The 49,895-nt window shown below is 59.7% G+C and carries 42 protein-coding genes and 1 tRNA gene; 15 read left to right on the top strand and 28 right to left on the bottom strand.

All coding sequences use genetic code 11. The features are described from left to right. Positions 1-41: 41 nt before the first annotated feature. The 5 genes from pstB to mshD all read right to left on the bottom strand — a co-directional run bounded on the left by pstB (position 42) and on the right by mshD (position 5,172). Positions 42-815, bottom strand: coding sequence for a phosphate ABC transporter ATP-binding protein PstB (pstB, locus tag HMPREF3158_RS09265; RefSeq protein WP_061924498.1), 774 nt, complete (start codon positions 813-815; stop codon positions 42-44). Between the two features lie 49 nt (positions 816-864). Next, on the bottom strand, positions 865-1,776 hold the full coding sequence (gene pstA, locus HMPREF3158_RS09260) for a phosphate ABC transporter permease PstA (RefSeq protein WP_062037334.1): 912 nt from the start codon (positions 1,774-1,776) through the stop codon (positions 865-867). A 16-nt stretch (positions 1,777-1,792) separates the two neighbouring features. Then, a complete protein-coding gene (gene pstC / locus HMPREF3158_RS09255) occupies positions 1,793-2,836 on the bottom strand; it encodes a phosphate ABC transporter permease subunit PstC (RefSeq protein WP_061924504.1) in 1,044 nt (347 codons plus the stop codon). 127 nt (positions 2,837-2,963) lie between these two features. Further along, positions 2,964-4,058, bottom strand: a complete 1,095-nt coding sequence (gene pstS, locus HMPREF3158_RS09250; protein ID WP_062037331.1) for a phosphate ABC transporter substrate-binding protein PstS — start codon at positions 4,056-4,058, stop codon at positions 2,964-2,966. 193 nt (positions 4,059-4,251) lie between these two features. Further along, complete coding sequence (mshD, locus tag HMPREF3158_RS09245) at positions 4,252-5,172, bottom strand: mycothiol synthase (protein WP_062037328.1); 921 nt, start codon at positions 5,170-5,172, stop codon at positions 4,252-4,254. Positions 5,173-5,205: 33 nt separating this feature from the next. Here mshD and HMPREF3158_RS09240 point away from each other — a divergent pair, with 33 nt between their 5' ends. Then, the gene (locus HMPREF3158_RS09240; RefSeq protein ID WP_062037325.1) at positions 5,206-6,015 is read left to right on the top strand and encodes an LmeA family phospholipid-binding protein; all 810 of its coding nucleotides are present in this window, start codon (positions 5,206-5,208) and stop codon (positions 6,013-6,015) included. 2 nt (positions 6,016-6,017) lie between these two features. On the opposite strand, the gene HMPREF3158_RS09235 is transcribed toward HMPREF3158_RS09240, so the two are convergent. Continuing rightward, entirely contained in the window at positions 6,018-7,046 is a 1,029-nt protein-coding gene (locus tag HMPREF3158_RS09235; RefSeq protein WP_201057367.1) for a diacylglycerol/lipid kinase family protein, read from the bottom strand. A 65-nt stretch (positions 7,047-7,111) separates the two neighbouring features. Between HMPREF3158_RS09235 and HMPREF3158_RS09230 the strand changes: the two genes are divergently transcribed. Then, positions 7,112-7,750, top strand: coding sequence for a heme-binding beta-barrel domain-containing protein (locus HMPREF3158_RS09230; protein ID WP_062037318.1), 639 nt, complete (start codon positions 7,112-7,114; stop codon positions 7,748-7,750). An 8-nt stretch (positions 7,751-7,758) separates the two neighbouring features. Here the strand turns inward: HMPREF3158_RS09230 and HMPREF3158_RS09225 are convergent, their stop codons facing one another. Next, positions 7,759-8,625, bottom strand: coding sequence for an aminodeoxychorismate lyase (locus tag HMPREF3158_RS09225; RefSeq protein ID WP_070498264.1), 867 nt, complete (start codon positions 8,623-8,625; stop codon positions 7,759-7,761). Between the two features lie 30 nt (positions 8,626-8,655). Here HMPREF3158_RS09225 and HMPREF3158_RS09220 point away from each other — a divergent pair, with 30 nt between their 5' ends. Next, positions 8,656-9,714 carry a CAF17-like 4Fe-4S cluster assembly/insertion protein YgfZ gene (locus HMPREF3158_RS09220; RefSeq protein ID WP_062037312.1) on the top strand — a complete coding sequence of 353 codons (1,059 nt, stop codon included), beginning with the start codon at positions 8,656-8,658 and terminating at the stop codon, positions 9,712-9,714. A 178-nt stretch (positions 9,715-9,892) separates the two neighbouring features. Beyond that, positions 9,893-10,093 carry a DUF3073 domain-containing protein gene (locus HMPREF3158_RS09215; protein WP_179294342.1) on the top strand — a complete coding sequence of 67 codons (201 nt, stop codon included), beginning with the start codon at positions 9,893-9,895 and terminating at the stop codon, positions 10,091-10,093. A gap of 494 nt (positions 10,094-10,587) precedes the next feature. On the opposite strand, the gene purM is transcribed toward HMPREF3158_RS09215, so the two are convergent. Genes purM through HMPREF3158_RS09200 form a run of 3 tightly spaced genes read right to left on the bottom strand, consistent with a single transcriptional unit; the run spans position 10,588 to position 13,576 of the window. Further along, on the bottom strand, positions 10,588-11,640 hold the full coding sequence (purM, locus tag HMPREF3158_RS09210; RefSeq protein WP_061924525.1) for a phosphoribosylformylglycinamidine cyclo-ligase: 1,053 nt from the start codon (positions 11,638-11,640) through the stop codon (positions 10,588-10,590). A gap of 21 nt (positions 11,641-11,661) precedes the next feature. Next, positions 11,662-13,161, bottom strand: a complete 1,500-nt coding sequence (gene purF, locus HMPREF3158_RS09205) for an amidophosphoribosyltransferase (RefSeq protein WP_070498261.1) — start codon at positions 13,159-13,161, stop codon at positions 11,662-11,664. Between the two features lie 10 nt (positions 13,162-13,171). Beyond that, positions 13,172-13,576 carry a sterol carrier family protein gene (locus HMPREF3158_RS09200; RefSeq protein WP_062037306.1) on the bottom strand — a complete coding sequence of 135 codons (405 nt, stop codon included), beginning with the start codon at positions 13,574-13,576 and terminating at the stop codon, positions 13,172-13,174. A gap of 34 nt (positions 13,577-13,610) precedes the next feature. On the opposite strand from HMPREF3158_RS09200, the gene HMPREF3158_RS09195 reads away from it, so the two are divergent. Next, positions 13,611-14,630: an acyl-CoA thioesterase gene (locus HMPREF3158_RS09195; RefSeq protein WP_062037303.1), complete on the top strand. Its 1,020-nt coding sequence runs from the start codon at positions 13,611-13,613 to the stop codon at positions 14,628-14,630. On the opposite strand, the gene HMPREF3158_RS09190 is transcribed toward HMPREF3158_RS09195, so the two are convergent. Beyond that, a complete protein-coding gene (locus tag HMPREF3158_RS09190; protein ID WP_062037299.1) occupies positions 14,627-15,544 on the bottom strand; it encodes a MaoC/PaaZ C-terminal domain-containing protein in 918 nt (305 codons plus the stop codon). The two genes, HMPREF3158_RS09195 and HMPREF3158_RS09190, sit on opposite strands and share 4 nt — an antisense overlap. Continuing rightward, complete coding sequence (locus HMPREF3158_RS09185; protein ID WP_062037295.1) at positions 15,545-16,873, bottom strand: 3-oxoacyl-ACP reductase; 1,329 nt, start codon at positions 16,871-16,873, stop codon at positions 15,545-15,547. It lies immediately after the preceding gene. A gap of 154 nt (positions 16,874-17,027) precedes the next feature. On the opposite strand from HMPREF3158_RS09185, the gene HMPREF3158_RS09180 reads away from it, so the two are divergent. Together HMPREF3158_RS09180 and HMPREF3158_RS09175 are read left to right on the top strand one after the other, a co-directional pair. Continuing rightward, the gene (locus HMPREF3158_RS09180; RefSeq protein ID WP_062037291.1) at positions 17,028-18,326 is read left to right on the top strand and encodes an acetyl-CoA C-acetyltransferase; all 1,299 of its coding nucleotides are present in this window, start codon (positions 17,028-17,030) and stop codon (positions 18,324-18,326) included. 56 nt (positions 18,327-18,382) lie between these two features. After that, positions 18,383-20,476, top strand: a complete 2,094-nt coding sequence (locus HMPREF3158_RS09175; protein WP_062037286.1) for an acyl-CoA dehydrogenase family protein — start codon at positions 18,383-18,385, stop codon at positions 20,474-20,476. A gap of 22 nt (positions 20,477-20,498) precedes the next feature. On the opposite strand, the gene HMPREF3158_RS09170 is transcribed toward HMPREF3158_RS09175, so the two are convergent. Then, positions 20,499-21,233 (bottom strand): PAQR family membrane homeostasis protein TrhA, encoded by a 735-nt coding sequence (locus HMPREF3158_RS09170; protein ID WP_062037281.1) that lies wholly within the window; start codon positions 21,231-21,233, stop codon positions 20,499-20,501. Between the two features lie 94 nt (positions 21,234-21,327). Between HMPREF3158_RS09170 and HMPREF3158_RS13290 the strand changes: the two genes are divergently transcribed. Next, entirely contained in the window at positions 21,328-21,459 is a 132-nt protein-coding gene (locus HMPREF3158_RS13290; protein ID WP_256366447.1) for a hypothetical protein, read from the top strand. Positions 21,460-21,555: 96 nt separating this feature from the next. Further along, positions 21,556-22,593: an alpha/beta hydrolase gene (locus HMPREF3158_RS09165; RefSeq protein WP_062037277.1), complete on the top strand. Its 1,038-nt coding sequence runs from the start codon at positions 21,556-21,558 to the stop codon at positions 22,591-22,593. Between the two features lie 225 nt (positions 22,594-22,818). Here the strand turns inward: HMPREF3158_RS09165 and HMPREF3158_RS09160 are convergent, their stop codons facing one another. After that, a complete protein-coding gene (locus tag HMPREF3158_RS09160) occupies positions 22,819-26,499 on the bottom strand; it encodes a phosphoribosylformylglycinamidine synthase (RefSeq protein WP_062037271.1) in 3,681 nt (1,226 codons plus the stop codon). A gap of 388 nt (positions 26,500-26,887) precedes the next feature. Here HMPREF3158_RS09160 and HMPREF3158_RS09155 point away from each other — a divergent pair, with 388 nt between their 5' ends. Continuing rightward, entirely contained in the window at positions 26,888-29,581 is a 2,694-nt protein-coding gene (locus HMPREF3158_RS09155) for an ExeM/NucH family extracellular endonuclease (RefSeq protein WP_062037268.1), read from the top strand. 207 nt (positions 29,582-29,788) lie between these two features. Here HMPREF3158_RS09155 and HMPREF3158_RS09150 read toward each other — a convergent pair whose 3' ends face one another. The 5 genes from HMPREF3158_RS09150 to purD form a co-directional block, all read right to left on the bottom strand. Beyond that, entirely contained in the window at positions 29,789-30,475 is a 687-nt protein-coding gene (locus HMPREF3158_RS09150) for a DUF2334 domain-containing protein (RefSeq protein WP_061924562.1), read from the bottom strand. A 48-nt stretch (positions 30,476-30,523) separates the two neighbouring features. Further along, positions 30,524-32,647 (bottom strand): S9 family peptidase, encoded by a 2,124-nt coding sequence (locus tag HMPREF3158_RS09145; protein ID WP_070498258.1) that lies wholly within the window; start codon positions 32,645-32,647, stop codon positions 30,524-30,526. Between the two features lie 75 nt (positions 32,648-32,722). Next, complete coding sequence (locus HMPREF3158_RS09140; protein WP_062037258.1) at positions 32,723-33,592, bottom strand: phosphoribosylaminoimidazolesuccinocarboxamide synthase; 870 nt, start codon at positions 33,590-33,592, stop codon at positions 32,723-32,725. 21 nt (positions 33,593-33,613) lie between these two features. Beyond that, entirely contained in the window at positions 33,614-35,053 is a 1,440-nt protein-coding gene (gene purB, locus HMPREF3158_RS09135) for an adenylosuccinate lyase (protein ID WP_070498255.1), read from the bottom strand. Positions 35,054-35,124: 71 nt separating this feature from the next. After that, entirely contained in the window at positions 35,125-36,423 is a 1,299-nt protein-coding gene (gene purD / locus HMPREF3158_RS09130; protein WP_070498269.1) for a phosphoribosylamine--glycine ligase, read from the bottom strand. Positions 36,424-36,457: 34 nt separating this feature from the next. Between purD and HMPREF3158_RS09125 the strand changes: the two genes are divergently transcribed. Next, complete coding sequence (locus tag HMPREF3158_RS09125; protein ID WP_061924576.1) at positions 36,458-36,880, top strand: HIT family protein; 423 nt, start codon at positions 36,458-36,460, stop codon at positions 36,878-36,880. A gap of 43 nt (positions 36,881-36,923) precedes the next feature. Here HMPREF3158_RS09125 and HMPREF3158_RS09120 read toward each other — a convergent pair whose 3' ends face one another. Together HMPREF3158_RS09120 and HMPREF3158_RS09115 are read right to left on the bottom strand one after the other, a co-directional pair. Then, on the bottom strand, positions 36,924-38,384 hold the full coding sequence (locus HMPREF3158_RS09120) for a sensor histidine kinase (RefSeq protein ID WP_083291074.1): 1,461 nt from the start codon (positions 38,382-38,384) through the stop codon (positions 36,924-36,926). 34 nt (positions 38,385-38,418) lie between these two features. Further along, positions 38,419-39,123 (bottom strand): response regulator transcription factor, encoded by a 705-nt coding sequence (locus HMPREF3158_RS09115; RefSeq protein ID WP_061924579.1) that lies wholly within the window; start codon positions 39,121-39,123, stop codon positions 38,419-38,421. Between the two features lie 210 nt (positions 39,124-39,333). Here HMPREF3158_RS09115 and HMPREF3158_RS09110 point away from each other — a divergent pair, with 210 nt between their 5' ends. Continuing rightward, entirely contained in the window at positions 39,334-39,690 is a 357-nt protein-coding gene (locus HMPREF3158_RS09110) for a hypothetical protein (protein ID WP_061924582.1), read from the top strand. An 11-nt stretch (positions 39,691-39,701) separates the two neighbouring features. On the opposite strand, the gene HMPREF3158_RS09105 is transcribed toward HMPREF3158_RS09110, so the two are convergent. Then, positions 39,702-41,438 carry a pyruvate dehydrogenase gene (locus HMPREF3158_RS09105; protein WP_070498252.1) on the bottom strand — a complete coding sequence of 579 codons (1,737 nt, stop codon included), beginning with the start codon at positions 41,436-41,438 and terminating at the stop codon, positions 39,702-39,704. 174 nt (positions 41,439-41,612) lie between these two features. On the opposite strand from HMPREF3158_RS09105, the gene HMPREF3158_RS09100 reads away from it, so the two are divergent. Then, positions 41,613-43,112 carry an MFS transporter gene (locus HMPREF3158_RS09100; protein WP_070498249.1) on the top strand — a complete coding sequence of 500 codons (1,500 nt, stop codon included), beginning with the start codon at positions 41,613-41,615 and terminating at the stop codon, positions 43,110-43,112. After that, the gene (locus tag HMPREF3158_RS09095) at positions 43,096-43,653 is read left to right on the top strand and encodes a TetR/AcrR family transcriptional regulator (RefSeq protein ID WP_070498247.1); all 558 of its coding nucleotides are present in this window, start codon (positions 43,096-43,098) and stop codon (positions 43,651-43,653) included. Before HMPREF3158_RS09100 ends, HMPREF3158_RS09095 begins: the two co-directional genes overlap by 17 nt. A gap of 6 nt (positions 43,654-43,659) precedes the next feature. Here HMPREF3158_RS09095 and HMPREF3158_RS09090 read toward each other — a convergent pair whose 3' ends face one another. The 5 genes from HMPREF3158_RS09090 to HMPREF3158_RS09070 form a co-directional block, all read right to left on the bottom strand. Further along, a complete protein-coding gene (locus HMPREF3158_RS09090) occupies positions 43,660-44,271 on the bottom strand; it encodes a response regulator transcription factor (RefSeq protein WP_061924591.1) in 612 nt (203 codons plus the stop codon). Continuing rightward, on the bottom strand, positions 44,271-45,347 hold the full coding sequence (locus tag HMPREF3158_RS09085; RefSeq protein ID WP_082785835.1) for a sensor histidine kinase: 1,077 nt from the start codon (positions 45,345-45,347) through the stop codon (positions 44,271-44,273). Before HMPREF3158_RS09085 ends, HMPREF3158_RS09090 begins: the two co-directional genes overlap by 1 nt. Positions 45,348-45,363: 16 nt before the next feature. Continuing rightward, positions 45,364-46,086: an ABC transporter permease gene (locus HMPREF3158_RS09080; RefSeq protein WP_061924599.1), complete on the bottom strand. Its 723-nt coding sequence runs from the start codon at positions 46,084-46,086 to the stop codon at positions 45,364-45,366. Between the two features lie 2 nt (positions 46,087-46,088). Beyond that, positions 46,089-46,988 carry an ABC transporter ATP-binding protein gene (locus tag HMPREF3158_RS09075; RefSeq protein ID WP_070498244.1) on the bottom strand — a complete coding sequence of 300 codons (900 nt, stop codon included), beginning with the start codon at positions 46,986-46,988 and terminating at the stop codon, positions 46,089-46,091. A 170-nt stretch (positions 46,989-47,158) separates the two neighbouring features. Beyond that, a tRNA-Thr gene (locus tag HMPREF3158_RS09070) sits at positions 47,159-47,231 on the bottom strand. Positions 47,232-47,368: 137 nt separating this feature from the next. Between HMPREF3158_RS09070 and HMPREF3158_RS09065 the strand changes: the two genes are divergently transcribed. Further along, positions 47,369-49,102, top strand: coding sequence for a threonine/serine exporter ThrE (locus HMPREF3158_RS09065; protein ID WP_083291073.1), 1,734 nt, complete (start codon positions 47,369-47,371; stop codon positions 49,100-49,102). 35 nt (positions 49,103-49,137) lie between these two features. Here HMPREF3158_RS09065 and HMPREF3158_RS13415 read toward each other — a convergent pair. Then, on the bottom strand, positions 49,138-49,895 hold a 758-nt coding region (locus HMPREF3158_RS13415; protein ID WP_141741035.1), incomplete at its 5' end, for an IS30 family transposase.

The following is a 49,895-nucleotide window of genomic DNA, read 5'->3' as shown; positions in this document are numbered from 1 at the left end:
CGGATTGCCCCTACCAACTACGCCGAAACGGCAACTAAGGCTTAGCCGAAGCGGCCGGAGATGTAGTCCTCAGTGTCCTTCTTAGACGGGTTCTTGAAAATGGTGGTGGTGTCATCGAACTCCACCAGGTGGCCCGGCTTGCCGGTGGCCTCGAGGGAGAAGAAACCGGTCTTGTCGGACACACGCGCTGCCTGCTGCATGTTGTGGGTCACGATAACGATGGTGAAGTTTTCCTTCAGCTCGTGGATAAGGTCCTCAACGGCCAAGGTGGAAATTGGGTCCAGTGCAGAGCAAGGCTCGTCCATGAGGAGAACCTCTGGCTCCACGGCAATCGCGCGAGCGATGCACAGACGCTGCTGCTGACCACCGGACAGGCCGCCGCCCGGCTTGTCCAGACGGTCCTTAACCTCATCCCATAGGTTTGCGCCACGCAGGGACTTCTCGGCGACTTCCTTCAGCTTCTTCTTGTTCTTCTCACCGGACAGACGCAGGCCGGCGACAACGTTGTCCTCGATGGACATGGTTGGGAACGGGTTTGCCTTCTGGAAGACCATGCCGATGGTGTTACGGACGGAGACTGGGTCAACCTTTGGGCCGTAGATGTTCTGGCCGTCGAGCAGGATCTCACCCTTGACGGAAGCGCCAGGGATGACCTCGTGCATGCGGTTGATGGTGCGCAGAACGGTGGACTTACCGCAGCCGGAAGGGCCGATGAACGCAGTAACTGCCTGTGCTGGGATCTGCATGTTGACGTTCTGTACGGCGTGGAAATCACCGTAGTAGATGTTCACGTCATTGAGCTCAAGCTTTGACATTTTTTGAATTACTCCTGTTGAGGGGCTTTAGGTGTGGCGGGCGGGCGTGTTACTTCTTGACGGAGAACTTCGCAGAAACGAAGCGCGCCGCAATGTTGAGGATTGCAATCAGCAGGACCAGCGTCAGTGCCGCGCCCCACAGCTTGTCCAGAACGGCCGGCTGGGCGCCGGACTTGTACATATCAAGCATCATCAGCGGCAAGGAAGACATTGCGCCATCCATTGCGTCCCAGTTGATGGAAGAGGTCGAGCCGACCAAGACCAGAACCGGAGCGGACTCACCCATGACGCGGGCAACGGCCAGCATGATGCCGGTGACGATGCCGGACAGAGCGGTTGGCAGAACGATGCGGGCGATGGTCTTCCACTTCGGCACTCCCAGCGCATAGGAAGCCTCACGCAGGTCCATCGGGACGACGCGCAGCATCTCCTCCGTGTTACGAACGACGATTGGAATCATCAGCAGCACCAGAGAAAGCGCCACTGCCATGCCGGAACGGTCGAAGCCGAAGAGCGTGATCCACATTGCGAAGACGAACAACGCAGCGACGATGGAAGGAACACCAGAAAGGATGTCGACCATGAAGGTGGTCAGGCGGCTCAGCAGACCGCCGCGGGAATACTCCACCAAGTAGATAGCGGTGAAGATGCCAATCGGGACGGAAATGATGGTTGCCAGGAGGGTCTGGACGAAGGTACCGATAATCGCGTGCAATGCACCGCCGCCAGCCTCGGTATCAAGGATTCCGCGCTGCGAGGTAGTCCACCATTCAGGATTGAAAATGGCGCCGGCACCGCGAGCAAAAAGCTCCCAGAGCACCCAGACGAGTGGAATCATCGCGATGATCATCGTGGCCCACACGACGAAGGTGGCGATGTTGTTGGCGGTCTTGCGGCCGCCGGAAATATCAAGGAACGCCGATCCGGAGTTCTGCGGAAGGGTCTTTACTGGGGTAGACATTCAGGTTTACCTCTTCCTACTTCTTCTTCACGATGGAACGGGCAATGGCATTGACCACGAAGGTCAGCAGGAACAGCATGAGGCCGGCTGCGATATAAGCACCCGCACGCATCTCGTTACCGAACTCGGAAGCTGCCAGAGCGATCGCAGTAGCGAAGGTAGTACCGCCGTCGAAAAGCGAGAAGCGGAAATCAATCAGCGGCGAGACAACCATGTACAGCGCCATAGTCTCACCCAGCGCACGGCCCAGGCCCAGCATGGAACCGGCGATGTAACCGGACATACCAAAAGGCAGGACGGTCATGCGGATAACTTCCCAGCGGGTAGCGCCCAGCGCCAACGCGGACTCAATCTGGCCCGGAGGGGTCTGCACAAAGACCTCACGCGCGGTGGCGGCGATGATGGGCAGAATCATCACTGCCAGCACGATGCCACCGGTGAAGATGTTGCGGCCGGTCTCGAAGGAAGGCGAGTTGTCGTAGGTGGTGAACAGGAAGAAGCCGCCAGCCCACGAATGAATCCACTTATAAAAGCCTGAAAGAGCCGGGCCAAGAACCTGCCAGCCCCACAGACCGTAAACGATGGACGGAACTGCAGCGAGCATGTCGACCAAGAAGCCAAGCGGCTTCACTGCGCGGGCCGGAGCGTAGTTGGAAAGGAAGATAGCAATGCCAAGCGCAACCGGCATCGCGATCAGCAAGGCAACAACGGAGATGAGCACCGTGGAGCCGAACATGGTCGGGATACCGAACTGCATTGCGTCAGTGTTGTTAGTCTCCCAGCGCTGACCGTAGGTGAAAAAGCCTAGGAAGCCGCCCTCGTTGACGTTCAGTGCAGGCACTGCGCGCCAAATCAGGAAGGCTGCAATGGCAGCGATCATCACGGTGATTAAGGTTGCGGAGGCGGTGGAGAGAAACTCGAAAATTCGGTCACCTGGGCGTTTTACACCCGAACCGGACTTCACGATTGCGGCCTCGGAGCTACCAGCAGAAGAAGCAGGCCGCGAGGCGGCTTCTGTCTGCTCATTTGGTGGCGCCGTGGTGAGATTGTTGTCTGCCATGAGACTACGAAATCCTTTTCAACGGAAACTGTGGGAATTAATGTGCAACACACCGCAGCCCCCAAAGGCGCTCTGATGAACGGATTTGGGGGCGGGCAGTGCTGTCTTTTATTGCGTATCCAGCAAATTACTGGATTGCGTCAACAGCAGACTTCAGACGCTCGAGGTGGTCACCGGTAACAGGAATGAATCCAGCGGACTCGAGGTCGGAGCTCTGGTTATCCAGAACGGTCTTGAAGAAAGCCTTGACCAGCGCGGAGGTCTCCTCATCGTAACCAGCGGAGCAAACGATGTTGTAGGTGGTCAGGATGAGCGGGTAGGAACCCTTGGTGTCGGAGCCGAAGAGAGCCTCAGAGTCAACAACCATGTTGTGCTCGGAGCCGGTCTCCTTGAACTTCAGGTTGTCGAGTGCAACGCCGACGGTTTCGTTGGACAGCTCAACCGGGCCGTTGCCGAAGTCGATCTTGGCAATCTTGACGCCGTCAGATTCCTTCTGGTGTGCGTAGCCAGCCTCAACGTAGGTGATTGCACCTTCGATGGAAGCAACCTGGTCAGCAACGCCGGAGGAACCGTTTGCACCCTCGCCGACAGCGTCCGGGAACTGCTTGCCCTCGTTGTCCCAGTTGCCGGTGGCGGTCTTCAGGAACTTCTGGAAGTTGTCGGAGGTACCGGACTCGTCAGAACGGAAGATGACAGTGATGTCGGTATCTGGGAGGTCAACACCCTCGTTGGAAGCCTTGATCTCTTCGTCATTCCACTTGGTGATCTCGCCCTTGAAGATCTTTGCCAGGGTCTCGGTCTTCAGGTTTACTTCCTTGTCACCCAGGTTGTATGCGATTGCAACCGGGCCGATGGTGGTTGGTAGGTGCCATGCGTCGTTGCCCTCGCAACGCTTCTTGGCAGCCTCAACCTCACCCTTGTCCTCCTTCAGAGCGGAGTCGGAACCAGCGAAGTCAACGGTGCCGTTGGTGAAAGCCTCAACGCCAGCGCCGGAGCCGGAGGAGGTGTAGGAGAAGTTAGCGTCAGGGTGCTCGTCCAGGAAGGCCTTCTCGAAGACGGACATTGCGCTCTTCTGGGAGGATGCGCCCTCACCGGTGAGGTCACCGGAGACCTCAGAGCCGCCCTCAGAGCCCGAACCGGATTCAGAGCAGGCAACAAGGCCGGTGGAGGTTGCGGCAACAATGCCGAAAATTGCAGCGGTGCGCTTGAAGTTGCGGATCACGGGAAACCTTTCCAAAGCAGAACAGAGATTGTTATCGAGCAAACCGCACATCGCATTGGTAAAAGCGAAAGAGTTGAAAGAGAACTACCAACACCGCGGTTAACTCACGAAAACTAAAGCTATTCGGGGTGGGTTAACCGCAGAGGTGATTTCAGGTAAACAACAAATGAACATGTCACCAAAGTTGGTGAGACTAATCACGCCCCGAATAGACAGAATGGTCTTCAATAACGCTAAACCCGAGGCGCTCATAGAGCTTTACAGCCGGTTTATTATCCGCTTCTACGTAGAGAATTACCCGGTCAGCACCCTTTTCCACCATTCGATTCAGACCATAACGCAGCAAAGGCTTTCCCAAACCTTGACCGCGATAGGCCTCCGAAATGCCGATCACATAAACCTCACCAAACTCATCAATTTCCTCCTTGTGCCATTTGGTCCAGTGGAATCCGGCCAGCACGGGGGCTGCCCCATCATCGCCTTTCTTGGTGTCCCAATAGAAAAGGACATCTGCCGGATCGAACCATTCCGCTTCCATCCCGCGGTGCAAACGCTCTATATCCCATCCGCCTTGCTCCGGGTGCCAGGAAAAGGCTTCGTTGTTGGCACGCACCCATTCCTGCTCGACCAAGTCCGTGCCCCACCGCTCTACCGAATCGGTGAAGTTGGCGGGAGTATACGGGGCGTCGCCAAGCATGGAGTGCTCCGCCAAATCCTTACCGGCAACCTCCATGACCAGAAGCTGACGCACCTTTTCCATGTGGTTATTCTGCGCCACAGCCTGGGCTGCCGGCAGATTGCCATGCGCCCAGACATTTGCTGCAGGCTTTATCGCCCGCACGGCGTTAAGAAGCTCGTTGCCCCAGCCACGGCCACGATAATCGGGGTGGATAAACATCTCAGCATCGTCTCCGGCGACAGCCGCAAGGCCTATCGGCTCCGTGGCGTCGCTGAGCACCAAGTGCGTGTGTTCCAAGTGCGCGTCATCCAGGCCCAATATGAATTGCTCCGACAGGGGCGCAATACCGTCGACGCCCCGTGCTAAATCAGCGATTTTCTTGAGCCTTCCTGCGAGTTCTGGGCACTCTGGAAGTTGATAATTTTCGATATTCATACCCACCAGCGTACGTGCGGTAAGAATAGAAGAGTGACTGTTCTGCAAATCAACCGCAACGTTGTCCGCCTCGGCATCGTCGCCATCGTGGGCACCCTCGCCTGGCTTTCGGATTCTGCGGTGGCCATGCACGCAGAGCACACCGTGGCCCAAGAATCGAAGGCGGTCTCGCGCCTCGAAAATACTCCCGACGTCTACATCGGCGGCTTTCCTTATACGCTCGCCACGCTGACCAAAGAGATTCCTTATCTCGAGGTGCAATCTCTCGACGTCGAGGTGCCAAAGCTGGGCATGGTCAATGCTTCAACCACCATGCGCGATATCACCATTACCCCGCAGCAGGTCTTTAGCGGGAAGTTCGAAGGTGCCCCCGTCTCGACCTACACCCGCAGCATCAGCCTAGATGGCGTGGCGCTGGGCAGGCTGATGGGCATTACCGATCTTTCGATTGCAAACCCTGACAACATCTCCCCTATCGGCGGTACCGCAGCCGAGGCAGAGCTGACGGGTACGCTGCCGGGAGATAAAAAGAAGTCAACGGCAAAGGTCGCGCTGCGCCTGGTTGGCGAGCAATTCCACATGAATGTCTACGACACTGAGGATCCGCGCTTAAAGAAGGCCTTCTCGATGCAATTCGACACCCGCGACCTACCGCTGCCTGCACAGGCGACGTCCGTGAAACTGCATGGTGGCTCCATCACCTTTGAGGTGCAGCGCCGCAACATCAAGTTGAAGTCCACCCAGCTGTCCCCACTCGAAATCGAGGGTTCGGAGGAAAAGGCGGTGAAGGACGCGGAAAGGCGCGCCGTGGATACCGCCCAGCGCGTTGGTCAGGCCAGCTAGCGCTACTTAATTCGCACCAGATCGCGAAGAATCTCGCGCACGCTGCGCTCATGCGGCGGGCGCGGCTGCGAAGGCGCAAAGACCTCGATGGCATCTGCCACCGACTCCAAATGCACCTTGGTGAACTTGCCTTCGGACTCACCATCGGCTTGGAAGCGCTTCGGGGTCGGCGTTTCCAATTCGACCACCTGTGCATCGTCGAATTGCAATGCGCGGGCCTGAGTAATCTTGCTCAACACACGCTTGCGATCAACGCCCATCAGGTGCAGCATGCCCACCAAACCGTGAATGCCGCCCAAGTCAGAAACGCCGAAGAGCCCCAGACCCTTGTCAAAGGAATTGCGCGGGTTAGTAACCACCGGCAGCGGGCCCAAGAAGGTCCACGGGTTGGTATTGGAGGTAAACATCAAAGGCACCTTGTGCGCGGTAATTTCCTTGCCATCACGATTGACCGCATGGACGGAAATCTCCGGCGGAATGACGCGCGCACGCAGGTAAGCCTGCGCGGAGACCGCCAGATAACGCAACGGGGTGGCTGCAAAACCCATCTCACGGGCACGATCGACGCGCGCCAAGACATCCGCATCGAGGCCGAAGCCGGCGTTGACCGCGAACCAGCGCTCGTTCCAGGTGCCAAGGCGAATGGTGCGGCGGGTATCGCGCTCCAGCAGGCGTGCCAGTACGTGGGCAGCCTCCACAGGAGTATTCGGAATGCCTAAAGCACGGACGAAGACGTTGGCGGAACCAGTCGGAATAACGCCGAGCACCGGCAGCTCCTCCGGAGCCGGGCGCTGGTCATTATCTGCCGGACCGAGCAATCCGTTGACAACTTCATTGACCGTGCCGTCGCCGCCAAAGACGACAATGGCGTCATAATCCGCACGCCGAAGACCGCGCACGATCTCTTCTGCATGCCCCGCATAATGGGTAAATTGCATGCGCAGGTGGGCGCCTTCGACATCGCGCAGCAGCGGGATGACCTGCCTGAATAATGCATCGCTCTGCGAAGTCGAGTTCGGATTTGAAATCATTAATACTCGCACAGCGAACCAGCCTAGTGGTTTATATCCCTTTAAGACGACTAGGCTGGTGCGTCATGAGCGAAAATAGCAACGAAAAGCTAAATGGCAACGACGCTGTCAACAATGCCGCCGAAGCATGGAAGGACGCAGCGAACCGCAACATCCCGGCCATGGAAGTCGGCAACAACCCTCTGCCGCAGGAAACCGCTAACCTGCGTCAGGGCCCGTCGCTTCACGACGGCCTGCTAGCCCTTCTTCCCCTCGTAGGCGTCTGGCAGGGCGAAGGCCAGGCCCACGATGCTTCCGGCGAGCAGTACACCTTTGGTCAGCAACTTATTGTCAGCCACGACGGCGAGAATTACCTAACTTATAGCTCCCGCACCTGGCGCATCGACACCGAGGGCAAGCCGCAGGGTGCCGATATCCGCGAATCCGGTTACTGGCGAATCTCCTTGAAGGACGAGATCGAGATGACCTACACCTCCTCTAACGGAATCGTGGAGATCTTTTACGGCGAGCCTTTCAACGAGCGTGCATGGCAGCTCGAGTCCGCGTCCACCATGGTTACCGAAACCGGACCGAAGAACTTCGGCCCAGGCAAGCGCATGTACGGCTTGATGCCGAACAACAACCTGGGTTGGGTCGACGAGCGCATGGTCGACGGCGAGATGCGCCCATACATGTCCGCTGAGCTTGAGCGCGTAGCAGGCTAGTTTAAGCCCTACCGCGCAAGCGCGGCATCAAGCAGGCCTCGGATTTCCGCAGCGTTATCCGGGGCCTTTAGCTTTGAGCCATTGAGGTTTGTAACGCGTACGGCGGTGCGCGCTGAAGAGACCAGCCACACCGAATCGCAGCGCTCAAGATACTCCGGCGTGATTTCTTTAGCCTTGCAGCGATAGCCCTGCTGCTGCGCGTATTCGAAGAGCGCAGCCTGCGTGGTGCCGGAGAGAATCCCCTTCGCTGCCGGGGTGCGCAGCTTGTTTCCACGCACTGCCACGACGGTGGAGGTGGCGCCTTCCAAAACGATGCCACTGTCTGGGTCGACGAAGATGACGTCGTCAAATCCCTTCCCCTTTGCCAGGCGCAAGGTAGCCATGGTGGCAGCGTAGTTCAGCGTCTTGGCGGGCAATTCCTCGGCCACGTGCCACAGGCGCGGGGTGGTCATTACCTTGACGCCCTTCTCGCGCTGCTCAAGTAGCTTTTTATCGATTGCCTGCACCACAACCCAGGCGCTCGGGTGGCCCGTCGATGCACGCCCGCGGGTATAAGTCCACGTGCACTTGGCCTCGCCTATCTCATCACCGCCGAAGTAATCCGCGATGGCGAGTTCGGTGGCTTCCTTCCACTTTTCAATCTGCGGTTCCGGCAGCTCGAGGGCCCGCGCTGAGTTCACAAAGCGCGCGCTATGCCGGGCAAGGTTAGCCACCTTGCCATCACGCACCAGCAGCGACTCAAAGATGCCGTCGCCACGAGTGACAGCGGCGTCATCCCAATAGATAAGTGGCAGCGACGGAAGATGCTTGCGCACAGAGCCACCATAGGGCTCAACAACGTAGATGACCGGCTCTTTTCGAGGCGTGAACTCCATAATTTTTATTATGCCCTACCATCGGATCTCGTGAGTTATTCTTCGCCACTTTTAGCGCGCACAGGCGCCGCTGAGTTCCAAGACGCCACTGCAATCGACGCCGTGGGCGTCGCCTGGCACTACGGTAACCCGCTCAAGGAGCAAAGGAACATCGAAACCGGCTCCGGGATCGTGGACCGCTCCCAGCGCCGCGTCATCAAGGTCGGGGGCCCAGAGGCTGCGACCTTCCTCAATAACCTGTTATCGCAAAAGCTTGACGACGCCCCCTCTGGCTTCAGCGCCGGCGCCCTCGACCTAGACATACAGGGCCACGTGCTCCACCACATGGATCTCACCCGAGTTGACGAGGCCTTCTACCTGGATGTTCCAGAAGCCCAGTTTTCTTCTCTGCTGGAATTTTTGACCAAGATGATCTTCTGGTCCCAGGTGACTGTGGAAGAAGCACCCTTGGCAGTCATCACCGTGCTGGGTTCTGCCCTGCCGGCGCCAGCAAGCGCGGTGGTGTCGCGCGACGTCGCCTGGCGCGGCCCGCAGCGCACGGACTATCTCGTCCCGCGTGAAGACCTAGAGGCAGCCGTGGCGGAACTGGAATCGGCTGGCGGAACCTTGGTGGGGCTAATGGCCTACACCGCCGAGCGTGTAAAGGCGCTGGAGCCGGAACTCGCCGCGGACCTGGACGCAAAGGCGATTGCCCACGAGGTCCCGCACTGGATTTCACGCGGGGATGCGCCGGCATTCGTGCACCTGAACAAGGGTTGCTACCGCGGCCAAGAGACCGTCGCCCGGGTGGAGAATCTCGGCCGCTCGCCGCGGCTTTTGGTGATGCTTTATCTGGATGGCTCGGCACCTACTCGTCCGGAGATTGGTGCAGACGTTACTCTTGGCGGGCGCCGCGTGGGACGTCTCGGAACAGTGGTCGATGACTGCGACTTTGGCCCCATCGCACTCGCGCTGGTCAAGCGCTCGGCTTTGGGTGGCCAGCAACTGGCCATTGGGGATGTCGCTGCATCCGTAGAAAATGACTCGCTCCCAGTCGATGAGGGCCCAAAGGCGGGACGAGCTGCGGTAGAAAAGTTGCGTGGCCGATAACTCATTTAGCCCTCTGCGCGAGTTATCCCACTCGTTTTGGCATATGTAGGGGGGTGGTGCGGAATTTTTTCGTCACACAGGCTATTGTGTCTAACAGGAAGATACACTTTTAGATTTAAGCCGATGGGGCGTCCAAGAATCCCTGGAACGCCCTACTCACCTCAAGGGGGTCATGCACATGGGACGCGGACGCGCAAAGGCAAAGCAGACCAAAGTTGCACGCCAGCTGAAGTACAATTCGCCTGAAATGGATCTGGATTCGCTCCAGCGGGAGCTTGCCTCCCAAAACCCGAACAACTCCCACGATTACGAGGACGAGGATCCTTACGCCGACTACGTCGACGAGTGGGACGAAGACGACGAGGAGGACCAGCGCTAAGGCGCTTTCCTTTTCGCCGCTGGGACTCCAGCTGTAGGCCGCAGCCGCTTCGCGTGGTTGCGGCCTTTTGCTTTTGGCCGCTGCCTGGCTCTTTCCCGCGCTACCCTGCTCTTCACGGCCGCTTCCCTGGTCTGCCTGGGCTGCCCCTACTCTTCCCTCGGCCTTCCCTCGGCCTTCCCTCGGCCGGCATTTCCAAATGGTGAGGAACAAATGGTGAGGTGAGGAGTCACCCGCCCCAGGAGCCCACTGTAGTCACAGCGGTTACGGTGCGACCTCACCATTTGGAAAGCGCACTAGGCTTCGACTGCATTTGGCGGCCGCGGAACAGACGGCCCTAAATGGTGCGGTTTTACCATCCGCGCGAAAACGCCGAAGAGCCGAGCGGAAGCGCAGGAAAACCGGCACCGGAAGAGGAAAACCACAAACGGCCTCCCCTCCTCCACCGCGATGTGGCAGAGAATGGAAGGCCGAAAGCAGAAGTGGTTGGGCGGGGCTTAGTAGTTCGGGTGCTCGCCGTTCATGATGACGCGCTCTTCGCCCTCGCCAGCGGCGCGGATGGTGCCGAGTTCCCACGCATCAACGTGGCGGGCAGCCATCATAGCCAGGGCGCGCTCGCGATCCTCCGGAGCGACGACGGCAATCATGCCAACGCCCATGTTGAAGGTCTTCTCCATCTCCTCCAGGGAAACCTTGCCCACAGAAGCGATGGTCTTGAAGATCTGGCCCGGGGTCCAGGTGGAACGGTTAACTTCAGCGGTCAGGCCCTCCGGAATGACGCGCTCCAGGTTACCGGCCAGGCCACCGCCGGTGACGTGGCAGAAGGTGGAAACGTTGCACTCAGCGGTCAGAGCCAGGCAGTCCTTGGCGTAGATGCGAGTCGGCTCCAGCAGCTCCTCGCCGAGGGTGCGGCCAAGCTCCTCGATGTGTCCATCGAGCGGTAGACCTGCCTGCTCCAGCAGGACGTAGCGAGCCAGGGAGTAGCCGTTGGAGTGCAGGCCGGAAGAGGCCATCGCGATGAGGACATCGCCGTCACGGACCTTGTCCGGGCCCAGGATGGAATCTGCCTCGACTACACCCACGGCGGTTGCGGAGACGTCGTATTCTTCTGGGTCCATAACACCTGGGTGCTCAGCGGTCTCGCCGCCGAGGAGCGCAGCGCCTGCCTGCACGCAGCCCTCAGCGATACCCTTCACAATCTCTGCGACCTTCTCCGGCACGACCTTGCCCACGGCGATGTAGTCCTGCAGGAATAGCGGCTCCGCGCCGCACACCACGAGGTCATCGACGCACATTGCAACCAGGTCGATACCGATGGTGTCGTGGACGTCCATCGCCTGCGCAACGGCCAGCTTGGTGCCAACGCCATCGGAGCCTGCAGCCAGGACCGGCTCTTTGTATTCGCCCAGCTTGAACAGGCCCGCGAAGCCGCCCAGGCCGCCCATGACCTCCGGGCGGGTTGCACGCTTTGCGTGCGGCGCAAACAGGGTGACGGCACGGTCGCCTTCTTCGATGCTGACGCCAGCTGCCGCGTAAGTATTCTCGCTCATTTTTGTTCCTTGCCTTGTGTTTTAGGATTCTTCGCCGAGCAGGGAGCGCACGGCCTCAGCGTTCGGGTTGCCGGCCGGGAGGCCGAGTGGGTAGACACCGTCAAAGCAGGCGGTGCACAGCTCATGGTGAGGCTGCTGGGTCGCGGCGACCATCTCATCGATGGAGACGAAGCCGAGGGAGTCCGCACCGATGGCGTCACAGATAGTCTTGCAGACTACCTCTGGGTCATCCGACGGATTCGCATTCGCAATGAGCTCGCCCGGGGAGGCGAAGTCAATGCCATAGAAGCATGGCCACTTCACTGGCGGCGAAGCGATGCGCACGTGCACCTCCGCCGCGCCCGCCTCGCGCAGCATGCGAATCAGCGCGCGCTGGGTGTTGCCACGCACGATAGAGTCATCCACGACCACCAGGGACTTGCCCTCAATGACCTCGCGCAGCGGGTTCAGCTTCAGGCGAATGCCCAGCTGGCGCAGCGTCTGGGTGGGCTGAATGAAGGTGCGGCCAACGTACGCATTCTTCACCAGGCCGTGCGCGAAGGTGATTCCGGACTCCCGGGCATAGCCCACAGCCGCCGGGTTACCGGACTCAGGCACTGGAATGACTAGATCCGCGTTCGGCGCCGGGTATTGCCGCGCTAGGCGACGCCCGATTTCCACTCGGGTCGCATTCACCGAACGGCCCTTGATGTCGGTGTCAGGACGCGCCAAGTACACATACTCGAAAACGCAGCCGTGGCGGGTTGGCTCCGCAAACTTCTCGGAGCGGATGCCGGCTTCGTCGATGGAGATGAGCTCGCCCGGTTCAATCTCGCGGATGAACTGCGCGCCGACGATGTCGAGCGCACAAGTCTCCGAAGCCACGACCCAGCCCTTTGGCAAACGACCCAGCACCAGCGGGCGCACGCCGTGCGGGTCGCGCGCAGCGTAAAGCGTGTGCCCATCGGTAAAGGTCAGGCAGAATGCGCCATTCACGCGCGGGAGCAGCGCACGAGCGGATTCGAAGACGCTGACGCTATCACTCACGCCGTCGGCAAGCAGCATGGACAAGCACATGGAATCGGAAACCGACTCTTGCTGCGGTGCAACCAGCCCGCGCTCTACTGCTTCCTCGCGCAGCTCCAAGTAGTTAACAAGGTTGCCATTATGGCCCAAGGCAATGTCGATGCCATTGGAGGTGGTGGCAAACATGGGCTGCACGTTGGCCCATTCCTTGCCGCCTGCGGTGGAGTACCGGGTATGCCCTACGGCGACGTTGCCTTGAAGAGAGGCCAGGATGGATTCATCGAAGATATTGGACACCAGGCCCATATCCTTGAAGACGACAAGACTGTCATCGTCACCGACTGCGATACCGGCGGCCTCCTGGCCACGGTGCTGCAAGGCGAAGAGACCGAAGTAGGTCAGCTTCGAGATCTCTTCCCCCGGAGCCCAGACGCCAAAGACGCCGCATTCCTCGCGAGGTTCGGTCTCGTTGTGATCATCGAGATTGGTGATATGGGGAGTTCTTTCAGCTACCACGGCGCTAATCCTAGTCGTTGTGGGCAGTAGAAACTAACGGAATGACTGGCAGCCATCCTGCGATTTCGCCAGAGCGGGAGCCGGAAGCTTCGAGGCGAGCGGCGGAAACGGCCTCCTCCCAGCGGAGCAGGCCCGTGGCCAGCTGCAACCACGTCAATGGGTCCATCTCCACCACATTGGGTGGGGTACCCCTCGTATGGCGAGGACCTTCGATGCATTGGACTGCCACGAATGGGGGCACCCGCAGCTCCACGGAATGGCCCGGCGCGTCGGCTTCGAGGGTGCGGGCGGTGCGACGGACGGCATCGGCAAGCAATGCCCTACCTGGTTTTTCCACCTCATCGGGGCGTTTTATCCAGTCTTGGACCGCCACCACGGCAGCGCGCGTGGCCGCTGGGTCTACCTTATTTTTCATGCGCTAATTCGGCCTCCCTGATAACTTTCTATGCATGTCACTAACCCTTCCGGAACAAGAGAATACTGAAACCGCGAAGTCGCCATCGATCACCCTCCGATTCATGGCGGCGCCCACGGATATGACCATCGCTGGTGCGCAGGGCATTGGCGGCGGCCGCGTCTTGGAGTGGATCGACAAGGCAGCGTATGCGTGCGCGGTCCAGTGGTCCGGTGCCTACTGCGTTACCGCCTATGTGGGTCACATCCATTTCACTCGCCCGATTCCTTCCGGGCACTTGGTGGAGGTGCGCTCGCGAATCGCCATGACAGGCCGTTCTTCGATGCACATCGTCAACGAAGTCCTTTCCGCAGACCCACGCGATGGCATCTTCACGCGCGCTTGCGATTGCTTGGTTATTTTCGTGGCGAAGGATCCGGAAACGGGTAAGTCCACCCCTGTGCCACCGTTTGAGCCGACTTCCGACGACCAACGTCGTGTCTGGGAGGCGGCCGAGTCCCGCATCGAGCTGCGCCGCGCCATCGAGGATGAGATGGAAAAGCAGACTTATGACGGGCCTTCCGACGCCCCGCGCATGATCAACCGCTTCCTAGCAAAGCCGACCGACGTCAATTGGGGCGGCAAGGTCCACGGCGGCACCGCCATGGAGTGGATCGATGAGGCGGGCGCGGCCTGCACCATGGAGTGGTCGGGCGAGCACACCGTGGCCGTTTATGCCGGCGGTATTCGCTTCTACCAGCCGATTGCCATCGGTGACCTCATCGAGGTGGATGCCCGCATGATGCGCACCGATGCGCGCTCCATGCAGATGTCCATCCACGTCCGCTCTGGCAACCCGCGCGGTGGACGCCAGAATCTGGAGACCGCCATCCACGCCACGGTTTCTTATATGGCGATGGACGCCGACTGGCAGCCGATGGCAGCCCGTCAGTTCACGCCGAAGACGGCAGAGGACAAGGCGCTGTGGGAGCACGCCGGCATCCTGCGCGAGCTACGCGGAAAGTACTCCCCGAAGCCACTGGTTGTGGCTCCGCAGCACCAGCACTTGGATTAGTGCGCTGGCTCCACGTTGACGGCAACGTGGAGCTTTTCTACGTTTTTGGCCTGGCGCAGCTGCGCGTTCCAACCGGAGCCTTCTTTTTGTTTAAAAAGCGCCGTGGTGGCGGGCAATATGACCGGCTTGTAGAAGTCTGCCTGCACGCGCACTGCATCGGGCAGGCGCCCCTCAAACGCAGTGAGCATCTTGGCGTGGGTGAACATGCCATGGGCAATCGTGTTCGGAAAACCAAAGGCCTTCGCGCCCAGCCGGGAGGTGTGAATGGGGTTCTTATCCCCGGAAGCGGCCGCGTAGGTCTTTACGGCTTCCGGGTTAAAACGCAGCGTTGCCATGGCCGTTACCTCCGGCGCGGGCTTTTCCGGCTGCGGCAGGAAGCGGGCAGCTTCTGGCCTTACCTGCACATCTGCCGGGGTGGAGGAAGAAAAGTGCGCTTTGGGCCCTAAGAATGCGGAGGTTTGCTGCCAGACCAAGATGCCTTCTACATAAATGGAGGTAATCATGTCGAGCACCAGCCCCTTGCGGTGGCTGCGCAGGTTCTCCGCGTGGACGTCGATGGTAAAAGTATCTTCCACGTGCAAAGGGCGGAATTGTTCAATCTTGTTTGAAAGATGAACGATGCCCATGGCGGGGAAAGGAAAACCCGGCGAGTCCATGACTTTGACCGCTAGCGGGAAGGCCAGCGCATAAGGGTAGGTAACCGGAACCTCGTTGCCCAGGCGGAAACCCACTGCTTGGCAGTAAGCAGCAAGATGCTCCGGATCAATGTGTACGCCTTCTACCCGGTAGGCAATTGGTGGGTCATCGATAACGCGTTTTCCCGCAACACCGGGCAGCGCCTTTATCACCTGCTTGCGGTAAAGCGTGGAAAGCTGCGGAATCTCTTTCAGGTTCTGCACATTGCGGTCTAGCATTTACGCTCCCATCATGTTCTGGCCGCACACGCGCACGGTGTTACCCGTGACCGCCGCGGAGGCCGGGGCAGCGAAGTAGGCGACGGTCTCGGCGACGTCAACTGGCAAGCCGCCCTGCTGCAGGGAATTGATGCGGCGGCCAATCTCACGTGGGCCGGTGGGCATGGCTGCGGTCATGGCAGTTTCGATAAATCCCGGCGCCACCGCGTTGATGGTCGAACCGTTGTCTGCCAGTACCGGGGTGAGGGCATCAACCAGCCCAATGATGCCGGCCTTGGTGGTGGCGTAATTGGTCTGACCGCGGTTGCCGGAGATTCCCGCCATGGAAGACACGCCCACCACCGCTGCCCCGGTTGCAAGATCTCCGCTATCCAGCAGCGCCTCGGTGATACGCACTGGAGCTATGAGGTTAACGGCGAGGACGGCGTCCCACTGCCCCTCGTTCATATTGGCCAGCAGCTTGTCACGGGTAATGCCGGCATTGTGGACGATGACGTCGATGGGGCGGCCATAGTGGCGCTGCGCATGCTTTGCGATGGTCGCGGCAGCACCCGGGTCAGTAACGTCCAGCGGTAGCGCGGTGCCCTTGACCTTGTTTGCCGTTTTGCTGAGGTGCTCGCTCGCGGCGGGGACGTCGATGCAGATGACTTGCGCGCCATCGCGCGCCAACACCTCCGCGATAGTGGCGCCGATGCCCCGGGCTGCGCCGGTGACCACGGCAAGACGGTCTTGAGAAGGCGCCTGCCAGTCTGCGTCCGCCGCGGCGGTAGCGGCCTTCACGCGCACCACCTGGCCGTCTACGAACGCTGACTTACCGGAGAGGAAGAAGCGCACCGTGGATTCGATTTCCGCCGTGGCGCCGGGTTCGACCCAAATGAGGTTCACGGTACCGCCTTTGCGCATCTCCTTAGCCAGCGAACGCGTGAAACCCTCGAGGGCGCGGGCGGCAATGCGGGCATCGATGGTCGCGGTTTTCTCCGGGGTAGTGCCGATGACCAGCAAGCGTGCATTCGGTGCGAGGTTGCGCAGCTGCGGATGGAAGAAATCGTAGAGCTCCCGCAGCTGCTCTGGCTCCTCGATTCCGGTGGCGTCGAATACCAGCGCACCCCGGGCAGTTTCCGCCTCCACCGAAAGCAGCTGATAGTCCACTGCGAGCGCAGTGGAAAGGAAGTGGGCGATGTGGCCCGCTCCTGCAGAACCAATGACCACTGGGGCGTCTAAAGCCGGCTCCCCGGAGGTGAAGCGGCGCAGCGGATAGCCCTGCGGCACGCCCACCTTCGCGGCTACTGGAGAGTTGATTAGTTTCTCAGCGAAATTGAGTTTGGGCATTCGAAATCCTTCCTTTAACAAGGTTGCAAGCCTTTTTGCAAGAGGTTGCAGGGTTAGTTAATTGAGTGATACAACTAACACTATCATTCGGAGTGTGATTTAGAACATTCCAGTGAAAACTTTTCTACCTCTGGTTTCCCAGCAAGGAGTCGCAATGACCAGCAGTTCGCCCCGCGTCGCAATCCTGGGCGGCAACCGCATTCCGTTTGCCCGTTCCAACAAGGAATACGCGCACGCCTCCAATCAAGACATGCTCACCAGCGCCCTCGACGGACTCGTCGCGCGCTTCGGCCTGCACGAGGAACGGTTAGGGCTCGTAGCAGCAGGCGCGGTACTCAAGCACTCGCGAGACTTCAACCTCACCCGCGAGGTAGTCCTTGGCTCGGCGCTTACTTCTACTACCCCGGCACTCGACATGCAGCAGGCCTGCTGCACCTCATTGGCCGCCGCCATCCATGTTGGTGACGCCATTGCCCGCGGCCGCATCGAATCCGGCATCGCTGGCGGCACCGATACCATCTCGGACGCCCCGCTCGCCGTCAACGATTCCCTGCGACGCACCCTCATCAGACTCAGCCGCGCAAAGACTTTTTCCCAACGCGCAAAGCTCATCGGCTCAATTCGCCCCGCCCAGCTCGCGCCCGAGCAGCCCCAAAACGGCGAGCCGCGCACGGGGCTTTCCATGGGCGACCACGCGGCTATCACGGCCCGCGAAATGGGCATAAGCCGCGCTGACCAGGACAAGCTCGCGCTCGCTTCTCACCAGAAGCTCCATCAGGCCTGGGAGGAAGGTTTCTTTAACGACCTCAGCACCGGCTTCATGGGTGTTAACCGCGATACCAACCTCCGTCCTGACTCCACGCCAGAAAAGCTCGGCCAGCTAAAGCCGGTCTTTGGAAAGCGCGATGCCGAGCAGCACGGCACCCAGGCCACAATGACCGCCGGCAATTCGACGCCGCTTACCGACGGCGCGGCAGTCACCCTCCTAGGCAGCGAATCCTGGGCCGCAAACCATAACCTCGAGCCGCTTGCCTACCTAGTTGATTCCGAGACCGCCGCAGTGGACTTCCTACACGGCGGAGACGGCCTTCTCATGGCGCCGACCTATGCGGTGCCGCGCCTCCTCGAGCGCAACAACCTCACCCTGCAAGATTTCGACTTCTACGAAATCCACGAAGCCTTCGCCTCACAAGTCCTTGCCACCCTGAATGCGTGGGAGGACGAGACTTACTGCCGCGAGCGCCTCGGCCTGCCCGGCGCACTCGGCCCCATCGACCGCAGCAAGCTCAACGTCAAGGGTTCTTCGCTGGCTGCCGGCCACCCCTTCGCGGCCACCGGGGCGCGCATCCTCGCCACCGCCGGGAAGGTCCTGCAGGAAGCAGGCGGCGGCCGCGCTCTTATCTCCATCTGCGCCGCCGGCGGCCAAGGCGTGGCCGCCATCATCGAACGCTAACCCGCACCCCAAAAATCCCCGGCTGCCAAAAGCAGCCGCCCAAAGAAGGAAAAACCATGGCACTCCTCAAGACTCAAAGCAAGGATTCCAGCGCTGCTTCCTCCACCGAGGCAAACCGCGCAAATCTTCGTTCCACCACCGCCCAAGCAGAGCCGCGCAGCCCGCGCCGCCTGCCCAAGACACCGAAGCCATCCGTAGCTACCGAGCTGGGCAACCTACTCGATGGCCCACACGCCGCCTTCCGCCAGGAGCTACGCAAGTTCATCAATGACCCGGAGCTCTTCCCGCATCCAGATCTCTCCGTCGCCGAGCAGCGCGCGCATACCTTCAACAATCTCGCTAAGGTGCGCGACTTCGGCGGTTTCCAAAAAGGTCTGCGCCGCGACAATGGCGGGCCTGGCAAACCGATTCTTTCCACTTTCACACTCGAAGGCCTGGCTTGGGTCGACGGCTCACTCGCCATCAAGTCCGGCGTGCAGTGGGGACTGTGGGGCGGCGCCCTCGACCAGCTCGGCACCGAGCGCCACATCGAGTGGATTCAAAAGGCCGCATCCCTGGAGCTACCTGGTTGTTTCGCCATGACCGAACGCGGCCACGGCTCTGATGTGCAATCCCTTGAGACCACGGCGAACTACGACCCGGAAACCGATGAATTCATCATCAATACCCCGAGCGATACCGCGGTGAAGAACTACATCGGCAACGCCGCCCAGGACGGCCGTGCCGCCGTCGTGTTCACGCAGCTTATGACCCCGGAAAGCGATGGCCGCACCCACGGCGTGCACGCCATCATCGTTCCGATTCGTGACGAGCAAGGCAACGCGCTGCCGGGCATCACCTTGGGCGATCACGGCCACAAGGGTGGACTCGTGGGCGTCGATAATGGCACGCTCCGCTTCGACAACGTGCGCGTACCGCGTGTGAACCTGCTCAACCGCTTCGCAGACGTCGATGAAAAGGGCAGGTATTCCTCGCCGATTGAAAACCCCAACGCCCGCTTCTTCACCATGCTCGGCACGCTGATCCGCGGGCGCATGGGCGTGGCTGGTGCCGCGGGCGCCGCCACGGAGGCCTCGCTAGACATCGCGGTGCGCTACGCCAACCGCCGCCGCCAATTCGAAGGCGCAACCGGCGCCGAAAAGCACCTTATCGATCACCGCCAGCACCGCCGCCGCCTGCTCATCCCGCTGGCGCGCTCTTATGCGCTGCACCTGCTGCACAACCAAATTCTGGAGCGCTACCAGGAGATGAATGACAGCCAGGAGGCAGGCTCGTGGTCCGTGACCACGCCCACAGAGGAGCAAAAGTATGCCTCCCGCGAGATGGAGTCTTTGGCCGGCGCGATTAAAGCCGCACAAACCCAGCACGCCATCCGCACGATTCAGGAATGCCGTGAGGCCTGCGGCGGCGCAGGTTATATGTCAGAAAACCGCCTGACCACCTACCGCGCCGACTCCGATGTCTTCGCCACCTTTGAGGGCGATAACACCGTGCTGATTCAGATGGTGGGCAAGAACTTGCTCACCGCTTACGGTCGTGCGATGAATGACATGTCTCCATGGGATACCGTGCGCTATGCCGCTACGACCGCCACTGAAGTGGTCCGCCGCCGCACTGGTTTCACCACGCGCCTGCAGGGCCTGGTGGACCTGGTCAATCCGAACGAGGCATCGCTTTTCGACGCCGTCTACCAAGCCAAGCTCATCGACGACCGTGCCCAGTCCGTCCTGCTTTCTCTCGTTCGTCGCATCCAGCCGGCCCGCAAGGCCGACAAGGTGCAGGCAGCCGCCATCGTGGACCAGTGCCAGGATCACCTCATCGCGGCAGGCTGGGCCCGTGTAGATACGCTGCTGGTCCAAGCGATGATTGAGGCGGAAGACCGCCTGGAGGTAGGTTCCCTCGCACGCCAGGTCTTTGAGCAGCTACGTCACCTATTCGTTCTGTCCACGCTGGTCGAGCACGCCGGCTGGTATCAGGAGCACAACTTGCTTCCGGCCGGCCGTATGAAGGCCGCCCGCGCTGCAATCAATGATCTGGTGGATTCTTTGGCACCGTGGTCCGTGGTTCTTGTTGACGCGTTCGGCCTGCCTTCCGAGGTATCCAACATTCCGATGCTCACCGAAGCCGGTGTGGACCCGCTGCGCGATTAGGTGCCTGCCCCCAATTGAACGCCTAGGCCGCCACGACCATCCAAATGGCCACCATGTGCACAACCGCAGCCGCGATAGTCGCGCTGTGGAAGTGCTCGTGGTAGCCATACCACCGGGCGTTGCGGCCCGGCCATTTGAAGCCATAAGCCAAAGCGCCGAGCGAATAGATCACTCCGCCGGCAAAAAGCAGCCACACAACTACGGCGCCAGCGGCACCCCACAGGGTGGGAATGAGTGGGACCACCAACCATCCCAATGCCAGATAGACCACCACATCGAGCCAGCGTGGATGGTCTATCCACAACAGATTCAGGATGACACCCAATATTGCCCCAGCCCAAGCAATAGCCAACATGAGCGATGCCTGCTTCACGTCTAAGACGATGGCACACAGCGGCGTATACGTCGCCGCAATAAAAACAGCGATGGTTGCGTGATCCGCCCGACGCCACCAACGCACTGCCCGCAAACTCGGCCATGGCCAACGGTGATAAAGGGCGGACACGCCAAACAAGCCCACTACGCCGACGCCGTAGACGGTAACGGCTAGCGCGTGCCACCAGGGCAGCGTCATCCAGGAATAGGTAATCAGCACAGTAGATGCGATCACCGAACAAATCGCGGCAAAGAAGTGACCCCAGCCGCGAGTGAGGGGGCGCGGGCCACGGTCAGCGATGAAATAACGCCGCTCAACGAGCCCCTCAGGTGGCGCCTGCCCCACCCCTGCTAATAGCAAAGTGTTTTCCTTGTTAGCCATCAATGGGTAGCCGCCTCACTTCGGAGAAAACTTACGTTGCCGTAACTATACGGAGCCCGCCGGACGCTTTCAAGGGAATGCCCACTATTTTGTTATGCGTATTAAATTTTGCACCGGCGCCAAAATCGGCGAGGCCTGGCCGGATTCGACCGACTACGACTTCTTCGGAGCGCAGCTGTACAAGACCTGGGAGACGACGCTCGGGCAAACACTCGACATCGAATAGCACGTGCCACTTTTGCCCCAGTAGTTGAATCTTTTTTCCACTTTCCCTGGGAAATACTTATACAAGCTGAAAAATCCTTGTACACTTGCTCCCACTATGACTTCCTCACGCTCCATTGGAACCCTGCTCAAGTCCGTCGCTGCCGCCGGCGTCCTCGCGTTGACGATCGGCTCAACCACCACCCCTGCCATGGCTCAGTCGAGCCACTTAGAGAAGGTCTCCTCGCGCGTGACCAACCCGCAGCCTTGGCTGGGTGACCAGGCCAAGATCGTGGGCAAACGCCACATCAACGGCAACCACTGGGTCGTCGACGTATGGTCTCCTGCCAACCGCGAAATCATCACCAACAACGTGCTGCTGCCGGGCGGCGACCAACCGCGCCCGAGCTTCTATCTCCTGCCTGGCATCCAGGGCGGCCAGGAGGGCATGAACTGGATGACGCATACCGACGTCGGACCATGGTTCGCGGATAAAAACGTCAACGTAGTCATGCCGCTTGGCGGCCCATACTCGCTGTACACGGACTGGAACCAGGCCGACCCAATCCTGGGCGTAAACAAGTGGAACACTTACATGACCCAGGAGCTTCCGCCGCTTATCGACGCCGAATTCCACGGCACCGGCCGCGATGCCATCGGCGGCCTCTCCTCCACCGGTGCGGCGGCGCTCGATATCGCGGCGCATGCGCCACAGCGTTTCAAGGCGGCCGCTTCCTACTCTGGCTGCCCAGTGCGCTCTGATCCGACGGGCGTTCTGACCTCGACGGCAATGATGGCTTACGGAGGCGGCTCCTCTTTCAACGCGTGGGGTCTGCCGGGCTCGCCGCAGTGGGCGGACCATGACCCGAACTTCAATCCGGGTCGCCTGCGCGGTGTAGATGTCTTCGTGGCTTCTGCATCCGGCAACCCGGGTCCAATTGACGGCAACAACATCAACCCGGTGACCAGCGTTGGCCCGCGTGCAGTTGAGGTGGTTGCCAACCAGTGCACCGAGACCTTCACGCACAACGCGCGCCGCGCCGGCGTGAACGTTAACCGCTACTACAGCGAGCAGGGTTCGCACTCCTTCGGGCTCTTTACACACGAGATGAAGGTCAGCTGGGCGCAGACCATCGCGCGCGCAATCGGCGCTTAAGTCGCGGCGCTCACGCGATTTCTCCTGGGCATCACGAACTCCATTCGCTCTGAGGCTTCCACCCCGGTTGGGTCCCCGTCTTTGGGTCCCCGTCTTTGGGTCCCATTGGTTGGGTCCTATTGCGAGTGGAGTTTTGTGTTTTGGGGTAAAAAAGGCTCCCTTTGCTAGCAAAGGGAGCCAAGGAATGAGACCCAACCAGGGGGACCCAACCAGCCGGGCTCGGAACTACTTGCGGAAGTACTCTGCTGCAGACTCGAAGAGCTTCATATCGTACTCGCCCGGCACGTTCTTGTAGGTAGATGCCGAGATGCGTTCAGAGTGGCCCATCTTGCCCAGGACGCGGCCGTCCTCGGACATGATGCCCTCAAGGGCGAAGAGGCCACCGTTCGGGTTAACGGAGATATCCATCAGCGGGTTGCCTGCAACGTCGACGTACTGGGTAACGGCAGCTGCCTTTAGACGCTCCCATTCGGACTCACCAGCGGTGATGCGGCCTTCGCCGTGAGAAATCGGGACGGTGAAGACATCACCCTCGTTAATCTTGGACAGCCACGGCGATGCGTTATTGACCACGCGCACACGCGAAATACGCGACTGGTGGCGACCAATCGTGTTGAAGGTTAGCGTCGGGGTCTCAGTGCCCGGCTCAGTAATCTTGCCGAACGGCACCAAGCCCAGCTTGATCAGCGCCTGGAAGCCATTGCAGATGCCGAGGACCAGGCCACCGCGCTCGTCGAGAAGCCCCTGCACACCCGCGGTAAGCGACGGGTTACGCAGGAAGGACGTGATGAACTTCGCGGAACCGTCCGGCTCGTCGCCGCCAGAGAAGCCGCCCGGCAGGAAGAGCATCTGGGAGCGATCCAAAGCCGCGGCCATGCGGTCGACGGACTCAGCGATGTCTTCCGGGGTGCGGTTGCGCACCACGAGGATCTCCGGCTCGATGCCAGCGCGACGCAGCGCGCGGGCGGAGTCGTACTCGCAGTTGGTACCCGGGAAGACCGGGATGAGAGCGGAAGCCTTGGCGCCACCGTGGGTCGGGGTGATGGTCGGCGCCTCAGATCCGGAGACCGAAGAAGTGGCGTCTGCCAGGGAGACCGAACCAGTCTGCTCAATGAAGCTCGGGTAGATCTCTTCGAGAGTGCCCAGGTAGGCGGCCTCAGCGTCGGCAAAGGAAACCTCGGTGCCGCGGTAGGTGAAGCCGCCCTCGGCGGTCTCACCAATAACCGAGCCCGCGGTTGGCTCCTCGCCGTCTGCCCACTCCAGGACGAAGGCGCCGTAGGCATAGTCGTAGAGCGGGGCGTCGTCAGTAAAGGCGAAGCCGATGCCCTCGCCCAAGCCCATCTTCAGCACGGACTCGGCAGGGCCGCCGAAGCCCGGGGTGTAAGCGGAGATGACCTTGCCGGAGCGCAGCAGCTCCGTCACGGTGCGGAAGTTGGCAACCAGGGAATCTGGGGTGGGCAGGCCGGCCAGCGCAGTATCCTCTGCGCCAGCGATCTCCGGCTGGAAGAGCGTGACCTTGTGACCCGCTGCCTTGAAGTAGTTCGGCACCATGTGAGTGGCATCGTCGTGGCTGACGGCAACCGAGATGACCGTCGGTGGGACGCTGAGCTCTTCGAAGGTGCCGGACATGGAGTCCTTGCCGCCAATCGCGGCGACGCCGAGGCCAAGCTGGGCCTTGATGGTGCCCAGCAGCGCGGCGGCCGGCTTGCCCCAAGCCGCAGCGGAGTCCATGCGCTCGAAGTACTCCTGGAAGGACAAGTAGGTCTCATCAAAGGAGGCGCCGGTAGCAATCAGCTTGGACACCGACTCCACCACCGCGAGGTAAGCCCCGTGGAAGGGGCTGGCCTCGGTGACGTATGGGTTATAGCCCCAGGACATCACAGAGCAGTTGGTGGTCTCTCCCAGCGCCGGCAGGGTGTGTGCCGTGGCCTGGATCGGGGTGGCCTGACGCGTACCGCCGAAAGGCATCAGCACGGTGCCGGCGCCGACGGTGGAGTCGAAGCGCTCCGACAGGCCCTGCTTGGAAGCCACGTTGAGGTCGGACGCCATGGAGATAAAGGAAGCGGAGAAGTCTTCCTCGCGTGCCCACTCGCGGGCCGCGCCGCGCCAATCAGCGGCGGGGGCAACCTCGATGTCGACGTGCTTGTCGGCGCCGTTGGTGTTTAGGAATTCGCGGGAAAGGTCAACGATGGTGTTGCCGCGCCAATGCATGCGCATGCGGCCAGAGTCAGTGACCTCCGCAACGACCACGGCGTTGAGGTTCTCCTCGTTAGCCAGCGCGATCAGCTTGTCGAGGTCGCCTGCCTCAACGACGGTGGCCATGCGCTCCTGGGACTCGGACAGAGCCAGCTCGGTGCCGTTCAGGCCCTCGTACTTCTTCGGGACCGCATCGAGGTTGATCTCCAGCGAATCCGCCAGCTCGCCCACTGCGACGGCGACGCCGCCGGCGCCGAAGTCATTACAGCGCTTGATGAGCTTGGAAAACTCCGGGTTGCGGAACAGGCGCTGGAGCTTTCGCTCCTCCGGCGCATTACCCTTCTGCACCTCCGCGCCCGCGGTGGTCAGCGACTCCACGGTGTGCGACTTGGAGGAACCAGTAGCTCCGCCGATACCGTCACGGCCCGTTGCACCGCCGACGAGCACCACGAGGTCACCCGCCGCCGGAACTTCGCGACGTACGTTCGCCGCCGGTGCGCCCGCCACTACCGCACCCATTTCGAGGTGCTTGGCGACGTATCCCGGGTGATAGACCTCATCAACTAGGCCGGTAGCCAAGCCAATCTGGTTGCCGTAGGAGGAATTTCCGGCAGCTGCCACGCGGGCAATGGTCTTCTGCGGCAGCTTGCCGGCGCGAGTGGTGGTCTCCAGCGGGTTACCGGAGCCGGAGATGCGCATCGCGCCGTAGACATAACCGCGGCCAGACAGCGGGTCGCGGATTGCGCCACCGATGCAGGTAGCAGCGCCGCCAAAAGGCTCGATTTCGGTTGGGTGGTTGTGGGTCTCGTTCTTAAACAGCAGCAGCCACGGCTCTTCCTTGCCATCCACGGTAATGGTGACATGAACGGTGCAGGCGTTGATCTCCTCGGAGACGTCCATGGCGTCGAGCTTGCCCGTGGCACGCAGCACCTTACCAGCGATGGTGCCCATGTCCATCAAAGTCACCGGCTTAGCGCGGCCGATGGACTCGCGGGCTGCGAGGTAGTCCTGGTAAGCGGCCTCAACGGCCGGCTCATTGAAGGTAATGGAATCGAGGACGGTCTCGAAGGTGGTGTGGCGGCAGTGGTCGGACCAGTAGGTATCAATCACCTTGAGCTCGGTGATGGTGGGTTCGCGGTCTTCGGAGGCAAAGTAGTTACGAATCAAGGTGGCGTCGTCAGCGTCCATGGCCAGGCCGTGGGATGCGACGAATTCGGGGAGGGCGGCGTCGGAAAGCGCAGTGAAACCCTCAAGGGTCTCTACGTCGGCGGGGGTATCAACGTGCAATGCCAAAGTCTCCGGCAGCTCCAGCGCTGCTTCACGGGACTCGACGGGGTTAATCAGATCCTTGCGCATTGCGGCAGGAATCTCACCATCTACCGCATAGACCACCGCGGTGCGTACGCGGGGGCGCTCCTTTTCAAAGAGGAACTGAATGCACTGTGCCGCGGAATCAGCGCGCTGATCAAACTGGCCTGGAAGCGGTTCAACGGCGAGAACCCCGCCTGCAACTCCAGCCTCGTCCAGCGTGGGAAAAGTAGTGTCTACCTGCGGTTCTGAAAGAACCAACTTGACCGCGGTAGCAAATTCGGAATCGGTGGCGCCCTCTACGTCGTAGCGATTGAGCACGCGCACGTTGACGCCGTACTCCTTCGATAATGCAGCGGCATGCCCGCCCTCGCGATTTTCCACATACACGCGCTGAACCATCGTGCCTCCAGTTTCATTCAGCTCAAGTTTTAACTCGGTAGTCGACTTAGTGCCCACAGTATTTCCCGCGGGGAACGAAAACCAATTCTATAGGGCGGCGGGTTGGGGGTGGTTTGGTTCGGGGGATTACTGGCGCCGACGCCTCGCGTGGGCACAATTTGCCAAATAGTGCGCCCAAATTTGCTGATTTTCCGGGCTTGCTTGGCAAATTGTGCGCAGTTCGCACGCCCCTGCCCCGCGAAGCCCACGTAAACACCCGATGAACCGCAAGACAAACTTTTTGGGCATGCATGTAAACCCCCAAGACATCTGGGGGATGAACGCTTGGCAAGCCCGACGCGGTGCCTTAGAAACAAATGGTCATATATCTCCTATTGCAAGGTTTCTCATGCGCTCTCGTTCTCTCCACGCGCTTTCTTTGACCGCGCTCATCTCCACTTTCTCCACTCTCACCGTCCCCGCCCATGCAGCCCCCGCAGGTGATGCCGTGGTCCTTTCTGAGGTTTACGGCGGCGGCGGAAACTCTGGTGCGACCTTTACCCACGACTTCATCGAGCTCTTCAACCCCACCGAAGCCGCGGTCTCGCTGGATGGTTGGTCCGTCGAGTACTTTTCCGCCGGTGGCAACTCGGGCGGCAAGGCTGCTCTCAGCGGCGCGATTCCGGCTGGCAAGCACTACCTGATTCAGGCTGGCCAGGGCAACGGCGGCTCCACGCCACTGCCTACCCCAGACGCGGAGTCCTCCCTGAACCTGTCCGGTTCGAAGGGATCGGTCAAGCTTTACGACGCCTCCGGCAACGAGGTTGACCTCGCCGGTTACGGTTCCGCCCAGCTGGCAGAAGGCACCCCTGCCCCAAGCACCTCCAATGCAGAGTCAGTCTCTCGCGATGAGGCGGGCACCGATACCGACGACAACGCTGCCGATTTCCATGTCGGCACGCCAACTCCTACGCCTTCCGGAAACGAACCAACCACGCCCGCTGAGCCAGAGGAACCAACGCAGCCTGCAGACCCCGGCCGCGAGCTAAGCATCGAAGAAATCCAGGGAACCGGCGCTCAGTCTCCGGTTAAAGACCAGAACGTCACGACCAAGGGCGTCGTCACTGGCGTGTGGTCCGAGGGCGGCATCAACGGCTTCACCATCCAGACCGGCGGCACCGGAAGCGAGGCTCCCGCTGCTTCCCCGGCGCTGTTTATTTACATGGGTAACAAGGAAACGTCTGCTTATCCGCAGCTCGGGGATTCCGTGCAGGTTTCTGGCAAGGTCTCGGAGTTCTATGATGCCACCCAGCTAACCGCAGATGCCGTCGAGAAGCTCGATGCTCCCCTGCCAGAAGTCACCGCGCTAGAGCTAGAGACTCTGCCAGAAGGCGACGTCGCCCGTGAGGCCTACGAGCACATGCTGGTACTGCCTGGCACCCACACCGTGACCAACAACTACGCGCTCAACCAGTATGGCGAGGTAGGCCTGGCGCCGGGCACGGAGGCACTCCGCCAGCCGTCGGACCTTTATGACCCGTCGACTGACCCAGACTCCGACCTACAGAAACTTGCCGCTTCCAACGCCGCCAAGCTGGTCACGCTGGACGATGGCCGTACGAAAAACTACCTCGAGTCTGACCAATCCACCCCGCTGCCATATATCGCGCAGGACAACGCACAAACCATCAAATCCTTGCGCACCACTGACCAGGTAACTTTCCAGCACCCAGTCATCGTGGGTTACTCCCATGAACAGTGGCGCTACCAGCCCACCGCACCGGTAACGGGCAATACGGCAGGCAGCGATTTGCCGATTACCTGGGAAGACTCCCGCGAAAAGGAACTGCACGCACTCGACGTCGAAGGCGAATACACCATTGGTGCCTTCAACGTATTGAACTACTTCACCTCCCTTGGCGAGGAATACGGCGGCAGCTCTTACGATGACATGGACGGCAACCCGGTCACCGTCAAGCGCGGCACGACCCGCGGTGCTTATACCGCGGAGGCCTTCGAGAACCAGCAGCGCAAGATTGTCGCGGCCGTAAACGGTCTTGATGCCGACGTCATCGCCCTTTCTGAAATCGAAGACGGCTACGGCGTCACCGGCGACAAGTCCAAGCGTGACCAAGCCTTGGCGCACCTGACAGACGAGCTCAACGCGGCCGCTGGTTCCGAGAAGTGGGCCTACGTGGCCTCCCCGGAGAAGCTGCCGGACACCGTGGACGTCATCCGCACCGCGTTCATCTATAAAAAGGAACGCGTCATGCCAGTTGGTGAATCCCGCATCTTCGTCGACGACCGCTTCACTGGAACCGCTCGCGAGCCGCTAGCGCAGGAGTTCGCGCCAGTCGACGCCGCGGATGACGAGACTTTCGTGGCCGTGGCCAACCATTTCAAGTCCAAGGGTTCCGTTGTTAAGGGCGACGCCGACACCGGCGACGGCCAGGGCAACAACCCCAACGTGCGCAAGGCACAGGCCGAAGCCGTTCTTGAGCACCTGGCTAAGCAGCCAGATTGGCAGGACAAGGCCACCTTCGTGATGGGTGACCTCAACACCTATACCCACGGCGATGCCATCGATGTCTTCCGCGACAGCGGCTACACCGTTCCCGCTGAGGACTTCCACGCAGATGCCTCTTACCAGTTCTCTGGCCTGTTGGGTTCTCTCGACCACGTCCTGGCCAACGAGGTTGCATCTGGCAAGGTAACCGACGCCCAGGTGTGGAACATCAATGCCGACGAGCCGGTGGCCTTTGAGTACTCTCGCCGCAATTACAACATCGTGGACTTCTACGACGACTCCCCGTTCCGCGCCTCCGACCACGACCCGGTCAAGGTCGGCTTCAGCCTGGGCGAGGCGGCCGCTACCCCAGACGAAGAACCAGACACCAACCCAGACAGCAAGCCCGGCACCAACAAAGGCTCCAGCTCCAGCAACGGCTCTAGCTCTGGTTCGAGCACCGGCGGCATCATCGCATTGATCCTTGCGGTTGCCGTCCCCGGCATCGCAATGTTGCTCGGCGGTTCGATGAAGTTCCTGGCGCCCCAGCTCATCGACGCCCTGCCACCGCAGGTCCGGGATTTCCTCAAGCTCTAGGCTCCCGGGAGCGTCTCCTCCGGGGTGCTTTCCCCGGAGCGTTTCCCCCTTACGCACAATTTGCCATATAATGCCCTGAATTAGCGCGGATTCAGCAGTCTAATTGGCAAATTGTGCGCTTTTGCGCGTTCGGTGCACGCTTTTGTGCGTTCGGCGTGCGTTCAGGGCACGCTTTGCACGCGTGGCGTGCACTTCCGCGGGAGGCTTTTAGCGCTTCGTCAAAAAGACGCCGTAGTCCGCGGGCTGCGCGCCGGCGCTCGCGGCGCGGTCAACCGCCTTGATGAAGTCAGAGACCACTTTCCTGTCATTAAGGTTGCGGCCAGAGATGGAAAGACGCACGGTGTTGCCACGCAGCGCGGAGCGCTCAGCTGCGCGAATAATGTTGCGGCGCCACCACTTCGCCGCGCCGAAGCCCTCGCCGAAGGACAGGTTGCGGGTCTGGTGGAACTTGCCGGAACGCAGCTCGTGAATGCCACGCGTGGAGACCGCGACGTCGAAAGCAAAGTTCGGTAGGACCTCCAAGGTGCCAGGCGACATACGCCAGCGTGGAGGTGCGAAGATGCTCGACTCGAAGCCCAACTTGGCCATCTGCCGCGTGGCGCCCTTCAAACGGAGATTGGCCTCGTGCGAGTCGAGGTTAGCGAACTCAGCGCGACGACCTTGCACCGCTTGGTCGAAGCCATTCAGAATAAGCAACCTACCCGCGGATTCCTGCTCTTTGAGAAAGCCTAAGGTCTTGTCATCCTTGGCCAGGTGCCAATTGCCATCAATGTGTGGGGCAACCAGCAAAGAGACCGGGATTTCTTCCCGGTCTAGTTCTTTGAGGAGGTTACTAGTTTGCTTCCGCGTGTCAGAAAAGATGCTAGAAATCGAAACTAGAAGGTGGCCATGCATAAGTGCAATTATCGCACAGCCACCGCGAGTCCGCGCGGCGAGGAGCGTCTAAGCTTTCAACCCCGTGGCCTTGTTAATGGTCCACGCGTACTCGAAGGCATTCTGGCGCCACTTGTCATAACGTCCAGAAACGCCACCGTGGCCAGCGACCATCTCCGTCTTGAGCAGGAACTGCCCGCCCTTTGCGGTATCACGCAGCTTGGCAATCCACTTCGCCGGTTCCACGTAGAGCACGCGAGTGTCGTTGAGCGAGGTAATCGCCAAAATGTCCGGGTAGTTCTGCGCAGTGACGTTCTCGTAAGGCGCATAGGACTTCACGTAGTCATAGACCTCTGGGTCGTGGTACGGGTCGCCCCACTCTTCCCACTCGATGACCGTTAGCGGTAGCTCCGGCTTCAGGATGGAAGTCAGCGGGTCCACGAAGGGCACCGAGGCCTGGATGGCCGTGAAGCGGTCTGGGGCCATGTTTGCCACCGCGCCCATCAGCAGGCCACCGGCGGAGCCGCCTTCCGCCACCATCTGATCTGCGGTGGTGACACCGCGCGCAATGAGATCATCGGCCACCGCGATGAAGTCGTTGAAGGTGTTCTTTTTCTGCAGAAGCTTGCCGTCGTCGTACCAGGTGCGACCCATCTCGCCGCCGCCGCGGACGTGCGCCATGGCGAAGATCATGCCGCGATCCATCAAGGACAGACGGAAGACGGAGAAGTACGGGTCCATGCTGGCCTCATAAGAGCCGTATCCGTAGAGAAGCGTCGGGTTAGCTTTGGTGCGGTCAAGATCGGCGCGGTGCACGATGGAGACCGGAATCTGCGTGCCGTCGGAAGCCTGCGTCCACATGCGGTAGGCAACGTAGTCATCCTTGTTGTAACCGCCCGGAACTTCTTGTTCCTTGAGCAAGGTGTACTCGCCAGTCTCGACGCGGTAATCGAAAAGCTGCGAAGGCTGGATGAAGGAGGTGTAGCTCACGCGCAGTACCGATGCATCCCATTCCGGGTTGCCGCCAACGCTCACGGTGTAGAGCTCTTCGTTGAAGTTTAATTCCTTAAATTCGGACCAACCATGGCGTACATCCATGATTGCGGCACGCCCGATGCCGGCGCGGCGGTAGCCTACGACGACCTGGTCGCGATAGGTATCCACGCCTTCCAGGCGCACATCCTCGCGATGCGGAATCAGCACATCGAGCTCGCGGAGCGGTGCGAGGTCCTCCCCTACGGCTAGCGGCGTGGTGGCCAGGGTGAAGTTCGGGCCTGATGCGTTGTGGGTGACAAACCAATAGGCCTGGCCGTCGATCTCGGCATAGTCGACGTCGTAGTCAACACCTGCTTCGCGCTGCCACAGAACCTGGAATTCGCCTTCCGGGTCCGTACGATCCAGCACCCAGGTCTCTGAGGTCAGCTTCGAGCCGATGACGATGAACAGGTACTTCTCGCTGCGAATACTGCCGACGCCGATATTAAAGTGCTCGTCGGCTTCATACATGACCTGCACGTCTTCGGACTGCGCGGTTCCCACCTTGTGGCGCCAGACGGTATCTGGGCGCCAGGCATCATCGACCGTGGTGTAAAAGATGTAGTCATCGCCCACCCAGGTTGCACCGTAGAAGATGCCTTCGAGGCGGTCGGAGAGCAGCTCGCCAGTACGCAAGTCCTTGATGACCAGAGAAAAACGCTCGTCGCCAGCGGTATCCACGGAATAAGCCAGCAGGTTGCCGGAGTCAGAGACGGTGGAGGCACCCATCGCGAAGAATTCGGTGCCTTCTGCTAGCTCGTTGGCATCTAGGAGGATTTCCTCGCCCTCAGGCGCGCCTTCTTCTGGAATAACGGGAGCGGTCCACGGGTCAGCACCTTCGGCCACCGGAACGCGACAGCTAATGCCATAGTTCTTGCCCTCGACAGAGCGGCCGTAATACCAGTACTGGCCCCTGCGCGAAGGCACGGACATGTCCGTTTCCTTCACGCGCGACTTTACTTCCTGGAAGATGTTCTCAGTCAGCTCTTTAAGGTGCGCCGTCTCCTGCTCAGTATAAGCATTCTCCGCGCGCAGATAATCGAGCGTTTCTGCGGATTCTTTATCCCGCATCCACTCGTAATCATCCACGAAGCTGCGGCCATGAAACTCGCGGGTGATGGGGTGTTTTGCGGCAATCGGCGGGGTCAATTCAGTCATGTTCTCCTCGCGAGATTAGGGGGCTTATTTGTAGTGAGATTTCTCGAAACCCTACCGTAACGAAGGCTTTAGGCCTTAGAAGGAGTTTCCCGAAAGACGCTCGTAAGCCTCGACGTAGCGCGCACGGGTGGCCTCGACGACGTCGTCAGGCAGGCGCGGCGGCTTGGTATCAGAGGCCTGGTCCCAGCCGGATTCCGGGGAGGTCAGCCAGTTGCGCACGTACTGCTTGTCGAAGGAAGGCTGAACCTTGCCCTCCTCATACGTATCGGCCGGCCAGTAGCGGGAGGAATCCGGGGTTAGGACCTCATCGGCCAGAATCAGGGTGCCGTTCTCATCAAGGCCAAACTCGAACTTGGTATCGGCCAGGATGATTCCCTTCTCCTCCGCGATGCGGGCGGCCTCGGAGTAGATGCGCAGGGTGGCAGCGCGCAGCTCTTCCGCGCGCTCTTTGCCCAGCTTGGCGACGACCGCGTCAAAAGACACGTTCTCATCATGCTCGCCCTGCTCCGCCTTGGTGGCCGGGGTAAAGATCGGCTCTGGCAGGCGGGAGGCCTCGGTAAGGCCTTCAGGCAGCTCGATGCCGCAAACGGTACCGCTTTCCTTATATTCCTTTAGGCCGGAACCGGTGAGGTAGCCGCGCGCGACGCACTCGAAAGGCAGCATGTCGAGCTTCTTGACCACCATGGCGCGGCCCAGCACCTCCTCTGGGATGCGCTCGTCATCGAGCGGGCCGGCGAGGTGATTCGGGAAATCGATGACGTCGAAGAAGAACTTCGAGGTCGCGGTCAGAACACGCCCCTTGTCCGGGATAGCCGGGTCCAGGGAGTGGTCGTAGGCCGAGATACGGTCGGAGACCACCATCAACAGAGTGTTCTCGTCGACGTCGTAGATGTCACGGACCTTGCCGGAAGCAAGGTGCTTATAAGAAGAAAGTTCTGGGCGCATGAGTCCTATCCTAATTCGCTTTTAGAGAATCTCGCCTGGGGTATAAGCGGCGGCCTTCGGGTGCTCGCTGACCAGGTTGTTGATGCGGGTAAGAACCTGGTTGACCTGGGACTCCGCGGCGCCGATGAAGGCGTGCTTATCGGCCAGGGCAGCCTCTAGGTCCTCCGCGGACATCGGCAGGCGCTCGTCGGCGGCAAGGCGCTCGACCAAGTCCTGATCGCCGCCGTTTTCGCGCATGTTCAGCGCCACTGCGACGGCGTTTTCCTTGATGACCTCGTGCGCGGTCTCGCGGCCGACGCCGGCGCGCACGGCCGCCATCAGGATGCGGGTGGTGGCCAGGAACGGCAGGTAGCGCTCGAGCTCGCGGTCGATCATCGCAGGGAAGGCACCGAACTCGTCCAGCACGGTCAGGAAGGTTTCGAACTGGCCGTCGAGGGCAAAGAAGGCGTCAGGAAGCGCAACGCGGCGAACCACGGAGCAGAATACGTCGCCCTCGTTCCACTGCTGGCCGGAGAGATCTGCAACCATGGTGAGGTAACCGCGCAGGATGACTTGGAAGCCGCACACGCGCTCGCAGGAGCGGGCGTTCATCTTGTGTGGCATCGCGGAAGAGCCAACCTGGCCTTCCTTGAAGCCCTCGGTGACGGTCTCATTGCCAGCCATCAAGCGGATGGTGGTGGCCAAGGAAGACGGGCCGGCGCCCAGCTCAACCAGCGCGGAAACGGCGTCGAAATCGAGGGAGCGTGGGTAAACCTGACCAACGGAGTTGAAGATGCGGTGGAAGCCCAGGTGATCAGCAATCGCAATCTCCAGGGAGGCCAGCTTGTCCTCGGAGCCGCCCATCAGGTCGAGCATGTCCTGGGAGGTGCCCATCGGGCCCTTGATGCCGCGCAGCGGATAGGCAGCCAGGAGCGATTCGACGCGCTCGATGCCCAGCAGCATCTCATCGGCTGCGGAAGCAAAGCGTTTGCCCAGGGTGGTGGCCTGAGCAGCAACGTTGTGGGAACGGCCGGCCATGACCTGGGATTGGTAAGCAGCCGCATGCTTGCCGATGCGCGCGACGACCGCGATGGCCTTGTCACGGATGAGGCGCAGCGAGGTATGAATCTGCAGCTGCTCAACGTTCTCGGTGAGATCACGGCTGGTCATGCCCTTGTGGATGTGCTCAAAGCCAGCGAGGGCGTTGAACTCCTCGATGCGGGCCTTGACGTCGTGGCGCGTTACGCGCTCACGGGCAGCGATGGACTCGAGGTCCACCTGCTCAACCACGGACTCGTAGGCCGCAATGGCCTCTGCTGGAATATCGACTCCCAAATCCTTTTGCGCGCGCATGACGGCGATCCACAGCTGGCGCTCCAGGATGATCTTGTACTCCGGGCTCCAAATATTGGAAAGCTCTGCGGAGGCATAGCGGGAGGATAGGACGTTGGAAATGTTCTTCTTTTCAGCCACGGGAAACATTATTCCATGTACAAAGCCCAGCCTGTACCTTTTGGTAACAAGCTGGGCTATACGGGGGTGCGAGAGAAAAGCTAGATGGAAATCTCGCCGTCTTCGGCACGCTTTCCGATGTCGCGGCGGTAGAAGCTGCCGTCCAACTTAAGGCCTTCTAGCACCTCGTAGGCGGCGGCACGGGCCTCGGCGAGCGTGGCTCCCTGGCCCAGAACGTTGAGCACGCGGCCGCCGTTGGAGATGACATCGACTTCCTCTTCAACACCGCGCGAGCCTTCGGCTTGCGAGGTGCCGGCGTGGAGGACCTTGTTCGGATCATCCAGGCCCGGGCCGGTGATGACGTCGCCCTTACGCGGGGAGGCTGGGTAACCCTCCGCGGCCAGGACGACGGTAACGGCGTAGCCGTCCTTCCACTTCAGCTCGTCCAGCTCAGCAAGCTTGCCGGTGGCGGTGGCGTTAAGCGCCTCAGCCAGCGGGGACTCGAGCATGGAAAGAACTGCCTGGGTTTCTGGGTCGCCGAAGCGGCAGTTGAACTCGACAACAGCGATACCCTCCTTGCCCCACGCGAGGCCCGCATAAAGCAGGCCGGAGTACGGGGTGCCGCGGCGCACCATTTCGGCGGCAACTGGCTTGCAGACTTCGTCGACGATGCGCTGCACGCCGTCGGCTGGCAGCCACGGCAGCGGCGTATAGGCGCCCATGCCGCCGGTGTTGGGGCCTTCGTCATTGTCGTAGGCGCGCTTGTGATCCTGCGCTGGGAGCAGCGGGACGACAGTCTCGCCGTCGACCAAGCAGAACAAGGAAACTTCTGGGCCATCGAGGAAGGACTCGAGCAGGACCGGGTTTCCTGCCGCGTGAACCTCGTTTACATGCTCCTTCGCGGCAGCGCGGTCGTCGGTGACAACGACGCCCTTGCCGCCGGCAAGGCCGTCATCTTTCACCACGAAGTGCGGGCCGAAACGGTCGAGGGCGGCCTCAATATCGGATTCGGAAGCCCCCGGCATCAGCTGCTCCGCGCGAGCGGTGCGAACGCCAGCAACATTCATGACGTCCTTGGCAAAGGCCTTAGACCCCTCGATCTGCGCGGCATCCTTGGAAGGGCCGAAAACGGCGATGCCGTTGGCACGCAGCTCATCTGCGACGCCGGCAACCAGCGGCACCTCGGGGCCAACGACAACAAGCTCGGCGTCAATTTTCTGCGCCAGCTCCAGCATCTGTGCTGGGTCATCAACCTTGGAGTACTCAGGATGCACCGTGGCCAGGGAATCGAAGTTCGGCGAGCCTGGGGCAACGTGGAGTTCAGTGGTCAGTGGATCTGCCTTGAGACCTTTGAGCAGGGCGTGTTCGCGGCCGCCCGAGCCAATTACGAGAATGCGCATGCCGTCCATCTTAACTGGAGGTAGCCTAGTCACCATGTCTTCTGTATTTACCAAGATTATTAATGGTGAACTGCCTGCACGCTTTGTCTACCGCGACGAGACCTGCGTGGCCTTTTTATCCATCGAGCCCCTCAACTACGGCCACACTCTGGTGGTTCCGATTGAGGAGATAGATAAGTGGACCGACCTCGACCCACAGACCTGGGCACACCTCAACGAGGTGGCACTGGAGATCGGCGCCGCTATCAAGACGGCGTTTAACTCGCCACGCACTGGCTACATCATCGCCGGCTTCGACGTGCCACATACCCACATCCACCTCTTCCCCACCGAGAAGATGGAAGAGTATGACTTCGCCAAGGCATTTGCTGCCGACGCCACCGATCCTGCCGCCATGGATGAGGCAGCGACGCGTATTCGCCAGCACTTGGGCACCGACGAAGAAGGACGCCGCTAACTAGCAGCGTCCTCGTGAGAAGGCCTCGTTAGCGGCCGATTAATTATGAAGCTGGGAGGCGCACCGTAAAGGTGGAGCCCTCCCCCAGCTGGGAGCTCACGGCAATGCTGCCGCCGTGCTGCTCCACCAAAGATTTCACGATGGCCAGGCCCAAGCCCGAGCCGCCGGTATCGCGGGTGCGGGAAGAATCCGCGCGATAGAAACGCTCAAAGATGTGGCTGGTGTCCTCGGGGGGCATGCCCTTGCCGTCATCGGCGACGTCGATAAGCACTGCCTTGTCTGTGCCCTCGCCCTCTTCGCGGATGGTGAGTTTGACCTTGGCTTCCTCGCCACCGTGGCGAATGCCGTTGGAGACGAGGTTGAGCAGCACCTGGTGCAGGCGATCAGGGTCGCCTTTGACCACCGGAATATCGTGGGTCTCGTTAACCACGTCGATCTGGCGGCCGGCAAACGCGGCACGCGCGGAGGAACCGACGGAAAGCACCAGCTCCAGCATATCCACAGTGCGCATGTCCAGGCGCGAGCCCTCGGCGCGGGTCAGAGAAAGCAGGTCCTCCACCAATAGCGACATTCGCTTGGACTCGTCATCGATCTTGGAAAAGACGAGATCCACATCCTTGGTGGCGCCGGAGCGATAAAGCTCGGTGTAGCCACGCAAACTGGTCAGCGGGGTGCGTAGCTCGTGGGAAGCATCGCCGACGAAACGGCGCATCTGCTCCTCTTTATCTTGAGCTTGGACAACTGAGCGCTGCAGCTGACCCAGCATCACGTTGAGTGCAGCCGAGAGCTGACCAACCTCGGTGTGCTTCGGCCACTCCGGCACACGCTTGTCCAAGTCACCCGCGGCAATCTCGGAGGCGGTCTTTTCAACGACGCGCAGCGGGCGCAGCGCGCGGCGGATAAACCACATGCCCACCACGGCGATAATGCCCATGACCACGGCAGTGATGATTATTTGCACGATCGCTAGACCGCGGAGAATAAGCCGCTCGTGGGTGAGATCCTTGGCCACTACGGTCACGGTGCCATCGACCTTGATGGCCACGGCGCGCCACTTGGTTTCGTCGTTTCCAACGGAACCGACGGTGGCAGGCTCGTCACCGATGTAGAGGTTCTTCGCGTCCGGCATGCTGGTCTTGGGGCCGGTGTATAAAACGGTGCCATTCGGCAGGTAGCTAAGCGCCACGTATTCCGTAGGCGGGCGCCTAGAGTAGTCCCCCAAATAGTAGTCGTTGCTCATATTGCGCGCCCAGCCGTTGGTGGCATCCTTTAGCTGATCATCGACGTTGCCATACATGACGTCGGACATAATCGAGGACACCGCCAAAGAGGCACCCGCCAGGCCGAGGCCAGAGACCAAGACCATGAGCACCAAAAGCCACGTGCGCAGCGGCATCGCTTTGGGGCGCTGCACGCGGCGTCGCTTAGCGCGCTCCCCGGAGGGAACCGCAACGGACGGGGTTTCAGGCAGCGTAGATTCCGCCGCCGAGTGGGTAGTGCTCATGTATTAGTACTCGAAAAAGGACTGTGGCGAACTACTAGTTACGCGGCATGCGCAGAACATAGCCGACGCCGCGAACAGTATGAATAAGCTGCGTATCGCCGGTGTCGATCTTGCGGCGCAGGTAGGAGATATAGGACTCGACTACGTTGCCATCGCCGCCGAAGTCGTAGTGCCAGACGTTGTCCAAGATCTTGGACTTGGACAGCACCACTTCCTTGTTCTGCATGAGGTAGCGCAGAAGGTTGAACTCGGTTGGGGACAGCTCGATGATTTCGCCTCCCTTGGTGACCTCGTGGGTGTCATCATTCAAGGTGAGGTCAGCATAGGAAATGGTGGCGTCACTGTTTGCGTCATCGACGTTCGCGCCGCGGCGCAGGATAACGCGCAGGCGGGTGATAACCTCTTCCAGGCTGAACGGCTTAGTCACGTAATCATCGGCACCGATGGTCAGGCCATGGATGCGCTGATCGACGCTGTCCTTTGCGGTCAAGTAAAGCACCGGGCCGTCGAGGCCTTCCTGACGCAGCTTGCCAAGCAGCTCGAAGCCGTCCATGCCCGGCATCATGACGTCCATGATGTAGGCATCAGGATTAACCTCGCGGGCCACCCGCAGCGCCTCAGTGCCGGAGTTTGCGCTGAATACTTCGAAACCCTGGAACTTCAGGGAAACGGTGAGTAACTCCACGATGTTGGGCTCATCATCAACGACGAGGACTTTTACTTCTTTATTGTCGTCCATTAGCTCTTGTTACTTCCTTCAGCGAGTGCTTGTTGCTATTTCGCAATAATGACACCCAGCCTTCCAAGGGCACTGAAGGGAGTCTGGACATCACCTGTGAACTCCCATCCTAGCCAACGGCGCCAACAACCAGGCCGGAATACGTAAGGTGAACACCAAGTCGACTTCACCGATGGCAATCACGGCAACCAATCTGAAGAAGGATTCCAAGTGCGCAAGAAACTCACGTTGTCCGAAGAACAGTTCCGATTCATCGACCAACTCACCAACGAGGTCTTTGAAAGCGACATGCTGCCCGAAGGAACCGTTCTCACCGGAGTCGGAATTCAATCCCGCAGGAGCATAGACCCTTCTGGAGAGAGCACGTGGTACCACTTGGATTTGTGGAACCGACAGCTCCATGACGGGCGGACGGTCAGACTGTGGGGCGCATTTCCTGATCTCAGTGAAAAGGAAGACGCGCTTTCTTTCCACACCATGGTGCAGTCTTCAGGCCTTGCCGAAATGTTCTTGACGGCTACACCCGAAACTGCACGGTTCGAAACGATGGAGTACGTAGCGGACTAGCGGCTAGCCGCCTACGGGCGCGGAATGTTGCGCAGGTTGGACTGCGCGAGCTGCAGCATCTGACCAACGCCGCCGCCAAAGACGGTGCGGGTGGCGGCCTTGGAGAAGCCCAGCAGCTGCTCGAAGGTCAGTGTCGGCGGGATGGAAAGAGCGTTCGGGTCGGTGATCATGTCAACCAGAACCGGGCCATCGAAATCCATGGCCTCGCGAATCTGCTTGCGGGCCTTCTTCGGGTCCTCGATGTGGATGTGCTTGATGCCGGCAGCCTCTGCGATCGCGGCATAATCCACGTGCTCATGGTCGGTCTCGTGCTCTGGCAGACCCTGGACCAGCATCTCCAGCTTGACCATGCCCAGCGAGGAGTTGTTGAAGACGAAGGTCTTCACCGGCAGGTTGTGCAGCTTCACGGTCAGCAGCTCACCCATCAGCATGGACAGTCCACCATCACCGGAGAAGGAGATGACCTGGCGACCTTCGTTAGCGGCCTGTGCGCCGATGGCCATCGGCAGTGCGTTAGCCATGGTGCCGTGGCGGAAGGAACCGATCTGCTCACGCTTGCCATTCGGGGTGATGTAGCGAGCGCCCCAGACGTTGCACATGCCGGTGTCGACGGTGAAGACGGCGTTGTCAGCTGCTTCTTCATCGATGATGTTGGCCACGAACTCTGGGTGGATAGGCTTCATCTTCTCAGCCTTCTTAGTGTATGCCTCCACCACGTGGTTGAGCTTGTTGTAGTGCTCCTTGAGCATCTTGTCGAGGAAGCGGCGATCCTTCTTCTCATCAATGTGCGGAAGGATGTTCTCGATGGTGGCAGCCACGTCACCGGTAACCGGGTACTTAATCTTGGTGCGGCGGCCGATGTGGGAGCCGTCAATGTCGACCTGTGCGACGTTGCCCTTGGGCAAGAAGTCGTTGTACGGGAAGTCGGTGCCCAGAAGGATAAGCAGGTCGGCCTCGTGGGTGGCGTCGTGTGCCGCGCCGTAGCCCAGAAGGCCGGACATGCCGACGTCGAATGGGTTGTCGTACTGGATGTACATCTTGCCGCCCAGCGCGTGGCCGATTGGCGCCTTAATCTTTTCCGCCAGCGCCAGCACCTGCTCGCGGGCATCCTTGACACCAGCACCGACGAAGAGCGCGACGGTCTTGGCCTCATTAATGGCCTGGGTCAGCGCGGCTGCTTCAGCCGGATCCGGGAAGACAACTGGACGGCCAGCGGAGATGGTGGAGGTGGTGAAGGTATCATCTTCTGCCTCCTGGGTGGAAACGTCGCCCGGGATAACGAGCACGGAAACGCCCTTGCCAGCCATGGTGGACTGGATAGCGTGGTGCAAAATGACACCGCCCTGGTCAGCGGAGTTGACCATCTCGCAGTAAGCGGAGCACTCGTTGAAGAGCATCTCCGGGTGGGTCTCCTGGAAGAACTTGGAGCCAATCTGGCGAGATGGAATGTGGGATGCGATGGCCAGAACCTTGGCGCCGTTGCGGTGGGCGTCGTAAAGCCCCTGCACCAAGTGGGTGTTGCCCGGGCCGCAGGATGCCGCGCACACGGCGAGCTTGCCTGTGGTCAGGGAATCTGCCTCAGCTGCGAACGCGGCAGCTTCCTCATTGCGGACGTGCACCCAATCGATGGAGGAACGGCGCACCGCATCCACGATTGGGTTCAGGGAGTCACCAACCAGACCATAAATGCGCTCGACGCCTTGCGCCTCGAGAGTTTCTACGAGCTGTTCTGCGTAATTCTTCGACATATCACTACTTCTTTCAGGAATAGTAAAAAGTTTTCTCCATCCAGTGTCCTTATTAATTCCCCTTTGTGCCAGCTTTTTACTCAAGACTCACCAAGCCCCCTGCCTGGTGATACAAAACACAGGCCACATTCGAGCGTTTGAAACTGTAATGAACGTTCGGTACATTTTCATACGATGTCCGCCACCGATTCAGTCCATTCCAATAGCACCGCCACCACCACCGAGTCCACCGCCGTACAGCGCTGGACTTTCTTTACCGTGGTCTCACTCGGCCTACTCATGGTCGGCCTCGATAACTCAATCCTTTACACCGCCCTCCCGGCACTGACGGATCAGCTCCACACCACCTCTACCCAACAGCTATGGATCATTAACGCCTATGCGCTGGTGCTGGCCGGCTTATTGCTGGGCACGGGCACCCTGGGAGATCGCATTGGACATCGCCGCATGTTCGTCATCGGCCTTGTGCTTTTCGGCAGCGCATCCCTCGCCGCCGCGCTCGCCCCCGGCGCGTGGTTCTTGGTGGCTGCGCGCGCATTCTTGGGCCTTGGCGCTGCCGTGATGATGCCCGCTACTTTGGCACTGATTCGCCTGACCTTCGATGATGAAATCGAACGCAACACCGCGATCGGCATCTGGGCCTCCGTTGCGGTCGTGGGCGCTGCGGCCGGCCCTACCGTCGGCGGATTCCTCCTCGAGCACTTCTGGTGGGGCTCGGTCTTTTTAATCAACGTGCCCATCGTGCTCGTCGCGCTCTTACTGACTTTCCTTTTGGCACCGCCCAACCAACCGAACCCAGACAAGCACTGGGATTTCGCGTCCTCACTCTTTGCGCTTATTACGCTTTCTTCCCTAGTGCTGGCCATTAAGTCGGTGGCGGGTTCCCATTATGGGCTGGCCGGCGGCGCGCTGGTGGCCTGCGGCATCGGCAGCTTCGCGTTTGCTCGCCGCCAAAAGCAGCTTTCTGAGCCGATGCTCACCTTCGATGTCTTCCGCTCCCCCGTCTTCACAGGCGGCGTCATTGCTGCGGGCGGCGCGATGTTTGGCATGTCCGGGCTGGAGATGCTCACCACGCAGAAGCTGCAGATGGTCAATGGTTTAAGCCCCCTGCATGCGGGAATCACCATTTCCGCGGTGGCGATTGCGGCACTTCCGATGTCCACCCTAGGCGGCGCCAACCTTCACCGCTGGGGCTTTCTGCCCATCATCGCCGGCGGGTTTGCTTTCATGGCTGCGGGCATCGCCATCGCGATGTGGGCGGGCCACCACGGCATCTTTTGGTGCTTCGTTGCGGGCCTGCTCTGCATGGGCATCGGCGCGGGGCTCACGATGTCCGTGGCCTCAACCGCCATCATCGGCGCGGCACCACCCCATCGTTCCGGCATGGCCGCAGGCGTCGAGGAGGTCTCCTACGAGCTCGGCACGCTGCTATCCATCGCTATCACCGGCTCCATTGTGCCTTTGCTTTACTCCCGCAATCTGCCCGCGGATATCGAGGGCATGCAGGCGCTTTACGACGCCGCGACCCACGACCTCGCCGCAGCCGCCTACGACAACGCTTACCTCACGACCCTCGGCGGCTTGCTCGCGATGATGCTGCTCTTCGCCGCAGTGACCGGCTATTTGTTTAAAAACAACCCGAAGTCGGGAGGCTACGATGCCGCGCATCAGTAAAAAGACCGAAGTGCTAAAAGCCGCCCTCACCATCATCGAAAACGAGGGCGTGCATGCCGTGACTTACGACGCCCTGGCCACCGCCACGGGAATGTCAAAGTCCGGGCTCATCTATCACTTTCCTCCCCGCCACGAACTGCTCATCGAGTGCCACCGCTTCTGCGCCGCGCGCTGGGAAGCGGAACTCGAAGAGCTAGCCGGCGGCAAGCAGGCCGCGGAGCTAGACAAAAAGGAGCGCCTGCGCGCACTCGTGCAATCCCTAGGCAAGAACGACCCTCTGATCGAATTGCTGATGAGCATCCACTCCCAGCAACACCCGGACTTCATGGAACAATGGCGCGACGTCGATAAGCGCTGGCTGCCCGATCCGGCAGCTGATGACCAAACCGCGCTCATCGCCACCATCCTTGGCAATGGCCTCTGGGTCCACGACCACTTGACTGAACGAAAGATACCCACAGCTACTCGCAAAAAGACAGTGGAACTCGTCTTGGAATTCCTAGATTCAGGAAAGCTACAAACCGCACCGCTTAAAGATTAAGCAACGTCAACTGATAATCCAGCCCCGCTCAATGGCAAGATTTACTGCCGCTGCACGAGTGTCAGCACCAGTCTTAGCCATCGCACGCGACAAGTGATTGCGCACCGTGCCCTCCGATAAGTTAACCCGCTTCGCGATTTCCGCGACGACCGCACCATCGGCGGCTGCTTGAAGCACTTCGGATTCTCGAACGGTGAGAGGCGATTCACCGAATAGAAAAGAATCTGCAGCAAGTTTGGGATCAACTACACGCAAGCCGGAGTGAACTCGGCGCACCGCATCAGCGAGCTCTGCGGCAGGCGCGTCTTTAACGATGAAGCCATGTGCTCCCGCGGAAACCGCGCGACGCAAGAAACCCGGGCGCCCGAACGTTGTAACTATCAATATCTTTACCTGCGGTAGCGCTTCTCTAAGGCGTTTCGTAGCAGTCAGACCGTCCACATTCGGCATATCTACATCCATCAAAATAACATCAGGACAAGCCACCGAGGCGACCTCCATGACCTCGCTTCCGTCGCCAACGTCGGCCACTACCTCAATGTCACTTTCCAAGCTAAGCAAGGCGCTTAATGCGCCTCGCACCATAGCCTGATCATCAGCAAGCATCACTTTTATCATTAATGCTCCTTAGCCCATGGCCCGGTTTGAACGGCCTGGGCTGTAAGCTTCAGACCTCCCATGGTGGTTTCACCCAAGCACAATTCGACTCCGTTATTTTGGCATCGCTCCCGCAGCCCTCGCAGACCATTTCCTTCCCTTATCTCTGCTATTCCGACTCCGTCGTCTTCAATCAATACAGATTTGGAGGTCAGACTGATGGAGCATCTCTTTGCACCGGAATGTCGGACAACATTCGTAGTCCCTTCACGCACTACCCAAGCAAACACTTCCCTCAAATCAACCTGTACTTCATCTACCGAATTCGGCATCTTCGCTTTAATACCTGCGCTTTGAAGGAGGCTTAATGCCCGAGCTAGTTCACCGGAAAGGCTGAGCTCTCGATAGCCATTTATTGCGGTGCGAACTTCTGCCAGCGCAGACCTCGAGATTTCCTCAATTTCTGCAATTTGTGACTTCGCCGTATTCGGGTCGAGCTCAATGAGCTTCTTTGCAAGCTCCGCTTTAAGTGTCACCGTTGTGAGAGAATGTCCCAAAATATCGTGCATGTCGCGAGCCATGCGGTTGCGCTCTTCGTTTACTTCGAGTTCTTGGGATCGAACTTCCTGTATCTTCCTTTGCGCTTGGCTAATAATCGCCATTCGGCTTGCTAAACAGGCAATGCCGGTTGTAATCAAAGACAAGTGGCCGAACGGCCATAGCGACTGAGGAATCGCTATCGCGGCGACTGCAGTAAAAGGCAGGGAAACCTGCCACGGAAATACAAATGCAACAGCCGAGGCAATGAAGTATGCAAGTTGAATCGCATCGGTTCCGACAAGATTAAGCACGATCAGTGCGAGAAAGGTTCCAACCACTAACAACGAAACTGCACGGAGATTGACCCGCATCACACCTAGGCGCAGATCATCGATTGCGATAGCCCAGGAACCAATGAGACAAAATACGCAGCAAAGAACAAGAACCGCGCTTGAAACCGGATACGGGTGGCTTCGAACCGTCAAAAGAATTGGAACAGTAAGGGCCAACCAGAAAATGGCCCAAATACTGTTTGGCCAGGTAATATACCGAGTCATCACTTTTTCATCTTAGCTAAACCCGAGCCGTATCATAGCGCATCTTCCGGGCTGCCCCGACCAAGAATACGAACAGCCAAACCACAACATTGGCCACTGCAGCCCACGAAAAGTTGCTCGCGTCCATCGGCGAAAGCGCCAACTTATGAAGTCCGTAGAGCGGGGTAAGACTTCCAATCTTGTCGAAAGTCGATCCAGGAGTCAGTGGCATAAATACTCCCCCGAGGAAAGACAGCAACGCTAACAAAGGCCCAACTACCTGCATTGTGGTCTCTGCAGGCAAAAGGTATCCCATGAACAACCCAAAAGACATAAAAATGATTGAGCCCAACCATGCGATGACAAAAGACTGAGCCCAAGCCAGAGCCGGCATGTGTGCATGGACCAGCGGTCCACAGATATAAACCGTGAGCAAGGCTATACCGCTCAGAGCTAATCCCGCTGTGGCTTTAGCTCCTACATAGTTAATTGGGCGAAGAGGAGTTAAACGCAGCTGCCGACTCCACCCACTTGCTCTTTCGATGCCAACTGCTGCACCAGTTCCAGCAGTCGCCATTAACCCAGCATAAAGGGCAAGACTTATTAAGATATTTGCTGCCCAGTTTCCATTCCCATATTCCTGCTGTGCATAGTCTGCAGTAGCAAATATGAACAGAAAGGCAATGGGGATAACCACGACGAAAACTAGACCACGGACATTGCGCAAAATGCGCTTCATTTCCAATTTGTATAAATACATATCTACCTTTCCTGATGAGCTAGGTCGATAAAGGCGTCATCAAGGCTGCGCGCAGTAATGCTGATGTCTCTCGCAAGACCTCGAGTTAAAAGCAAGCGTGCGATTTTGTCAGTATCCTCGGCTACCAAAACGAATTCTTCCCTGCGCATATCGAGCGATATCTGAGGAAAATCTCTTAATGCTTGTTCCACTTCTGACTGCGAAGCTTGAAGTTTGGCATGAATTGTTTTTCCTGAAACTTGCGCTCGTAGCTCCTGTGGGCTGCCGTCCGCTACAAGGACACCGTGATTCATCATCACGATTCGATCTGCAAAATCGTCGGCTTCTTCCAAATAATGGGTAGCGAAGATAACGGTTCGTCCCTCGCGAGCATCTTCACGTATATTCGCCCAAAAATCGCGTCGAGCTTCTACATCCACGCCAGCTGTAGGTTCGTCTAAGACGATGAGGTCAGGCTTGCTGACCAAAGCCATTGCAAAACGTAGCTTTTGTTGCTGGCCTCCTGAGCATTTACCCACGTACCGTTCTGCAAACTCGCCAGCACCAGCGCGTTCTAATGCTTCCTCTGCGCTTAAGGAATCACGATGGAAACTGGCCATAAGCTCAACCGTTTCGCGAACCTTTAAGTTAGGAAGCAGGCCTCCCGACTGCATCATTGCAGAAACTCGACCGAGCACCACCGCGTTGCGCGGCGTCGTCCCGCATACTTCAATGTTTCCTGAATCTGGTTTGCTTAGGCCCAAGATGAGATCGATGGTGGAAGTCTTACCCGCACCATTAGGTCCCAAAAGGGCTACGACTTCACCGCGCTCAATCGAGAAATTGAGGTCCTTTACTGCACAAACCTCACCAAATGACTTTGTTAGTGATTCAACTCTTAACGTGGACTCCGTGTTTGCCATGGTCCAAGTCTCATGCGACACCGCGAAGAGTACGTATAGCAATTGTCATTAGTCGGCGATGACAATTGTCATGAGGTATTAATCTCAGTCGGCGACTGCCAAGTCAGAAGCTCGGCGTTGCTTTCCAACGAAATTAGCCCCGGTAGAAATAAATTTCACCAGGGCCATTGAGCTGGAGACGAGACTTGAACTCGCAACCTACGCATTACAAGTGCGTTGCGCTACCAATTGCGCCACTCCAGCACCGCGGATTGAGCCGCTGCGAAGAATCGTACCCGAGCAGGCGAGCGGACGAAAACACTGGGGTGGCCCGTGCGTCGCGCAACCCCAGCGGATAGAGTGCAAGCAAGAGTCTCAATCGGTTTTTAAGGGTTTGTTGCGTGTCATTTATTTCCGCACTGAGGGAGCGTTTTAGTGCTTCTTCCGGCTACGTTGCCACCATCGATGCGGCAAAGGCCGCGCCACCACCATCGCCGCTGGCGCCAGTCGATCTGACCGACGCCGCGCAGGTCACCGGTGTCATGGAAATCGCTGCGCGCGTGGGCGAAGTCCTCATCAGCGCCGGCACTGCCAACTCCGATGCCAAGGCACAGATTCACCTGGTGGCTTCTTCCTATGGTCTCCACTACTGCCATGTGGACATCATGATGAATACCATCACCATTCACACCGCGATGGGCGCGGGCTCTAACCGCCGTAACCTACACGTCTTCCGCGTGGCCCCTTCAATTTCGGTGGACTTTTCCAAGCTTTCCGCGGTAGACCGCCTGATCTACTCGATCCGCTCCGGCGCCACACCACCGGCCATGGCCGAGCGCGTCTTGGACGAGATCAACAACATGAAGCCGCCTTATCGCACCTCCACCGTCCTTTTGGGCTGGGGCGTTATGGGCGGCATTCTCTCCGTGATGCTCGGCGGCGACGCCTTGGTGGGCGTCATGGCGTTTTTCGTCTCTTTGCTGGTTATGGGCGTCAACGCCTGGGCGGCAAAGTTCCGCGTGCCACCCTTCTACCAAAACATCATGGGCGGATTCCTCGCCGTCGTACCGGCGGCGATCCTCTACAACATGGCCGCCGGAATCGGCATTACCTTCTCGCCTTCCCAGATCATTGGTTCAGGCATCATTGTGCTCGTCGCCGGCCTTACCCTGGTGCAATGTTTGGTCGACGGCATCACCCGCGCACCGGTAACATCGGCCGCTCGCTTCTTCGAAGCCATGCTGGCCACCGGCGCCATCATCGCCGGCGTCGGCGTGGGCATTCAGTTCTCTGACTGGATGGGCTTTACCCTGCCGCCCCTGGCTACGCTCGCGCCGCCGGTCTATCACCAGGTCCCGCTGCTCATCCTCTGCGGCAGCATCGGTTCAGGCGCCTTCGCCCTGGCCTGCGGCGCTTCCTGGATTGAGGTTACCGTCTCTGGACTTACCGCCGGCGCCGGTATGCTCTTCTACTACTTCGTAGTCATTCCTTTCGGCGTGAGCGACGTCGTAGCCTGCGGCATCTCCGCCACGGCGGTGGGCCTGGCCGGCGGCCTGCTCTCGCGCCGCTACATGATGCCGCCGCTCATCACAATGATCGTGGGCTATACGCCGATGCTGCCTGGCCTTACCCTCTACCGCGGCATGTACGCCTCGCTGAATGAGCAGATGATCTCCGGCTTTACCAACCTGTCACGAGCACTAGCCATCGCCGGTGCGCTGGCTGCCGGAGTTGTGCTGGGCGAACGCGTGGCCCGCCGCCTGCGTCGCCCGCAGTACTTCCGCCCTTATGCCACCATCAAGCGCGTGGGCCACTTCTCGTTCCACCAGGCCAGCCGCCTAGCTGCCCGCAAGCCACGCATTCCGCGCGTGCCGCTTTCCCCCTTCGCCCCCAAGGTCAACCGCCCCGTCCTGCCTCCGAAGCTGGGGCCCAAGCCGCCGATGCCTGCCCAGCAGGTACGCATGCTCCAAGACCAAGCCATCGGCGAGGACTGGAAGGAAGAATGGGAGTCCATCACCGAGATGTGGCCGGTTACCACGCAGTGGGAGGACCAACCGCAAGACGGTGGGAGCGCACAACCCGCTGCAGACGGCGCCGAAGATGCGGCCGAAACCGCCCCAGATGCCAAATCGTGAGCAAAAAAGTTCGGCGGTTTCAAGTGGTGGATGCATCACTTGAATAGTTCTTGTATCTTCTCTTCTGGTTTATACCAGTTGAGGACTTTTCTGGGGCGCCCGTTGAGAAGGTCTTGAATGTGTTGGACATCCTTGTCGGTCAGGGCACTAAAGTCGCTTCCTTCGGGCAGGAAGTCTCTGACTAGCCCGTTGGTGTTTTCGTTGGTAGGACGTTGCCACGGCGAGTGTGGATCACAGAAGTAGACTGCTAGTCCACGTGCGATGCTCAGCTTGTCTACTTGGGCTAGTTCTACGCCTTGGTCCCAGGCCAGAGTTTTAGTGATGTTGCGTATTTTGCCGGTAAACATCTCGATCAACTTATCGACAGTCGTGGCGGAATCATGAACATCTAGTTTGCGGATCATGGTGTAGCGAGTACTGCGTTCTACACAGGTTACAAGTGCAGTGGTTCCTCCTTGTCCGATGATGAGATCGCCTTCCCAATGCCCTGGAACTGCGCGGTCCTTGTCATAGGAGTCACCCACCGTCCCAGTCGACGCTGCGATACCGTGCTCAGCCAGGCGCTCGTTGTAGACGATGCTCACATATTGTGAGCCGTGGTCTGAATGGTGAATCAAGCCCGTTGTTTCTTTGGCGCACACGATCGCCTGGTTGAGCGCTTGCAGCGGCAAGGCTTCGGTGCGCATCGAATCCGACAGCGCCCATCCGACGATCCTCCGGGAGAATACATCGGTCACGAACGCGGTGTACACAAAGCCTGGGCCTGACCCCCGGAAAGTGGACACATCGGGGG

It is taken from the genome of Corynebacterium sp. HMSC06G04 (assembly GCF_001807365.1).
GTDB classification, from domain to species: Bacteria; Actinomycetota; Actinomycetes; order Mycobacteriales; family Mycobacteriaceae; genus Corynebacterium; species Corynebacterium simulans.
Note: the sequence above shows the minus strand (reverse complement) of the source record. Positions and strands in the feature narration are given on the sequence as shown.

What these genes read in the sequence shown, in the direction of transcription:
- pstB (WP_061924498.1), bottom strand. Translation starts at nt 815, where the DNA reads ATGTCAAAGCTTGAGCTCAATGACGTGAACATCTACTACGGTGATTTC.
- pstA (WP_062037334.1), bottom strand. Translation starts at nt 1,776, where the DNA reads ATGTCTACCCCAGTAAAGACCCTTCCGCAGAACTCCGGATCGGCGTTC.
- pstC (WP_061924504.1), bottom strand. Translation starts at nt 2,836, where the DNA reads ATGGCAGACAACAATCTCACCACGGCGCCACCAAATGAGCAGACAGAA.
- mshD (WP_062037328.1), bottom strand. Translation starts at nt 5,172, where the DNA reads ATGAATATCGAAAATTATCAACTTCCAGAGTGCCCAGAACTCGCAGGA.
- HMPREF3158_RS09235 (WP_201057367.1), bottom strand. Translation starts at nt 7,046, where the DNA reads ATGATTTCAAATCCGAACTCGACTTCGCAGAGCGATGCATTATTCAGG.
- HMPREF3158_RS09230 (WP_062037318.1), top strand. Translation starts at nt 7,112, where the DNA reads ATGAGCGAAAATAGCAACGAAAAGCTAAATGGCAACGACGCTGTCAAC.
- HMPREF3158_RS09225 (WP_070498264.1), bottom strand. Translation starts at nt 8,625, where the DNA reads ATGGAGTTCACGCCTCGAAAAGAGCCGGTCATCTACGTTGTTGAGCCC.
- HMPREF3158_RS09215 (WP_179294342.1), top strand. Translation starts at nt 9,893, where the DNA reads ATGGGACGCGGACGCGCAAAGGCAAAGCAGACCAAAGTTGCACGCCAG.
- purM (WP_061924525.1), bottom strand. Translation starts at nt 11,640, where the DNA reads ATGAGCGAGAATACTTACGCGGCAGCTGGCGTCAGCATCGAAGAAGGC.
- HMPREF3158_RS09200 (WP_062037306.1), bottom strand. Translation starts at nt 13,576, where the DNA reads ATGAAAAATAAGGTAGACCCAGCGGCCACGCGCGCTGCCGTGGTGGCG.
- HMPREF3158_RS09195 (WP_062037303.1), top strand. Translation starts at nt 13,611, where the DNA reads ATGTCACTAACCCTTCCGGAACAAGAGAATACTGAAACCGCGAAGTCG.
- HMPREF3158_RS09190 (WP_062037299.1), bottom strand. Translation starts at nt 15,544, where the DNA reads ATGCTAGACCGCAATGTGCAGAACCTGAAAGAGATTCCGCAGCTTTCC.
- HMPREF3158_RS09185 (WP_062037295.1), bottom strand. Translation starts at nt 16,873, where the DNA reads ATGCCCAAACTCAATTTCGCTGAGAAACTAATCAACTCTCCAGTAGCC.
- HMPREF3158_RS09180 (WP_062037291.1), top strand. Translation starts at nt 17,028, where the DNA reads ATGACCAGCAGTTCGCCCCGCGTCGCAATCCTGGGCGGCAACCGCATT.
- HMPREF3158_RS09175 (WP_062037286.1), top strand. Translation starts at nt 18,383, where the DNA reads ATGGCACTCCTCAAGACTCAAAGCAAGGATTCCAGCGCTGCTTCCTCC.
- HMPREF3158_RS09170 (WP_062037281.1), bottom strand. Translation starts at nt 21,233, where the DNA reads ATGGCTAACAAGGAAAACACTTTGCTATTAGCAGGGGTGGGGCAGGCG.
- HMPREF3158_RS13290 (WP_256366447.1), top strand. Translation starts at nt 21,328, where the DNA reads ATGCGTATTAAATTTTGCACCGGCGCCAAAATCGGCGAGGCCTGGCCG.
- HMPREF3158_RS09165 (WP_062037277.1), top strand. Translation starts at nt 21,556, where the DNA reads ATGACTTCCTCACGCTCCATTGGAACCCTGCTCAAGTCCGTCGCTGCC.
- HMPREF3158_RS09160 (WP_062037271.1), bottom strand. Translation starts at nt 26,499, where the DNA reads ATGGTTCAGCGCGTGTATGTGGAAAATCGCGAGGGCGGGCATGCCGCT.
- HMPREF3158_RS09155 (WP_062037268.1), top strand. Translation starts at nt 26,888, where the DNA reads ATGCGCTCTCGTTCTCTCCACGCGCTTTCTTTGACCGCGCTCATCTCC.
- HMPREF3158_RS09150 (WP_061924562.1), bottom strand. Translation starts at nt 30,475, where the DNA reads ATGCATGGCCACCTTCTAGTTTCGATTTCTAGCATCTTTTCTGACACG.
- HMPREF3158_RS09145 (WP_070498258.1), bottom strand. Translation starts at nt 32,647, where the DNA reads ATGACTGAATTGACCCCGCCGATTGCCGCAAAACACCCCATCACCCGC.
- HMPREF3158_RS09140 (WP_062037258.1), bottom strand. Translation starts at nt 33,592, where the DNA reads ATGCGCCCAGAACTTTCTTCTTATAAGCACCTTGCTTCCGGCAAGGTC.
- purB (WP_070498255.1), bottom strand. Translation starts at nt 35,053, where the DNA reads ATGTTTCCCGTGGCTGAAAAGAAGAACATTTCCAACGTCCTATCCTCC.
- purD (WP_070498269.1), bottom strand. Translation starts at nt 36,423, where the DNA reads ATGCGCATTCTCGTAATTGGCTCGGGCGGCCGCGAACACGCCCTGCTC.
- HMPREF3158_RS09125 (WP_061924576.1), top strand. Translation starts at nt 36,458, where the DNA reads ATGTCTTCTGTATTTACCAAGATTATTAATGGTGAACTGCCTGCACGC.
- HMPREF3158_RS09120 (WP_083291074.1), bottom strand. Translation starts at nt 38,384, where the DNA reads ATGAGCACTACCCACTCGGCGGCGGAATCTACGCTGCCTGAAACCCCG.
- HMPREF3158_RS09115 (WP_061924579.1), bottom strand. Translation starts at nt 39,123, where the DNA reads ATGGACGACAATAAAGAAGTAAAAGTCCTCGTCGTTGATGATGAGCCC.
- HMPREF3158_RS09105 (WP_070498252.1), bottom strand. Translation starts at nt 41,438, where the DNA reads ATGTCGAAGAATTACGCAGAACAGCTCGTAGAAACTCTCGAGGCGCAA.
- HMPREF3158_RS09100 (WP_070498249.1), top strand. Translation starts at nt 41,613, where the DNA reads ATGTCCGCCACCGATTCAGTCCATTCCAATAGCACCGCCACCACCACC.
- HMPREF3158_RS09095 (WP_070498247.1), top strand. Translation starts at nt 43,096, where the DNA reads ATGCCGCGCATCAGTAAAAAGACCGAAGTGCTAAAAGCCGCCCTCACC.
- HMPREF3158_RS09090 (WP_061924591.1), bottom strand. Translation starts at nt 44,271, where the DNA reads ATGATAAAAGTGATGCTTGCTGATGATCAGGCTATGGTGCGAGGCGCA.
- HMPREF3158_RS09085 (WP_082785835.1), bottom strand. Translation starts at nt 45,347, where the DNA reads ATGACTCGGTATATTACCTGGCCAAACAGTATTTGGGCCATTTTCTGG.
- HMPREF3158_RS09080 (WP_061924599.1), bottom strand. Translation starts at nt 46,086, where the DNA reads ATGTATTTATACAAATTGGAAATGAAGCGCATTTTGCGCAATGTCCGT.
- HMPREF3158_RS09075 (WP_070498244.1), bottom strand. Translation starts at nt 46,988, where the DNA reads ATGGCAAACACGGAGTCCACGTTAAGAGTTGAATCACTAACAAAGTCA.